Annotated in this window: 38 protein-coding genes, 1 tRNA gene and 5 pseudogenes (1 of these 44 running past the window's edge); 9 read left to right on the top strand and 35 right to left on the bottom strand. The window is 72.2% G+C overall.

What is annotated here, in order from left to right; translation table 11 throughout:
• Positions 1 to 213 precede the first annotated feature (213 nt).
• The gene (locus J7I94_RS13280) at positions 214 to 1893 is read left to right on the top strand and encodes a translation initiation factor 2 (protein ID WP_308114561.1); all 1680 of its coding nucleotides are present in this window, start codon (positions 214 to 216) and stop codon (positions 1891 to 1893) included.
• On the opposite strand, the gene J7I94_RS13285 is transcribed toward J7I94_RS13280, so the two are convergent.
• The 9 genes and pseudogenes from J7I94_RS13285 to J7I94_RS13325 form a co-directional block, all read right to left on the bottom strand.
• Complete coding sequence (locus J7I94_RS13285; protein WP_251075096.1) at positions 1890 to 3932, bottom strand: hypothetical protein; 2043 nt, start codon at positions 3930 to 3932, stop codon at positions 1890 to 1892. The genes J7I94_RS13280 and J7I94_RS13285 overlap by 4 nt on opposite strands.
• Before the next feature lie 397 nt (positions 3933 to 4329).
• Entirely contained in the window at positions 4330 to 4860 is a 531-nt protein-coding gene (locus J7I94_RS13290) for a transposase (RefSeq protein ID WP_251075103.1), read from the bottom strand.
• Complete coding sequence (locus J7I94_RS13295; RefSeq protein WP_215167281.1) at positions 4857 to 5396, bottom strand: winged helix-turn-helix domain-containing protein; 540 nt, start codon at positions 5394 to 5396, stop codon at positions 4857 to 4859. The genes J7I94_RS13290 and J7I94_RS13295 overlap by 4 nt, the downstream gene beginning before the upstream one ends.
• Before the next feature lie 88 nt (positions 5397 to 5484).
• Positions 5485 to 6352, bottom strand: a pseudogene (locus tag J7I94_RS13300) (GNAT family N-acetyltransferase).
• A gap of 78 nt (positions 6353 to 6430) precedes the next feature.
• Positions 6431 to 6595, bottom strand: a complete 165-nt coding sequence (locus J7I94_RS13305; RefSeq protein ID WP_169749684.1) for a hypothetical protein — start codon at positions 6593 to 6595, stop codon at positions 6431 to 6433.
• Positions 6592 to 7713, bottom strand: a complete 1122-nt coding sequence (locus tag J7I94_RS13310) for a radical SAM protein (protein ID WP_215167282.1) — start codon at positions 7711 to 7713, stop codon at positions 6592 to 6594. Before J7I94_RS13310 ends, J7I94_RS13305 begins: the two co-directional genes overlap by 4 nt.
• A 175-nt stretch (positions 7714 to 7888) precedes the next feature.
• The gene (locus tag J7I94_RS13315) at positions 7889 to 8302 is read right to left on the bottom strand and encodes a hypothetical protein (RefSeq protein WP_251075097.1); all 414 of its coding nucleotides are present in this window, start codon (positions 8300 to 8302) and stop codon (positions 7889 to 7891) included.
• A pseudogene (locus tag J7I94_RS13320) lies at positions 8299 to 8698 on the bottom strand (ATP-binding protein). The gene J7I94_RS13315 and the pseudogene J7I94_RS13320 overlap by 4 nt, the downstream one beginning before the upstream one ends.
• Positions 8699 to 8709: 11 nt before the next feature.
• Entirely contained in the window at positions 8710 to 9135 is a 426-nt protein-coding gene (locus J7I94_RS13325; protein ID WP_215167283.1) for a hypothetical protein, read from the bottom strand.
• 153 nt (positions 9136 to 9288) lie between these two features.
• Between J7I94_RS13325 and J7I94_RS13330 the strand changes: the two genes are divergently transcribed.
• Genes J7I94_RS13330 through J7I94_RS13340 form a run of 3 tightly spaced genes read left to right on the top strand, consistent with a single transcriptional unit; the run spans position 9289 to position 11612 of the window.
• Complete coding sequence (locus J7I94_RS13330; protein ID WP_215167284.1) at positions 9289 to 10389, top strand: DNA-binding transcriptional regulator; 1101 nt, start codon at positions 9289 to 9291, stop codon at positions 10387 to 10389.
• A gap of 13 nt (positions 10390 to 10402) precedes the next feature.
• Positions 10403 to 11071 carry a YdcF family protein gene (locus J7I94_RS13335; protein WP_215167285.1) on the top strand — a complete coding sequence of 223 codons (669 nt, stop codon included), beginning with the start codon at positions 10403 to 10405 and terminating at the stop codon, positions 11069 to 11071.
• Complete coding sequence (locus J7I94_RS13340; protein ID WP_306522067.1) at positions 11013 to 11612, top strand: WbqC family protein; 600 nt, start codon at positions 11013 to 11015, stop codon at positions 11610 to 11612. The genes J7I94_RS13335 and J7I94_RS13340 overlap by 59 nt, the downstream gene beginning before the upstream one ends.
• 267 nt (positions 11613 to 11879) lie before the next feature.
• Here J7I94_RS13340 and J7I94_RS38295 read toward each other — a convergent pair.
• Positions 11880 to 12266, bottom strand: a pseudogene (locus tag J7I94_RS38295) (mobilization protein); the annotation flags it as partial.
• A gap of 257 nt (positions 12267 to 12523) precedes the next feature.
• Here J7I94_RS38295 and J7I94_RS13350 point away from each other — a divergent pair.
• Positions 12524 to 14182: pseudogene (locus J7I94_RS13350) on the top strand (tyrosine-type recombinase/integrase).
• 690 nt (positions 14183 to 14872) lie between these two features.
• Positions 14873 to 15424: a Uma2 family endonuclease gene (locus tag J7I94_RS13355; RefSeq protein WP_215167286.1), complete on the top strand. Its 552-nt coding sequence runs from the start codon at positions 14873 to 14875 to the stop codon at positions 15422 to 15424.
• Positions 15425 to 15635: 211 nt separating this feature from the next.
• On the opposite strand, the gene J7I94_RS13360 is transcribed toward J7I94_RS13355, so the two are convergent.
• The 16 genes from J7I94_RS13360 to bldG form a co-directional block, all read right to left on the bottom strand.
• Positions 15636 to 16922, bottom strand: a complete 1287-nt coding sequence (locus tag J7I94_RS13360) for a TIGR02679 family protein (protein ID WP_215167287.1) — start codon at positions 16920 to 16922, stop codon at positions 15636 to 15638.
• The gene (locus J7I94_RS13365; RefSeq protein WP_215167288.1) at positions 16912 to 21027 is read right to left on the bottom strand and encodes a TIGR02680 family protein; all 4116 of its coding nucleotides are present in this window, start codon (positions 21025 to 21027) and stop codon (positions 16912 to 16914) included. The genes J7I94_RS13360 and J7I94_RS13365 overlap by 11 nt, the downstream gene beginning before the upstream one ends.
• Complete coding sequence (locus J7I94_RS13370; RefSeq protein ID WP_215167289.1) at positions 21024 to 22439, bottom strand: TIGR02678 family protein; 1416 nt, start codon at positions 22437 to 22439, stop codon at positions 21024 to 21026. The genes J7I94_RS13365 and J7I94_RS13370 overlap by 4 nt, the downstream gene beginning before the upstream one ends.
• Before the next feature lie 13 nt (positions 22440 to 22452).
• Positions 22453 to 24000 carry a TIGR02677 family protein gene (locus J7I94_RS13375; protein WP_215167290.1) on the bottom strand — a complete coding sequence of 516 codons (1548 nt, stop codon included), beginning with the start codon at positions 23998 to 24000 and terminating at the stop codon, positions 22453 to 22455.
• Positions 24001 to 24187: 187 nt separating this feature from the next.
• Positions 24188 to 27352, bottom strand: coding sequence for a DEAD/DEAH box helicase (locus J7I94_RS13380; protein WP_251075098.1), 3165 nt, complete (start codon positions 27350 to 27352; stop codon positions 24188 to 24190).
• 801 nt (positions 27353 to 28153) lie between these two features.
• Positions 28154 to 28227 (bottom strand) — tRNA-Thr (locus J7I94_RS13385).
• A 129-nt stretch (positions 28228 to 28356) separates the two neighbouring features.
• Positions 28357 to 29931: an alpha/beta hydrolase gene (locus tag J7I94_RS13390; RefSeq protein WP_215167291.1), complete on the bottom strand. Its 1575-nt coding sequence runs from the start codon at positions 29929 to 29931 to the stop codon at positions 28357 to 28359.
• Positions 29932 to 30063: 132 nt separating this feature from the next.
• Entirely contained in the window at positions 30064 to 31269 is a 1206-nt protein-coding gene (locus tag J7I94_RS13395) for a DNA polymerase III subunit delta' (protein ID WP_215167292.1), read from the bottom strand.
• A 256-nt stretch (positions 31270 to 31525) separates the two neighbouring features.
• Positions 31526 to 34882 (bottom strand): dTMP kinase, encoded by a 3357-nt coding sequence (gene tmk / locus J7I94_RS13400; RefSeq protein WP_215167293.1) that lies wholly within the window; start codon positions 34880 to 34882, stop codon positions 31526 to 31528.
• Between the two features lie 123 nt (positions 34883 to 35005).
• Entirely contained in the window at positions 35006 to 37864 is a 2859-nt protein-coding gene (gene topA / locus J7I94_RS13405; protein WP_215167294.1) for a type I DNA topoisomerase, read from the bottom strand.
• A gap of 486 nt (positions 37865 to 38350) precedes the next feature.
• Complete coding sequence (locus J7I94_RS13410) at positions 38351 to 38548, bottom strand: hypothetical protein (protein WP_215167295.1); 198 nt, start codon at positions 38546 to 38548, stop codon at positions 38351 to 38353.
• 381 nt (positions 38549 to 38929) lie between these two features.
• Positions 38930 to 40453: a class I SAM-dependent methyltransferase gene (locus J7I94_RS13415; RefSeq protein WP_215167296.1), complete on the bottom strand. Its 1524-nt coding sequence runs from the start codon at positions 40451 to 40453 to the stop codon at positions 38930 to 38932.
• Between the two features lie 49 nt (positions 40454 to 40502).
• A complete protein-coding gene (locus tag J7I94_RS13420) occupies positions 40503 to 41093 on the bottom strand; it encodes a small secreted protein (protein WP_215167297.1) in 591 nt (196 codons plus the stop codon).
• Between the two features lie 216 nt (positions 41094 to 41309).
• Positions 41310 to 43694: a sodium-translocating pyrophosphatase gene (locus J7I94_RS13425; protein WP_215167298.1), complete on the bottom strand. Its 2385-nt coding sequence runs from the start codon at positions 43692 to 43694 to the stop codon at positions 41310 to 41312.
• A 332-nt stretch (positions 43695 to 44026) separates the two neighbouring features.
• A complete protein-coding gene (locus J7I94_RS13430; RefSeq protein WP_215167299.1) occupies positions 44027 to 44461 on the bottom strand; it encodes an ATP-binding protein in 435 nt (144 codons plus the stop codon).
• A 114-nt stretch (positions 44462 to 44575) separates the two neighbouring features.
• Positions 44576 to 44917, bottom strand: coding sequence for an anti-sigma factor antagonist BldG (gene bldG, locus J7I94_RS13435; RefSeq protein WP_003991900.1), 342 nt, complete (start codon positions 44915 to 44917; stop codon positions 44576 to 44578).
• Between the two features lie 83 nt (positions 44918 to 45000).
• On the opposite strand from bldG, the gene J7I94_RS13440 reads away from it, so the two are divergent.
• Positions 45001 to 47595 carry a DEAD/DEAH box helicase gene (locus tag J7I94_RS13440; protein WP_251075099.1) on the top strand — a complete coding sequence of 865 codons (2595 nt, stop codon included), beginning with the start codon at positions 45001 to 45003 and terminating at the stop codon, positions 47593 to 47595.
• Here J7I94_RS13440 and J7I94_RS13445 read toward each other — a convergent pair.
• The 7 genes and pseudogenes from J7I94_RS13445 to ssd all read right to left on the bottom strand — a co-directional run.
• A pseudogene (locus tag J7I94_RS13445) lies at positions 47543 to 47851 on the bottom strand (Rv3654c family TadE-like protein); the annotation flags it as partial. The gene J7I94_RS13440 and the pseudogene J7I94_RS13445 sit on opposite strands and share 53 nt — an antisense overlap.
• Before the next feature lie 158 nt (positions 47852 to 48009).
• On the bottom strand, positions 48010 to 48387 hold the full coding sequence (locus J7I94_RS13450; RefSeq protein ID WP_215167300.1) for a TadE family type IV pilus minor pilin: 378 nt from the start codon (positions 48385 to 48387) through the stop codon (positions 48010 to 48012).
• Entirely contained in the window at positions 48374 to 48604 is a 231-nt protein-coding gene (locus J7I94_RS13455) for a DUF4244 domain-containing protein (RefSeq protein WP_215167301.1), read from the bottom strand. The genes J7I94_RS13450 and J7I94_RS13455 overlap by 14 nt, the downstream gene beginning before the upstream one ends.
• Positions 48605 to 48680: 76 nt before the next feature.
• Positions 48681 to 49472, bottom strand: a complete 792-nt coding sequence (locus tag J7I94_RS13460; protein WP_215167302.1) for a type II secretion system F family protein — start codon at positions 49470 to 49472, stop codon at positions 48681 to 48683.
• On the bottom strand, positions 49469 to 50398 hold the full coding sequence (locus J7I94_RS13465) for a type II secretion system F family protein (protein ID WP_215167341.1): 930 nt from the start codon (positions 50396 to 50398) through the stop codon (positions 49469 to 49471). Before J7I94_RS13465 ends, J7I94_RS13460 begins: the two co-directional genes overlap by 4 nt.
• Before the next feature lies 1 nt (position 50399).
• Positions 50400 to 51563 (bottom strand): TadA family conjugal transfer-associated ATPase, encoded by a 1164-nt coding sequence (locus J7I94_RS13470; protein ID WP_215167303.1) that lies wholly within the window; start codon positions 51561 to 51563, stop codon positions 50400 to 50402.
• A 233-nt stretch (positions 51564 to 51796) separates the two neighbouring features.
• Positions 51797 to 52900, bottom strand: a complete 1104-nt coding sequence (gene ssd / locus J7I94_RS13475) for a septum site-determining protein Ssd (protein ID WP_215167304.1) — start codon at positions 52898 to 52900, stop codon at positions 51797 to 51799.
• A gap of 577 nt (positions 52901 to 53477) precedes the next feature.
• Here ssd and J7I94_RS13480 point away from each other — a divergent pair.
• The gene (locus tag J7I94_RS13480; RefSeq protein WP_251075100.1) at positions 53478 to 54362 is read left to right on the top strand and encodes an HAD family phosphatase; all 885 of its coding nucleotides are present in this window, start codon (positions 53478 to 53480) and stop codon (positions 54360 to 54362) included.
• A 371-nt stretch (positions 54363 to 54733) separates the two neighbouring features.
• Here the strand turns inward: J7I94_RS13480 and J7I94_RS13485 are convergent, their stop codons facing one another.
• Complete coding sequence (locus tag J7I94_RS13485) at positions 54734 to 55564, bottom strand: Fic family protein (RefSeq protein WP_215167306.1); 831 nt, start codon at positions 55562 to 55564, stop codon at positions 54734 to 54736.
• Positions 55565 to 55586: 22 nt separating this feature from the next.
• Positions 55587 to 56867, bottom strand: coding sequence for a hypothetical protein (locus J7I94_RS13490; RefSeq protein WP_215167342.1), 1281 nt, complete (start codon positions 56865 to 56867; stop codon positions 55587 to 55589).
• A 369-nt stretch (positions 56868 to 57236) separates the two neighbouring features.
• Here J7I94_RS13490 and J7I94_RS13495 point away from each other — a divergent pair, with 369 nt between their 5' ends.
• Positions 57237 to 57671, top strand: partial view of a SulP family inorganic anion transporter gene (locus J7I94_RS13495; protein ID WP_215167307.1) — the 5' end (the start) only. Its footprint extends 1902 nt past the window's final position; the window shows 435 of its 2337 coding nt (coding positions 1-435); its start codon is at positions 57237 to 57239; the stop codon falls past the right edge of the window.

Below are 57671 nucleotides of genomic sequence, written 5' to 3' on the forward strand. Positions count from 1 at the left end.
AAGGTACCCGCCCCGACCTGCGAAAACACCCATTTCCGCCCGCCGTCCCTCGGTAGACTGGACACTTATGGCGACGGGCGACGGGCGACGGGCGACGGGCGACGGGCGACGGGCGACGGGCGACGGGCGACGGGCGACGGGCGACGGGCGACGGGCGACGGGCGACGGGCGACGGGCGACGGGCGAACGGTTCTGTTCGCGGCCCGGTCGGCGGTGGCCCTCTACCGCCTGCTCGACGTGCTCCCCGTCTTCTCCGGTGACGACCGGATCACCCGCCTCTTCACCCTCGTCCCCGGTTCCGACTTCGGAGCGGACGCCCTCTCGGCGATAGACGCCCTCGGCGGCCGCACGGTCCCCTGGAGCGAGGCGTGCCACCGCTCCTACGACCTGGTCGTCGCCGCCAGCCCGAAGGGCGACCTGAGACTGCTGCGCGGCCCGCACGTCCTCCTGCCGCACGGCGCGGGCTTCAACAAGTCGATCCCCGGCGAGGGTTCGGCCGACTCGGCGTCCGGACTGGACCCGGCGTATCTGCGCCGGACCGAGCACGACGCCCCGATAGCGCTGCATGCCCTGGCCCACCCCGGCCAGGTCGCCACGGTGGCCGCCATGGACTCCAAGGCCGCCCGGCACGCGAAGGTGATCGGCGATCTCACGCTGGAGCGGGTGCTCGCCTCGTCGTCCCTGCGCGACCGCTACCGGGCGGCGCTGGGCACCGGTGCCCGCGAACTGCTGGTCCTGGTCTCCACCTGGGGACCGGAGTCCCTGATCCGGCGACACCCCGGCCTGCCCGCCGCGCTCGCGGCCCACCTGCCCCACGACGAGTACCAGTTGGCGCTCGTGATCCATCCCAACGAGCGCAGCCTGCTCGGCACGTACGAGCTGACCGAACGGCTGGCACCGGCCCTCGACGCCGGGATGATCCTGCCGGCTCCCCACGAGGAGTGGGCCTCCGTCCTGATCGCCGCCGACGCCCTGGTCACCGACCACGGATCGACCGCCCTGTACTACTGCGCCGCCCGGGACCGCCCCGTCGTGAGCGTCCATCAGGGCGGCGACGAACTGATCCCCGACAGCCCGATGGGCGTACTCCTCGACCGCGTACCGAAGCCGGGACGGGCCGAAGAGATCGTCGACGCGCTCCGGGCCTACCGGCCCGGCCCCGGACAGGCCGCCGCCGAGGCCGCGTTCGCGCCGCCCGGCGACGCCGTGGACCGTCTGCGGACCGAGGTCTACGCCCTGCTCGGCCTGGCACCGCCCACGCACACCCTCACCCCCCGGCCACTGCCCTCACCCGCGCCCGCCCAGCGCACCCCCGCGGCGTTCGACGTCCACGTGGAAACCGCCGAGACCACAGCGACCACAGAGACCACAGAGACCACAGAAATCACCGACCCCGAACCCACCGCCATCCGCATCACCCGCCACCCCGCCGGCGCCGGTCCGCCCGCCCACCACCTGGCCGCGGAACACGGCGCCGCAGGCGAACAACTCTGCCGCTCCGCCGGCCTGTTGTACCGCCGCCCGGTCCCGCCCTCCGCCACCCCCTCCGTCACCCCCGTGGACCTGGCCTGGACGGCCGACGGCTGGACCCGGCACGCCCTGTCCGCCTACCCGAACTGCCGCTCGGCCGCCGCGGTGCTGCCGTCAGGAGGGTGCCTGCTCAGAGTCCGCGGCCACGAGCAGACGTACGCCGTCCGGGCCGAACCACGCGCCGAAGGAGGCCGGATCGTACGGCTCGACCCCGCCGTAGCGCTGTCGGCCGCGTACGCCCGCCTGGTCTCCCCCAGGCCCGCCCCGGACAGCCCCACCACCCTGAACTGTCTCATCGGCGACCGGACCTTCCGCATCACCCTCCGCCCGGCCACGGACGCCGAAGCCACGCGGACGATCTAGACCAGGCCGTCGCGCCGCCGGAGGTTCCGGGCCGCGGCACGGTGCTCGTCGGCCTCCGCCACATTCCCCTCAACGGCGTCGAGTTCGGCGAGCGCGTCATGGACGCGTGCCAGGTCGAAGCCCGAGCGCCGTCTGTCGGCCCGCCCGAGCGACTGTACGTACAGCTCACGGGCCTCGCCCGTCCGGCCGAGGCGGTGCAGCACACCGGCGAGGGCGAACGCCGAGCGTCCGATCAGCCTCTCGCGCCGCTGCTCCAGGAACCCGGTGTACGCCTCGGACAGCAGCCGACGCGCCGCCTCCAGGTCACCCGTCTTCGCGCTCGCCTCCCCCATCCGATAGGTCTGGAGCAGGACGCCGTAGGGGTTGGGGATCGCCCGGTGCAGGTCGCGTGAGCCGGCGAAGTCGTCCAGCGCCGCACGCCACTCACCCCGGGCGCCCTTGAGCATGCCGCGGTGCTCGACGGCCGACGCGGCGAGCTTGCGGTCCCGTTCGGAGTCCCCCAGCAGTGCCAGGGCGGACATCGCGCCGTCGATCTGGTCCCGGGCCTCGTCCAGCTCCCCCGACTCCCACAGGAACCTGGCCAGTTGACAGCGCGTGCGCACCAGCCACCCGGCGTTCCCGCCGTGCCGGGCCGCCGAGTCGACGGCACGCCGGAAGACCTCGACGACCTCGGTCTGGTGGGGGTGGTCCAGGGCGTGCGTCCACACGGGCTCGGACAGGGCCACGACTTCCGTGTCCATCCCGCGGCCGTGGGCGAGGCGCGAGCACGCGAACAGCACATGGCGTTCCTCGGCCAGCCAGCGCGCCGCGCGTTCCGCCCGTCCGGCCCGCGTCCCGTCGTCCCCGGCCGCCGCCGGATCCTCCAGCGGAGCGTCCGGCACACCGGGAACGGGGTCGAAGAGATCCACGACGGTCAGCCGGCGCCCGGCGGCGAACCGGTCGGCCAGCTGGGCCTGCCGCACGAGCCAGCGCACCACCCTGACCTGTGCCTCGGCCACCACGCCGCCGATGTCCCCCGTCTCCCTACGGGACTGGCGCAGGGCGTGCCCGCGCTGCGGCCCCGGCAGCCTCATCTGGCCCGCCACCGTCAACGACAGCGGACGCAGGTCCAGTAACCCGGCCCGGTCCAGTTCCTCCAGGGCGTCCTGGCAGTCCTCCGGGTCCAGCCCCGACAGCGCGGTGGCGGAGTGCAGCGTGAACGTCTCTCCCGGATGGTGCGGCAGCAGCCGGTAGAGCAGGGCCGCCGGGCCGGACAGACCGGCGTAGGCGGTGTCCCAGATGTGCTCCACGCCCGACACCCCCTTCTCGTCCAGCTCGGCCTGAAGATCGGTGAGGATCCGGGACAGCGGACGCAGCCGGTGCGTACGCACCCACCGGCTCGCCACGTGCAGGGCCGCCGGGAGCCCGTCGCACAACCGGACCACCGCCCGCGCCGCCTCCGGATCGGCGGCCAGCCGGTGGTCACGGACGATCAGCTCCAGCAGTTCCATGGCCGCCCCCTCCTCCAGCGGCGGCAGCGGCAGCTCCACCGCCGCCCCGGCTTCGAGGTCGTGCAGCGGACCGTGACTCGCGACGATCACCACGCTGCCGCCGGACGCCGGAAGCAGCGGGACGACCTCCGAGGCGTAGCGCGCGTTGTCCAGCACCAGCACCAGCTTCGCGTCCGCGGTCCTGTTCCAGTACTGCCTGCAGCGGGCCGCGTACGGGGCCCGCACCTGGTCCGGCGCCACGTCGAGCGAATACAGCAGCTGGGAGAGCACGTCACCGGGGTCGAGCACGCCGTCCGCCCGGAAGTCGTCGAGGTCGACCGACAGCACACCATCGCTGAAGGAGTAGCGGTCGAGCAGCGTGCGGGCGATCAGGCCGGCCAGCTCCGTCTTCCCCGAACCACCCGGCCCGCTCAGCGCCAGGACCAGCGGACGGGACCGGCTCCGCCATTCCGCCACGGCCCGCACGGCCCGTTCCCGCTCCTCATCGCGGTTGACGAAGTACACCGGCTCCGGCGGAAGTTCGACCCTCACCACAGTCCCCTCGACCATCCACAGCACCCTGCGCGCACTGCCCGACGATCATGCACTCTAGAGACTTCCCCCTCCCGGCGCCCGGCAGAACGGAATCCTGGGGATCCTCGGCCGAGGTCGCGATGCCCCGGCGAGCGGGCGGGCCGACCGGAATCTCACCGAGCCGCTGCCCCTCCGGCCCCACACCCACATGACCAAGAAAAAGGAAAAACCGCAGGTCATAACCTCGACCTGCGGTTCACCACGGAGCCGCCTTCGGGATTCGAACCCGAGACCTACGCATTACGAGGGCCTGCAAGATCATCCCGACTACTACCGGGCGGTGCCGCAGAATCCTGTCTTACCAGGTCAGAGACCTGCAACCCCGATCGGTACGATGCCTACTGAGGTTGAACTCGTGATGTCGCTGGGTTGCTCAGGCGGGTCTGATGGTCAGGCCGGTCTCGGCGAGGCAGCCGTCTATGAGGTCGCTGCGGTACTGGATGTGCCGTAAGCCGCGTCGGATGCGCTGGTTGAGGTGTTCGGGGGTGCTGAAGGCGACGTTGGAGAGCCAGCCCCGTCGCAGGAGCGACCAGATCCCTTCGACGGGGTTGAGGTCGGGTGCGTAGGGCGGCAGGTAGTAGATGGTCAGCCAGTCCCGGGCGGCCGCCCATTCCCGCAGGCCGGCGGCCTTGTGAACGTTCAGGTTGTCCCAGACGAGGACGATCGGGCCGCCGAGCTGCTGGTGGGCGGCGATCAGCAGGTCCCGGTAGTCGCGCCAGGAAAAGCTCTTGCGCCCGTCGCGTTGTCCGTCGTCCCGGCGGGGCCGGTAGATCAGCCGGGACCGGTGGCCGGGCCTGTAGCAGGTCAGCGCCGCGATGGACACCCGTCTGCGGGAACGGCCCCGCACCCGCACCACCGGGGTGCGGCCGCGCTGTGACCAGGTCCTGGCCTGCGGCGGCGTCATGGAGAACCCGGCTTCGTCCTCGAAGACGAGCCAGGCCCCACGGGCCGCCGCGAGCCTTCCGCGCACGGCCACACCTCCTTGACCCATCCGGCGACCGCCTCGTCGTCCCGCTCGATCGCGCGTCGGGCCGGGACCTGGCAGGACCAGCCGTTGCGCACCAGTAGCTTCCGCACACCCTGGATCGTGTAGGTCAGGTGGAAGCGCCGGCCGATCACCGTCTTCACACGGCTCAGGGTCCATCGCTGGTCCTCCCAGCCGTGCGCGGCCGGTCCCTTGGCCAGTTCTGCCTCCAGCTGGGCGAACTGCTTTTCGCTCAGCCTCGGCAGTGACGCCGGCCCCTGTGACCGCAGGGCCCGCGGACCGCCCTCGTCCCACATCTGCCGCCATCGCTGCACCGAGCGGACGCTGACCCGCAGGTCCTTGGCGATCAACGAGCTCGCCTCGCCCTGGGCGAACCGCTCGGCCGCCTTGAGACGTAACTCCTCGCGGAACTGCTGCCGTTCGGCGGTCAGCCCGCCCCCTTGTGGATACCGCATGTCCCGGTGATACCGCACAGTCGACAAGCTGTCAGCTCCTACGACTCCACGAGTTCAACCTCAGTAGCAGGAACGTACCAAGCTTGCGTCAGACCCTCCTGTCGTGGAGAAAACCCAGCGTGGCGAGCCCTTCGCTGCGACAGAGGTGATCCGAGGCTCCCCGGACTTCGGTCTGGAGGAGCTGGTACACCGCGCCGTAAGTCTGGCCCCAGTGCATGGCCGCCCGCCACAGGTGCCGACCGAGTCCGTGGCCGCGAGCCTCTGGGTGCACGGCGAAGTATTGCGGCATGAGCTGGTCGGCACCCGTGGGGTCGGGACAGATCTCCATGGGGCCGATGGCACCGACAACACGACCCTCCACCACGGCCGCGAGGACCGGGCCGCATCCCTTGGTCTTCATCTGACGGTCTAGGAAGGCGAAGCCGTCGGCCGCCATGGTCTGGGCGAAGGCGGTAAAGGTGCCGCGGATGTGGAGGGGCCAGTCTTCGAGCCGACGGACGGGGCCGGCAGAGGGGGGGGCAGTACCGCGCCGTAAAGTCCTTGAGTTGGATGCGGACGCCATGTGTATGAGTCGTCTCCGGGCCCAGTGGCCGGACAACACGAGCAGAGGCTGCTCCGTGAAGGGCCGCGAGCTTCGCTGCGAGTTCGGCGGCCTGGTACAGGACGTCGCTCCGGTGACCGTAGGCGAAGACCTTCACCGCTCGTCGGCCGCGCGTCAGCAGAGTCGGGATGAGTGTGTGGTCAGGGTGGTGGACCACGTCGCCAGGAAGGACGACCTCCTGCTTCTCGTTGCCCCAGCGGCGGTCCTTGTCGTACGGCAGGAAGCGCCGGTCGGCGGCCACGAGGAGGGTGGCTTCGAAGAGGTCCACGGTCAGGGCGTGCGGGTGGACGGGGCCGAGGGTGGGCACGACCGGTGCGGTGAGCACGGGGCGGAGCCAGTCCCAGCGGAAAAGCATGTGGGCACCTTAGCGCTGTACATGAGGGTGCTCCGGCCCGTCGGTGGGACGGGCCGGAGCACATCGGTCGGGCCGGAATTAGTGGGGGTTGTCGTCGCCGGCGTCGCAGGAGCATTCGGCGCTCTCGACGACGTCATCCAGGTCCGCAACGAGCGTCACAGCGGCCGATGCCACCGGCGGCGCTGCGCGGCGCGCACTGGGGGGCGAGCCTGTCAGGATCTGCACCGGTACGGGTCCGGTCATGAGGTCACCTTCTCCTTGTCTCCGTGCTGGCAGTAGCTGTGCAGCGGCGCCTTCGCCTCCTGGTAGTGCTTGGCCAGGGGACGGCAGACCCGGCAGGTGCCGGACAGGGCGCAGCCCTCGCACCCTCCGGTGCGAAGCATCAAACGGTCGGCGATCGTGCCGAGCCGTCGCAGTCCTTCGATGCCTTCGGCCATGAGGTCGATCTGGTCGTCGCGGCCGACCTTGCAGATCGAGACCTTGGCGTGCGGGTCGGCGTGGAAGAAGGTGTGGCCCGCGTTGCATCCGGCGAACGGCTTGCGCTGGCGCAGGTGGTCTGCCGACTGGGCGAGGAAGGGTTCGCCGCCGCCGTAGATCGTCGGGATCATGTTGGTGTACGCGTGGTGCTCCACGCCCCACTCCTGTGCGAGCGCGGCCATTTCGTCGGCTTCGCTCGCGTTGTCCTCTGCGACCACGATGTTGATGCGCAGCGGCAGCCCTGCGGCGCGAGCGGCGTCCATGCCGCGCCGGAACGCCTTCCACGCTCCGCGCCGCTGGGTGAGCGCGTCGAAGGACTCCTCGCTCGCGCCGTACATGCTGACGACGAGGCGGTACGGCGGGCACTCCTGGAAAAGCTGGAGCAGGTCGGGGCGGAACAGCAGGGAGCCGTTGGTGGAAATCGTGAGCATCATTCCGGCCAGCCAGGCGTACCGGTAGGCGTTCTGGAAGTGCGGGTCCATGGTCGGTTCGCCGCCGGTGATCTGGAGCCAGATGACGCCGGCCTCGCGCATGATGTCCAGGAGCTTGACCTTGTCCTCCCAGGTGAGGCCGGAGAAGGGACGTTCGCCGAGATAGCAGTGCTTGCAGCCGAAGTTGCATCCGAGGTTGATCTCCCAGGAGGCCCGGCAGTATCCGTACGTAGACGGCTCGCGGATCAGGACCGTGTCCGCGGTCGGGGCGCCGGCGACATCGAGACCCCAGGCTTCGGCCGCCAGGTCGACCGCCCAATCGGGCAGGGGCTGCGCACCATCGGCGACGTGGAGCTGCTCGTAGTGGGTGGCCGGGATTCGGGCGCCGGATCGTGCTCCGGGGCGCAGCAGGAGGTGACCGTCGAGAAACGGGGCGGCGATGAGCTGATGCATGGCGTGCCCTTCATGGTTCGAGTCGGCAGTGCAGGGAGCAGTCCGGGCATGCGCGGCCCGAGATCGGGTCGGTGCCGCTGCCGCCGCAGGTCGAGCAGAGGTCAGCGCTCGGGGTTGGCGGCGGGAGCTGGACGCGCCCGAACAGCAGTCGGTCGCCTGCAAGGGCGGCGTCCAGTTAGGTGTCGAGGCGAGCGGCGCCTGCGGACTGCGGCAGCGGGTCGAGACCGAGCAGGAGGATCGCCTGGTCGGTGCGGGTGACCAGTTCGATCCAGGTACGGCGAGTGGGTAGCTGCAGTCGCCGGGAAGCCTCAGGGATGTGCAGCAGCACGCGGTCGCCGACGAGTTGTAGGCAGCTCTCCAGCTCCGGGATGACTTCAAGGGCTCCGGTCAGGCCACCGAGGCGCGCGGACAGTCGCCGCATTCGGTCCTCCGCCGGCACGGCGGTGCCGCCATCAGTCAGGACCGGGGTGTGCGTGATCAGGATGTGCGCGATCTCCCGGCCGTCCGGTCCGGCACCCTGCCAAGTCCAGGCTGCGAGCGACACCAGTAGGCGTAGATCAGGGCCCGGCGGGGTGAGAGCGACGCTCATGCTGACGTCCCACCCGGGGCTTTGAAGCACGACCAGACGATCTTGCCGAACGGGGTGCGGTCCTCCACGCCCCAGCCGTCGGCTCGCGGTCACCAGGAGCAGCCCGCGGCCGGCGGTGTCCGTGTCGCCGGGATGACGGGGGTGGGGGTGCTGGCGGCGGCTGTCGTGTACTTCCAGGCGTACGACTTCGTCGTCGGCGTCGAGTCTGACGAGAAAGCCGCGGCCGGGATCAGTCCCGTGGAGCACGGCGTTGGTGGCGAGTTCGGAGACGCAGAGTCGGACGTCGTCGCCTCGGTCCAGCACACCCCAGATGGTCAGGGCCTCGGTGGTGAAGGCCCGCGCCTCGCTGACCGATTCGGGCCGTGACTCGAAGAACTTCTGGATCGTCTTGGTCATCGCGATGGTCCTCACGACTCGGCGTCCACGACACGGGTGGTGCCGGAGCGTGTGCGGTGGACGGGGGCGCGTCGAGAGACGGTTGAGGGTTTGGGGCGCGGGCACCGGAGCAGCAGCAGCCGGGCACCGGCCGATTCGATCTGTCGCCCGCGTTCGGCCGCTATGGTCTTCGGGCCCAGGTGGGACATGGCGGGGGCGACGACGCCGTAGACGTCCGGCAGCGCGAGCACGTCAAGGAGACCGGTGAATGCCGCCGAGGAGGACCCGGCAGCGACACGGTCGGTGAAGAGGCCGGACAGTTGCAGCTCGTGGCTGCGGCAGTACTCGGCCAGCGAGGCGACCAGTGCGTCCTGCCGTGCTCGGGGCACGCGTACCAGCCGCAGGAAACCGTAGACGACCGGGCCGCTGACCAGGCGATGTTCCGTGAGGGGTTGCATGCTCAGGACCGTCCAATGGCTCGACACGTGGTGACGCTTCGAGCATGTCGGCGGACCACCTCGTTGCAAATCACCGCCTGTTCTACTTCCGTTCCACTTCCGTCCCGCCGCGTCGTCGCGTCTGCTTCGATGACTGGTGGAAGGGAGTGACGCGTGGCGACCGTGCACCACTGGACCGGGCTTGAGGCCAAAGCATTGCGGCTCGCCCTGCGGCTGAGCGTGCGGGCCTACGCCGAGCGTCTGGGCCTGGCGGTCGCGACCGTGTCCAAGTGGGAGAGCAAGCTCGCCGCCACCGAGCCGAGACCCGATACCCAGGCCATCCTCGACACCGCCCTCGGACGAGCGGACGCCGCAGTTCACTTGCGCTTCGAGACCCTCCTGTCGGAAATGGCCGGCAGCGTCGCGACCATCGGCAGACGTGTCGCCTCGTCCGGCCCCAGAGCGTGGGAGTACGAGTCATGGGCCGATGACCTCGACCGGGTCGTGGTCTCCCTGTCCCGGCAGAACTTCGCCTTCGCCGACAGCCTTCTCACTCGGTGGCTGTGCCGATTCAAGGCCCATGAACTGGACGAGAAGGGCCTGTACCTCTTTGCCCGCTCCACGGCCTTACTTGGTGACCTCAAACGCGACCAAGGCGTTGTCCTGGGCCCGCTCTCGGCCCAGCATTCCTACGCCGGTGCCCGGACGGTCTTCACCCAGCTCGACGTCCCTCGACGCGTCGCCCAGCTCGATCTGTCGCTCGCAGTCGTCACCGAGATGTCCGGCAAGCTGGAAGTCGCCGCCCGCAACTACGAGAGCCTCGCCGTCGACGACCGGCTCTCTCGCCGCGACCGGGCTCGCGCAAGGCTGTGGGTGGGGACGGCGCTGAGCAAGGACGGCAAGCACGACTACGCGACCCGCGTCATGCAGGCAGCGACCCGCGAGTTCGAGGACCTCACCGATCCGGACGACTGGTCGGTGGCCCACCAGAAGCTCGCTCTGGCCCGCCGCGGCGCCGGCGATCTCTCTCAAGCCCTGCACTTCATCGACATCGCCCGAAGCAGCGGAACGACCGACTCACCAATGCAACGCGTACGTCTGGACACCGCTCACGGCCACATCCTGCTCTCCGATACAGCGACCCAGGATGATGGAATCCTCGTCCTCGACCAGGCCGCCAAGGTGGCCGCGCAGTACGGACTCGTGCACCAACTGCGCAGCATCGAGGGCGTCAAGGCCATGAGCGAGGGGCTGACCGGCCCCCGGCAACGGTGACCAGGGAGAACGCGTGCGCAACGACCATCAGGGCATCACCGAGAACCAGTGGCACCAGGCCAAGCTGATCTGGGACTACCACCAGATGCAGCACGAGCTGCGCCCCGTCGACGTGGGAATCGGACTGGGCAGCCACGACCTCGGCGTCGCAACCCGCTCCGCCGAGCTGTACCGCGCCGGGCTGTTCCAGACCCTGGTGTTCACCGGCGGCAACAGCCCCACCACCGCCAAGGTCTTCCCTCGCGGGGAGGCAGTCCACTTCCGTGAGCACGCCATCGACCTCGGTGTCCCCGCCGACGCCATTCTGCTGGAGCCCCACGCGGCAAACACCGGACAGAACATCACGCTCTCCCGTGAGGTCCTCGCCGCCTCCGGCATCCATCCGACGACGGTGCTGCTGGTCTCCAAGCCGTACATGGAACGGCGATCGTTCGCGACCGCCCGCAAGTTGTGGCCCGACATCGAGTTTCTCTGCGCGTCGGAGCCGCTGGAGTTCGACGACTATCTGAAGAGCATCGGGGACGAAAAGCTCGTTCTGGACATGCTCGCCGGCGACCTCCAGCGGGTCATCGAGTATCCGAAGCTCGGATTCGCCATCGAGCAGGAAGTCCCCGAGGACGTACATGCAGCGTACGAATCTCTCATTCGCTCCGGCTTCACCAGCCGCCTCATCTCCTCGTGAGCAGCCTGCTCCCGGCGGGCTGTGCGCGATCCACCAGCCCAATCTGTTCCCGAGGCTGACGACGCTGGCCAAGCTGTTCGCGGCGGACTACTGGATCGTCCTGGACGATGTGCAGTTCACCCGCCGCGACTACCAGCACCGAGCGCGCCTCGCCGCCATCGACGAACCAGACCGCCAGCAGTGGCTCTCCATCCCCACCCACCTCCCGAGCGGGCGATCCACCCTCATCCGAGACGCGCTGATTGACGACGTCGAACTCGCCTGCCGAAGAACCGCTGGAATACTGCGGCAGACTTTCGGAACCAGCCCACACTGGCCCTCCCTCGCCCAGGCCCTGAACCCGGTGTTGGATTCCTTCGCCACAGGGCGGACCGCGGCGATCGCGGAGACCTCCACCCGCGTGCTGCTCGACCTGCTCGGCTGGCGTGGCCGGATCCTCAGTAGCAGCCTCTGTCCGCCAGACCGGGCCGCTCCCTCCGACTCGCCGACCTGGCCGCCGCGACAGGTGCTCGTGCGTACCTGTGCGGGACCGGCGGCATGAACTATCTCGACCCGTCCCGTTCGCTGCCAGGAACATCACTGTGGCTGCCTTCCGGCCCCCGACTGCCGGCATCTGGCCGACCGCACGCCGGCTCAGTGCCCTGTGGGCACTGGCGTCGCTCGGCCCAGACACTCTGGCTTCTCGTCTCCGTGCCGTTGCCGACGACCATGCCGCACTCGGGGCCGCCGTACCTGAACTGCGATCATCGGCAACGTCTGTCTGAAGTGCCAGCAGTCCGGAGCGACGAATGGCTGCCCCCTGCAATCGCTACCGCCGAGAGCGGCCCCCTCGCTCCGGAGCGGTAACTGGCTCCGGTGGACGCTGCTGGACCGAGGCTGCAGTGCTGGCCGCTGATATCGACCGCGTCGAGCGGATGCGTGCGGCTTCGGCTTGGCTGATACGTACGGGGTTGCGGCCGGTGTACTGGATGCGTGTGATCAAAACCCGCGCCGGGCGGCGGGCCGTGTCGAGTTCGCGTTGCTCGGCGGCCTCCTTGAGGAGCTGGTGCGGTTTGTGGCCACCGGCCTCCGCATCCGCGAGGACTGCGGCAAGAGCAGGCCAGTTCTCGTCGGCGAGGATGCGTTCGGCATGGTCGGGGACGGCGGCGCGGACGTCGCGGGCCAGAGTGCGGCGGGCCCGTTCGCGCGGCAGACGGCACTACGGAAGGCGCGCCGCGACGAAGACCACGCGCGCTACCACGCCGAGACCGCCCCGAACGCCGACCGTAAGGCCGAGGCCCTCCGCTCTCAGGCCCGTGCCGCCGAGGCGGCCGACGACGCCGCCAGCCAACTGCGCAGAATCCGCGCGTTCATCCAGGAAGAGGGCGTCACGCCCCCGTCCCTATGGCCCGACGTGGCCACCGCGATCGACTTATCCGGGAGCGATCCCGAGACCACCGAGGAGAATGATCTTTGAAGGGCTCCACCTACCGCCGCTGCTCCTGTCGCGACCCGAAGACCGGCAAGGAACTCGGCACCTCCTGCCCCAAGCGCAACAGCAAGAACCACTGCACCTACTCCGTACGCCAGGAGCTCTCGCCCCGCGAGGACGGCAGCCGGCGCTCCTTCGCCCGTGGCGGGTACGGCAGTCTGAAGGCCGCCCAGGCCGACCTCGACCACGTGCGCGCCCTCCTCGGGCTGGCCGAATCGGACGACCCCGAGGGCACCGAACTCATCGCCGAGATGCTGGCCGAGGTCAGCCGCGAACGGTCGCCTCTGCCCGAGGTCGAGGAGACGAGGCGGCGTCTCAACTCAGGCCAGGACCTCATCGGCAGCCTGACCGTGGCCGAGTGGCTCGACCGGTGGCTGGCCGGCAAGCGCATACGCAAGTCCGGCCTCAACCGCTACGAGACCGACATCCGCGTGCACCTGAAGCCTCGCATCGGGAACCGCCGCCTGGACCGGCTCCGCGTGAGCCACCTCAGCGAGATGTTCACCGACATCCGCGACGCGAACGCCCAGATCCTGGAGGACCACGCTCAACGGCGCGCCGCACTCGACGAGCTGGCGACCATGCCGTGGAAGGGCGGGGAGAATCGCGCCCGCCGGAAGACGATGAAGACCGCGATCGATGAGATGCCGCCCTTCCGCCGCGTCACCGGCCCCGCCACGCGCCAGCACGTCAAGGCCACCCTCCGCGCGGCCCTGAACGACGCGATCGGGCAGCAGACCATCACCTTCAACCCCGCCGCCCACGTCGAGATCGATCCCGTACGCAAGCCGAAGGCGCTCGTGTGGACGGACGAGCGGGTCGCCAAGTGGGAGCAGACGGGCGAGAAGCCGTCACCGGTGATGGTCTGGACGCCGCAGCAGACAGGAGCCTTCCTCGACCTCGTCGCCGAAGACCGGCTGTACGCGATGTGGCACCTGATCGCCTTCCGCGGCCTGCGCCGTGGCGAGGCGTGCGGGCAGCCGTGGTCGGAGACGAACCTCGACACGCACGCCCTGACCGTCTCCTCCCAACTCGTGCAGGGCGGCTGGGAGGTCTAGGCGTCCGACCCCAAGACGGACAGCGGGTATCGCGTGGTCGCCCTCGACGACGACACCGTCGACGTCCTGAAGCGGCACCGTGCGCGGCAGGACGCGGACCGCAAGGAGTGGGGCACCGCCTGGGTCGAGACGGGGCACGTCTTCACCCAGGAGGACGGCTCCTGGCTCCACCCGGGCAAGGTGACCGATCTCTTCGAGCGCCTCGTCACCGCATCCGGACTCCCGCCGATCCGCCTGCACGACCTCCGCCACAGCGCCGCCACCCTGATGCTCGCCGCCGACATCGACATCAAGATCGTGTCGGACACCCTCGGGCACAGCGACACCCGCATCACGCGGGACATCTACCAGAGCGTCCTGCCCCAGGTCGGCAGGAGCGCCGCCGAGGCGACGGCGAAGCTGGTCCCCCTTCAGCGCAAGGCCGAGGCCGAGCGGGCGGCGCGCAAGGCCGCGAAGAAGGAGAAGGCCAAGAAGGCTGCGGCCAAGAACGCCGGCAAGGCGAAGGGCGGCAAGCTGAAGACGAAGGCGAACGCCCCGGCCAAGGGCGCCAAGGAGGCCAAGCGCGGCAAGTCCCAGAAGTAGGTCCCCGAGCTGCTTCGCTCACGCAGGCAAAGTCACGCCAACCCGGCCGTGTGACCCGTCATGCCCCGAGCAACAGAAAACCCCAGGTCACGGGCTGTGTGACCTGGGGTTGAATGGAGCCGCCTTCGGGATTCGAACCCGAGACCTACGCATTACGAGACCGTGAGCGATCATGTCGCCGGATACCGCTTGATGCCGCCGAGTGATGTCGTGCCTGATCAGAGTACTTACGGCAGGTTGCCCCCTGCTACCTCGTCCTACCCCGTCCAAAGGCGTCCGGCCACCGAGCGGCCACCGGATCGGGCACTCCCGAAGCAGCGGGTCTCGAATCGTTGAGTTGTCGGACCCGAACAAAGCCCCCACCCACTGAACATCCGGGCCACCGCCACTTGCCACTCCAGCCGTAGATCGTGATCTTCATGTCCGGGATCCGGCTTGCCGCCGGTAGCGACTGGTGCGTGATCACGCCTGGTGGCGGCCACCCCATGGCCCCCCGGAAGGTGCACGCCGCCCCTGGAAGTCCCCAACGCCACCTGTTGGGTCCGAACACTTACGGGCCCAGCTCACGCCCATCGTCACAGCGCCCGCTCGTGCGGACGGTTCCCCCAGTGGTGCGCGCACGCCACGGAAGTCCACCCGTGGGACGGCTCTGTTCGCCGTATCATGACGGCACACGGGAAGGAGCCCTCCATGAGCGTGGACTCGATCATGCACACCGAGTTCCCCAAGGGGTACACGGTCCTGTTCGGGGCCGACGGAAAGGTGATCATGACCCCGCAGAGCGAAGAGCACTCCAGCACCATCAGGTCGATGCAGATCGACTCTCTCGCTCTCGGCCGTCACGCGAAGGTCACCTCCGACGTCTACATCGACTTCCCCGCCGACGAGAACTCCGCCCCCGACCTGGCCATCCTGCGCGAGGACGCGCGCAAGGAGGGCAAGCGCTACAGCTTCGAGGACGTCCTGCTGATCTCCGAGGTCGTCTCGACCTCCTCCGCGCGCAAGGACTACGACGACTGCACCGCCAAGTACGGGCGCTACGGCATCCCGATCTACCTGATCGTGGACCCGTACGCCCAGGAAGTCGTCCTGCACACCCAGCCCACCGGGTCCGGCTACATCGCGGCACACACCCACGCATACGGCACCGGCAAACTCCCCATCCCTCTGGCCGACGGCCGCACCTTCACCCTCGACCTCGACGAGCTCCCCCGACCCGAGCCGGAGACCGACGCCCACTGAGAAGAGGCGCCCCGAGGCACGAACGAGGACGTCCAGGAATCCTGGCTCGGGCCGCTTGCCGCTGCCGAAGCCCGGCAGCCGGTCGGCGATGACGCGATCATCGAAACCGCCGATGAAGAGTTCCATGTCCCGGTGACCGGAATGGGATCCCCCCAGGGACGGCAGAGGGAGTCGGCGTTCGGGATCGTTCTCCTCGGGCGCTGTCGCCGGGTCAGGCACGGGTGAGGTCGGACAGGAGGGCGGGCAGGAGGCGTTCCTCCATGACCGTGCTGCCCGACGCCTCCATCGCGAGGGCCAGTTGGGGGTCCCAGGGACTGGCCGCGGGCGGTCCCGCGAGCGGTGTGGACTCACCCTCTCCGAGTGCCGCCGTGTAGTCGGCGGCCGTCATCCGCCAGAGGCGGGCGCCGTGGCGGGCCATGGCGTCCGCGGTGATGCGCAGGCCGGCCCAGTCGAAGTCGGCACGCCAGTGCAGCCGGGCTCCCGCGCGTACGGCGTCGCCGAGCAGTTTGTGGCAGGCGGCGGACGGGACGCCCTCGGTGCACACGAGGGCCGCGCCGGTGTCCTGGAGTTCGCCGGCGGCGGCGCGCAGTACGGCCGGGTTCTCGCAGACGAAGATGGCGCGGGCGGCGGGGACGACAGGGTCGGTGGCGAGTTGGTGGAGGGTGAGCCGGAAGGGGATGCCGAAGTCCGCGGCGTCGCGCAGCCAGTCGCAGACCACGGTGTCCCCCTCGGCACCGATGTTGAGGACCAGGACCTGGCTGGCGAGGTCGTCGGCGATGGCGCCGACGCTCTCCCACATGGCGCGCCGCCCTGCCCGCTCGCGCGGGACGGCGCACCCGTCACCGGCGCGCTGGGCGAGGGCACGCAGGACGAGCTGTTCCAGCGGAGCGCCGGGCACGAGGGCCTTGGTGTCGCCGGTGGCCCACTCGGCGAGCACCGGAAGCGGCAGGACACCGGGGACCCGGTTCAGGGAGCCCGCGGAGCGGCCCCCGTCAACGGTCAGCCTTTCCAGGACGCGCACCGCCGCGTCGAGAAGCGGCGCGTCCCCCCGGCGTACGAGACGGGTGAGAGTGCCGTCGGCGGCGATCCGCTCCAGCCAGGCGGCGAACCACCCCTGCCCGGCGAGCCGGCTGGAGTGGGCTGACTTCAGGGCCTGGTCGCGGCTCGCTTCCTCGTCGGCCCGTTCGGCCGGCCGGTCACGCAGCGGACCGTGCAGCCGGCCGAGGGTCTGGAGGAGACCGGTGCCGTACCGGCCGCACAGATACCCGTCCAGGTCACGCAGGGGTACGGCGAGGCGCTTGGCGGTCTCGGGCCGGTAGCGGCCGGTGATCCCGATCACGGTGCGGCGCTCGGCCTCGCTGGGCCCCGTGAGCCCGATGTCGCCGTCGAGCGCGCCGCCGGTGCGCTCCAGCCGGCGGCGGGCGGCAGCCAGCAGCCGGATCCATCCCTCGCCCCGCAGCTCGTCGTACCCGTCGCTCGCGGGCCGCTCAGCCGGCAACTGCGGCCTCCTCGGGCGTCGGGATGCGCCGGGTGCCCGGCGAGCCGAGGGCCGCGGTCAGATCACCGGTGTCGTCGGCGAGGAGCCGGTGACCGTCCCAGACGAGCAGCAGCGCGGAGACGGTGTGGTCGACGGCGGTGTGCGCGAGGTCGTAGTGGGCGGCGGCGGACACGGAGGCGTGGGCGGCCCACAGGTCGTAGCCGGTCATGAACAGGTCGAGGTCGAACTGCGCGGCCAGTGACATGAGTTCGCCGCGCCCGGTGTCGTCCACCCCGGCGAAGGCCTCGTCCAGGGCGAGCAGACGCGGGGCGTGCGGATCGGCGGAGTTGAGCATGGCGTGCGCGGCGGCGAACAGCGGCAGGTGCAGCGACACGGACTGCTCACCGCCGGACAGGCGGCTGTGCCGGGCGCGGGTGAGTCGCTCCTCGCTCTTGTCCGGGCGTACGAGCTGGAACGCGAACTGCCGCCAGCGCCGGTAGTCAAGGGTCTCGGCGAGCAGCTCGCGGTAGGGCTGGTCGCGGTGACGGGCGCGGGCGGTCTTGATCTGCGCGGCGAAGTGGACGCGCACCCGGGCCAGCCCCTCCGGGCCGAGGCGGGCAGCGTCGGCGTCGAGGAGGGCGCAGACCGCGCGCTGCTCGTCGTCGAGATGGTCGGCGAGCAGCCAGCTCACCCCGACCGTCGTCCCCGAGGACATCTGCCGCTTGCGCATGTCGGTGTTCATCCGCCGGATCAGGTCGCGGGCGTCGACGGTGCGGTCGTGGATCTGCTGGGCGAGCCGGGTGAGCAGGGCGTCCTCCAGGATGCGCTGCTCGGAGTCGGAGAGCAGTTCGGCCTGGTCACGGCGGTGGGAGGAGATCTTCTGGGCGAAGGCGGCGACCGGCAGCGGGCCCTCCTCGTCGGCCACGCGGACGAGGATGACGCCGTCGGAGCCGTCCCATTCGGGCCGGTAGTCCTGTCCGGCCGCGGCCAGCTGCGCCTGGAGGTCGTCCAGGGCCTTGGTGAGCCGGGTGACGGACTGCTTGAGGCTGGTCTCGGTGGGGGCGAGGTCGCGGGTCGCGGAGAGGATCGCCTCGTGTACGGCGGCCACGGCCGGCGGGAGTGCCTCACCGGTCCAGTCGGCCTCCTGGGCGGGCCAGGCGAGGCCGGGCGGGCAGCGCAGGATGTCGAGGAGTTCGCGGGCGGCGTACGGGCGCAGGGAGCGGGCGGTGTCCTTCTCCTCCGCCGCGGCGACCGACCGGGCCTCGGCGGCGGCCGTACGGCGGGCCTCGGCCGCGGCGGTGCCCGCGATCGCGCCGTGCTGAGCGGTGCGGGCCGCCTCGGCCTCCCCCACCAGCGCGTCGATGCCGTCCTCGGTCTCCTGGACCTGGCGCATCACCTCCTGCGCCTCGGCCCCGACGGCTGCCTGGAGGGCCTCAAGTCCCGCGGCCTCCTCGGCGTGCCGGCGGCGCGCCACGCGCTCGGCGTCCGCCGCCGCCTCCTCGTCCTCGGCGGCGGCGGTGAGCCGGTCGGCGGCGGCCTCGGCGGCCTCGGTCTGGCGGGCGTGTTCGCGGCGGCGGGCGGCGAGTTCGCGGACCGCCGTCTCGAAGGCGCGGGTGGCGGCCTCTACGGCGTCGACGCGTTCGGTCTCGATGGCGTGCTCGGCCGCGGCGCGGCGCAGGGCGCGCTCGGCGACCGAGCAGGCGGCCACCGACTCGTCGTACGCGGCCCGGGCGGCGTCGGCGGCGTCGCGGGTGGCGCGCAGCCTCGCCGCGGCCCGGTCGAGCCCGCGCAGCGCCTGTGTGATGCCGGTGGTGCGGGGCAGGGCGGCGCGGGCGGCGGCATACGCGTCGAGGGCGGCGTCAGTACGGGCCTGCGCGCGCGCCACCTCGTCGAGCTGGGCGGAGAGTTCGGCCAGCAGCGTCTCGCAGGCGGCGATCCGGGCGGCGCGCCGACGGGCGCGGGCGGTGGCGCCGACGTACTCGGCGTGCTCCTTGGTGTGGGCGCCGACCAGGGCCCCGGCCGCGTACCGGCCGTCGGGGCCGATCTGCGGGATGCCCGAGTCGAGGTCTCCGGTGACGGCGACGGAGCGCAGTACGGCGGTGATCCGGGCGGCGGTCGGGATCGCGTCGCCGGTGTCGGGGGCCTCGGGGCGCAGGAGATCGGCGAGGCTCGGTCCGCTCACCGGGGCGCCGGCACGGAGGTAGCCCTCGCTGTGCCCGGCCGTCACGGGGGTGTCCTCGGCTGTGACAAGGGCGTCGAGGAGGCCCGATGCCTCCAGGGCCGCTTCCAGGCCAGCTCGTTGACGGTCCGTCAGGTCGTCGTCGAAGTCGACGAGCCGCCACAGCGGAACGCCCTCGCCGGGCGCCCGGTCGGCGGTGCGGCCGCGGGCCGGGGGCGGGGCGTCGTCGTGTTCGGCGGCGATCCGGTCGCGTTCGGCCTCCGCATCGGCGCGGCGGCGCTCCACGTCGGTGCGCTGGGCGCGCAGGGCGGCGAGGGTGTCGCGCACTTCCTGCACGGCGGGCGCGGTGGCCTCGGCGAAAGCGTCGGCGAGCGTGAACGACTCGGCCTCACCGGTAAGTTCGAGAGCTTCGGCGAGTCGGCCGGTCCCCTCCTCGGTCAGGAGTTCGCCATGTGTGCCCATCCACTGGCCGAGGGCCGTACGGGCCTGTTCGCGGGCGGCGTCGAGGACCGACTCGGCGGCGGTCTCCGCGGTTTCGGCCGCGGTGACGGCCTCCTCGGCACGGTCGAGGGAGACCCGGGCGAGGTCGCGGGTCTGCTCGGCGCCGCGTGCCGTCTGCTGGGCGGCGCGCACGGCCCGGACGCCCTCGTGGCGGGCGGCGGCGAGTGCGGCGGAGCGTTCGGCGAGGCGGGCGGGCTCGGCGTCGGCCGGGGTCCAGGGCAGGCCGGCGGTGTGGGCGTGGTCGGCGACAGTCGCGGCGTCCCGGGAGACGGCGGCGTCAAGTTCGGCGGCGAGCCGTGCGGCGTGTTCGGCCTCGGCGCGGGCGCGGCCGGTGGCAGCGCTGCGGCGTTCGCGTTCGGCACTCGCCTGCCGGGCGGTCTGCTCGCAGGTGCGCACCAGGCGTTCCAGGTCGGCCAGTTGCTCGATGGCCTGGTAAGCGGCGGAGGAGCGCAGTTGGTCGAGCCGGGAGCGCTGGGCGGCGAGCGCCGCGTCGGCGGACTCGGCGCGCGTCACGGCGGTGGCCTGCTGCTCGCGGGCCGCCGCAAGATCTGCCGCGGCGGCGCGCAGGGCGGCGGCGCGCTCGGCGGTCTCGGTACGGCGGGCGGTGAGCCGGTCGGCGGCGGCGCGGGCGTGGACCCGCACATAGGTGGAGTAGCTCGCGAGGAAGGCACGGGTGGCGTCGTCGGCGGCGGCCAGCCCCTCCAGCGTGCGCTGCACGGACTCCATGTCGTCGAAGGAACGGGCCGCCTCGGCGATCAGGTCGTCGTCGAGCGGGCGCAGACCGGCGGTGAGGGTGTCGGAGAGCTTGGCCGGGTCGAGGTTCTTGGCGAGCTGCGGACGGCGCAAGGTGAGGATGAGGGTGAGCAGTTGCTCGTACCGCTCCGGGCCGAGACCGAACAGGCGCTGGTCGACGGCGGCGCGGTAGTCGGCCGTGGAGGCGATCAGTTCGCGGCCGAGTTCGGCGGCGAGCTGCTTCCTTGTCATCGGCCGGTCGTCGTCGGTGAGGAGGGAGAAGTCCTCGCCGACGCGGCCCTCCGCGACGAAGTGCCAGCGCGCAGGTGTGTCGCGGTGCCGCTGGGCGTGCAGCCCGATGCCGCAGGTGACGGCCTGGCCGGTCTCCCGGTGGGTGAACTCGATCCAGACGTAGCCCAGCGCGCTGTCCTGCCCGCGGAAGAGCAGGTTGGACTTCATCGTGCGGTCCTCGGCGGCGAACGGGTTGAGCCGCTTGGGGTCGATACGGCCGTCGAGGACGAACGGGAAGAGGACTTCCAGGGCCTTGGTCTTGCCCGATCCGTTGGGGCCGCGCAACACCAGCCAGCCACCGGCGAAGGAGAACTCCTCGTCCCGGTAGTCCCACAGATTGATGATCCCGGCACGAGTGGGGACGAACCGGGCGGCGGAGGCCGTGAGTGAGGGGGTAACCGGAGTGGGAGCGGGGGTGCTCACGGAGTCGGGTCCTTGGTGGTGTCGTCGACGAACAGGGCGGTCTGGGAGGGCGGCCCGGCCGCTGTACGGGTTCTCACGCGGGCCGTGACCCCCCGGTAGCGAGCGAGCAGCGGAAGCGCGAGGGCTCCGCCGTCGACCCGGACGATCAGCGACATGGCGGCCAGCAGGTCGAGGGCCTCGCCGAGCAGCCGGTCCGGGTCGCCGCGCAGATCGGCGGCGAAGCCCGCTCCGTACTCGACGGTGATCTCCCTGAGCCTGCCCCGGAGCCAGGAATCCGTGACGAAGGGGTAACGGGTCTCCGTCGGCCCCTGACCCTCGCCGCCGGGTGCCTCGTACGCCGACTCCTCGTCCGGTTCGGCGAGTTCGGTGATCAGCCCGCGCAACGGCAGGGCCGCGTCGATACGCCGGGCGCGGGCCGCGAGGCGTTCGGCGGCGGTGGGCGCGGGCAACAGTTCGAGGGCGTGCCGTCCGGACCGCTGCACGGCGGCGCTGATCCGGGCTGCGAGCAGCAGCGCCGCCTGCGCGACCGTACCGCCGCCGGGGAAGCGGAGGTCGGACAGCCTGCCGGAGGTGTCGATGAGCGCCACGCCCTCGGCCCGCCGCTCCACCGTCAGCCCGGTCAGCCGCTCCAAGTCCTCGGCGAGGGCGGGGGCCCGCAACTGGCCCAGAAGTTCGGTGTCGGCGTCGGCGTAGTACGCGACCGGGTTCTCCAGTACCAGGCGGCGGGCGCGGCGCGCCTGGTCGCGACGCTGGGCGGCGCGGCCGACGGACAGGCCCATCGCGCCGGAGGAGTCCAGCAGCGCGGTGACCGAGGTCAGATGCTGCAGGACGCGGGTCGGGTGGTGGACGGCGAGGAGAATCTCGCGGTCGATGTCGTACAGGGCCTCAGCGCGTTCGGGGTCGCCGGCCCAGGCGGTGGCGGAGCCGTCGGCGAGGGTGAGCGCGCCTCGCTCGGTGAGCCAGGTGACGGCGTCGACGAAGGCGTCCCGGTCGGGTTTGCGCGCGGTGTCCAGGCCGAGTCCGTCGATGCGTACGGCGTCGGCGGCGACCGCGTCGGCCAGTTCCCCCAGCGCCACCTGCGCGCCGTGGCGGCCCAGCGCCGCGAGGGTGAGGACGAGGTAGGCGTAGCGGCGCCGGTCGAAGGGCCGTCCCGCGCGGGTGAGGGCCGGGCGGGTGGCGTCCAGGCCGTCCTGGGCGCGCTGGAGCCGGGCGGTGTCGGCGGTGGTCACGAGCCGGTACCCGAGCACGTCCATCAGATCGGTGCGCAGATGGTCGGCCCAGCGGCGCACGGTCGCCAGCGCCGCCCTGTCCGGGTACCCGGGCGTGATCAGCGGATGCCGCAGGACGAGCCGTACCGCTTTCTGGTAGTCGGCGAGTTCGAGCGGGGAGACGCCCTCGGCGACACGGCTCATGCGGTGACCTCGCTCATGCGGTGACCTCCAGGCGCAGCCCGTCGAGATGGAGGCGGCCACGCACGGTGTCGACGGTGGTGGAGCCCTCGGCGGGAGTGAGGGTGAGCCGTACCCCGTGGGCGGCGCCGGAGGCCGCGGTGACCCGGCGGCTGGCGGGGACTCGGGCGGCGAGGGCCACGTCCAGCAGGGCCAGCAGCGCCCGCGTCTCGGGCTCGTCGAGCGTCCGGCCGTACACCCCGTCCGACGCGAGGGAGTTCGCGGCACTGCGCCGCTCGGCCTGTTCCTTGAGCTGCTCGGCGCGGAGCAGCGCCCGCCGGTCGTCGTCGCGGTCGATGCGGCCGGGGCCGTACAGGGCGGGGGTGCGGCCGGACTGGACCAGGGTGCGGGCGAGTTCGACCGGTTCGGCCTCCCACCAGGACGTACGCCCCGGGATCCGCTCGGGGTCGGCGTACGGGACGGCGATGTGGCGGGGCGCACCGAGCCCGAAGACCGCCTGGAACAAGGCGTGCGCGTCCTCGTCGCTCTCGCAGGAGGTGAACCACTGGGCGAGATGGCGCAGTTGGCTCTCCCGGCTCACCCCGCCCCGGCGCGCCTCGGTGACCCGGCGCAGCAGGGCGAGGACGGAGCGGATCGCGGTGACGGTGGCGTCCTGCAGCCGCTCGGTCTCGCTGTGCTCGCGCTCGGCGAACCAGTGGACGATGCCGTCCCACCGGTGCCGCCAGTCGGCCAGCCGCTCGGCGGGGCTGCGGAAGAGCCGTTCGTCGGCTTCGGCCGCGTACTCGATCATGCGGTCCACACCGGTGGCCGCGGCCTTCTCGACCGCTTCGGCGAGCAGCGGGGCGTAGCGGCCGAGCTCGGCGGTGAACTCCCGCATGTGCGCGAGGAGCGTGTCCTTGTGGGCGAGGAACACCTCGGGCCGGGTGTCGTTGGTGCGCGCCAGGTCGCCCAGCATGAGGTAGAAGCGGGCGGCGCGCTGCGCCATCTCGTTCAGCACGGAGTCGAGGCGGCCGAGCTTGCGGTACACCTCCTCGCCGTCGCCCGCGGTGTTGGCCTCGGCCAGCGCGCGCAGGTCGCCGAGGATGTCGGGGAAGACGAGGCGGGAGAGCTGGGCGTCCTCCAGGCTCGCGCCGAGCACGTCCTCCACGGCCCGGTACGCCCGGTATCCGGCCTGGGTGAACTGGTACACGTAGTGGCGGTTGCGGTACTCGGCGAGGTTCGCGGCGCGCGTCCCGTCGTACGACCGGTCCAGCACCTGCCACTCCGCGAGCGCGTCGAGCAACGGCTGAACGCCGGCCGAGCCACCCACGGCGCCCGCGGCGGGATGGTCGACGGCGAGCCGCTCCAGCAGCCCCACCGCGTCCGAAGCGTGCAGCAGTACCTGGTAGTTCGCACGTCCGCGGTCGAAGGCCCGCAGCAGCCACAGGTACTCGTGACGCTTCTCGGCGGCGGCGAAGTGGAACAGCCGCAGCCGGTCGTCGAGGGAGAACGCGTCGATACCGAACGCGCCCTCGTCGACGGGGTCCGGGGCGTGCGGCTCCGGAGCGTCGGATTCGTCACTCACGGATCTTTCGGCTTCCCTTGCTTCAGCTGATACTCGTCCGGCTGGAGACCATCGGATCCGCACCAGTGTGCCGTACCCCGACCGGTGCGTGTAAGCCGCTCCCCGGCCCGTGCCACCTGTGCTACCTTGCGCCCGCTTCACGCCGCTACCGGGCGGTGGCCGCCGTGGAGACCGCCCTGCGGCCGGCTCAGAGACGGATCGCCGCGTACACCCCGAGCCATCCCGTCCCCAGCCGGTCCCCGCGTGTGAAGACGGCCGCTCCGGTGCGCCCCGCCGACAGATCGGACGGGTCGTCGGGCGGCAGAAGCAGAGTGTTCTCCTCACCGTCGCCGCTGTGCAGGGTGGTGGTCGTACCGTTCCACAGCCGGATCACGGAACCGGGCGGAGCCGTCACCCGGACACGGTCCTCCCGAAGGTCCAGGCGGACGCCGGTGGCGCGCTCCGCGAGCAGTTCGCGGTAACGGTCCGGGGGCAGGGTGCAGTCGTTCGGCGGTGTCGTACCGTTCCAGTCGGGGGCTTCGACGCCGCGGGCGCGGGCCGCGCGCCACATCCGGGGCACGAGATCGGCTGCGAGCGGGGCGGTAGCCATCCGCTCGCACATCCACAGCAGCCGTCCCGCCCCTCGGCCGGGCCCCAGTGTCCGCCACCGGATGCGCTGGGCCAGGTCACCGACGACGACGGCCGCCCAGGGGTGCACAGTGCCGAGGGGGCCCTGCGCGCCGAGCCAGGCCAGGTAGCGCTGGGCCTCGGCCAGGATGCCGGTCATCGAGTCGACGGGGATGCCGAGGACGTAGCCGGGCCGACCACGGAAGAGGCGCGGTCGGTCGGCGACGAGGTGGAGGACCGCGCGGGCGAGGTCGCCGGCCACAGCCTTCGGCTCGTCCTCCGCCGGCTCGCCGCTCTCCTCCGGCTCCTCGTGCTGCTGCTCCGCCTCGCGCAGTACGCGGCGCAGCGCAGTACGGGCCCGGTCGGTGAACGGTGCCTGTTCCAGCACCGGGAGGCGGGTGCTGAGAAGGGCCGCCAGCAACCGCTCGGCGGTGAAGGCGTCTTCGGGCACGGGGGCCTCCCGCACCGCGGTGGCCAGTTCGTCGGCGAGGGCGGCGTCCACCATGAAGCGGCTGGTCAGCCTGCCCAGCGGGCTCGTCTCCCAATGGTCCTCGTCGGCGACGGTGCGCAGACAGCCCGCCGTCGTGAGGAACCTCTCCGCCTCGCGCAGGGGTTCGACGCCGGCGTTTCCCTGGTGCGCGGCCAGCGTCCCCGCCCACCACCGCTGCGCCTCCTCGACGCTGCACACCCGTTCCTGGACTGCCTCGGCCAGGAGGTGGTCGGGCAGGTGGTCGCCCAGCCGGGACCGCACCGTGTATCCGGCGGCCAACCGGGCCTGCCAGTGCGCCCGTTCCGCCGGGTCGGCGAGCAGGAACGCCCAGCCCTCCCGCTCCCCGGCACCGATCCGGCCCGCCCGCCCGAACATCTGCTGGACCATGGACACCTCGACGCGGTCCAGGCCGATGGTGGTGTCGGCGACGATCACGGCCCGGGCGGGGAGGTTGACGCCCGCGGCGACGGTGGAGGTGGCGACCAGGATGTCCGCCTCACGGGTACGGAAGGCCTGCTCGGCCTCCCGCTTGTAGGGCCAGTCCCGGTAGTGCAGCCGCACCCCGGCCTTGGTGCACAGCCGCTGGACGACTTCGGCGTCGTCCGCGTCCACACCGCCGGTCGGCACACCCCGGTCGGCGGCGAGCGCCAGCGCGGTGGCCCGCACCCGGCGCTTGCTGCCGCAGAAGACCAGCACACTGCCGCCGTCCGCACCGACCCCGCGGGCGATCCGTACGGCGACCTCGGTGCGGACGGCGGCCCGCGCCGCCCAGTCCGCCTCGTCCACCGACGGCAGGACGGGCAGCTGCCAGGTCAGCCGGGTCGGCCGCCAGGCGGTGCGGACCAGGCGGGCACCCAGCCACTCGGCGACCTCGTCCGCGTTGGCGACCGTCGCCGACAGCCCGACGATCCGCGCGCCCGTACCGTCCTCCCGTACCCGCGCGAGCAGCGCTTCCAGGACGGCCCCACGCGCCGGATCACCGAGCAGGTGGATCTCGTCGACGACCAGGCAGCCGACCTCGGCGAGCGCGTCGCGCAGCGATCCCGCGCGGCAGATCGCCTCGAACTTCTCCGTGGTCGCCACCCACACATCGGCCGCCCGGATCAGCTCGGTGTCCACGGCGGCCTCACCGGTCAGCCGCACCACGCGCAGGCCCCGGCGCCGCCACAGCTGAAGCTCCCGGTCGAGTTCGTCGGTGAGCGAGCGCTGCGGCACCAGCCAGGCGGCCTTCTTGCCCCGGGCATGCGCGTCCAGCGCCGCCACCATGCCGATCGGGGTCTTGCCCGCGCCGGTGGGCGCCACCACGACCAGGTGCCCGGTGCCCTCCCGTACGACGGGAACGGCAGCCGCCTGGGCCGGGTTGAACGCCGGATGCGGCAGCAGCGCGGCCCACTCGGCGGGCACCAGCTTCTCCACCGGTACGTAGGTTGCCCCGTCGTACTCCGGCAACTCCTCCAACGCGTCCCACTGCGCTGCGAAGGCGTCCCGGGCCGCCACCGCCCAGGGACCCGCGGCCGGGACAGCGCCACGCGGACCGACCACGACCAGATCCGTACGGCCGCCCAACTCATCGACCGTGCCGACCTGTTCGGCCTCTTCCCAGTAGCGGCTGACCCGGTACGGGACGCCGCGCCCGGCGAGCAGGCTCCGCAGCACGTCGTAGCCCGGGCCCTCCGGCAGGATCACCCGCACGTCCTCGGCCGCCGCGACCGCCTCCTCGGTGGGGCACCAGTCCGGATCGGTCACCTTGCACCACAACAGGGCCCGCTTCTCGGCCTGCTCCGGCACGGCCAGGTCCTCCGGCCACGCCGGACGGTGTCCCCCGCGCACTGCCCCAGGGAACTGCCCGGGAACACGGATCGCGGTCACGGCGACCCCGAGACCACTCGGGCAGGGCCCGGGCGGCACAGGCGCGGACCCCGAAGGTGCCGCCGTGAGCTGGTCGTACGTCTTCACTCCCAGGTCCGCGAGGCTGAACGCGGTGGGGCAGGCAGGGCAGATGAGAGCGGCGTACCGGTACACCCGCCCCTGCGACTCGTACGGCCTGCGGAGCGCATGCAACTCCCCCTCACAGACGGGACAACGACGCCCCACCCGTTCCTCGTAGACCCAGCCGGGCTCGACGAACCGCGCCGGGAGCACCCCGCCCAGGGCGACACCCCACCGCCGCCACACCACCTCGGCGACGGACCCCTCCGCGCCCGCCCCCGACTGTGCCGGGACGCCCCCGTCCATCACTCCGTCCGCGCTGCGCATACCGCGACTGTGGCATGTCGTGATCTACACCCGCAGGCGGTTCATCCGTCTTCCACCACTACGGGTTCCACCACTATGAGCGAGGCTTGTGCTCAACCGGCCAAGGAGTCACGGTCTCGCCGCGCGACGCCTACGGACGGCGCGTTGTCGAGCGGCCACAACAGCACGGCACCCTGACCAGTATCCGCCGAGCCCACGTCATCCCGCACCGTGCACCAACGCCGCACAGACCGGCCCCGGCTGGATCGGCCGTCACGGCTGTTGTCGTAGGTCGCGAGGTCCAGGGCCGACGCAGCCAAGGCCGAGGCCGCCAAGGCGGTCGCCGACGCGGCCGATCACGCGTACACGACCGCGCAGGCGGCCAAGGGCGTCGGCGCCTCCACGCAGCAGATCACCGCGCCGGCCGACGACGCGATACAGCTCGGCTCGCCCTACTGGGACGGCCGGTAGTGAAGCAGCGCGTCGTCGCCCGCGCCTCAGGAAAACCCGGCCGACCGCGCGATTGTACGGATGGCACAACTCCCATGCGAAATCCGCGAGGCTGACCGAGGAACCATCTGCACGCCCTCTGCACGCCTGGCCACCAAATGGCCACCAGCTCGAACCGGACGGGGGCGGGGAGATCGACAGCCATGAACAAATGCCGAGGTCACAGCCCCGCAATCCACAGCCGCCACTGGCCGTCAACTCCACACCTACGCATTGCGATGCACAGACTGCACGTGCCCGATTGGCCCGAATTCCAAGGTCAACCAAAACAAGAAACCCCAGGTCAGAGGCCTAACCTGGGGTTCACCACAGAGCCGCCTTCGGGATTCGAACCCGAGACCTACGCATTACGAGTGCGTTGCTCTGGCCATCTGAGCTAAGGCGGCGTGTCCTGCGCACCAGGGTGCGATCAGCGACGTCGGTAAGTCTACACAGTTTCGCGGGGTGCTTCGTACCGGCCCCGGGTGGGCCCCGGAGCCGGTGCGGGGCCGGTGCGGGGCCGGTGCACGGGCCGGCTACGAGCAGCGCTTTCCGTCCGCCGGGGCGGTGCCCCGCAGGAGGTAGGTGTTGATCGTGGAGTCGACGCAGGTGCTGCCGCGGCCGTAGGCGGTGTGGCCGTCGCCGTCGTAGGTGAGGAGGCGGCCGGAGGAGAGCTGGGCGGCCAGGGACCGGGCCCAGCGGTACGGGGTCGCCGGGTCCCGGGTGGTGCCGACCACCACGATGGGTGAGGCGCCGTCGGCGGTGATGCGGCGGGGTTCGCCCGAGGGCTGGACCGGCCAGTACGCGCAGTTCAGGGAGGCCCAGGCGAGGCCCTCGCCGAAGACGGGGGACGCCTTCTCGAAGTCGGGGAGCGCGTCGCGGACCTCGCCGGGTGAGGAGAAGGCCGCCGGGAGGTCGAGGCAGTTCACGGCGGCGTTGGCGGACATGAGGTTGCTGTAGGTGCCGTCGGGGTCGCGCTCGTAGTAGCTGTCGGACAGGGCCAGCAGGCCGGTGCCGTCGTTCTTCCGCATCGCGGCCGTCAGGGCCTCGCGCAGCTGTGGCCAGGCGCCCTCGTCGTACATGGCGGCGATGACGCCCGTGGTGGCCAGGGACTCGGTGAGTGCGCGGCCGTCGGCGTCGCCGGTGCGGACCGGCCGGGCGTCCAGCTTCTCGAAGAACGCCTTCAGGTTCTTGCCCACCTGGTCGGGCGTGGTGCCCTTGCCGCCGAGCGGGCAGCCTGACCGCCGTACGCAGTCCTCGGCGAAGGACCGGAAGGCGGTGTCGAAGCCGGCTGTCTGCTCCCTGTTCAGCCGCCGGGCGGGGAGGGAGGGGTCCATCGCGCCGTCCAGCACCAGCCGGCCGACCCGGTCCGGGAACAGCCCCGCGTACGTCGCCCCGAGGAACGTCCCGTACGACGCCCCCACGTACGTCAGTTTCTCGTCGCCCAGCGCCCCGCGCAGCAGGTCCATGTCGCGGGCCGTCTCGACGGTCGAGACGTGCCGGAGCAGCTTGGGGGCATCGGTGGCGCAGCCCTCGGCGAAGTTCTTGTAGGCGGCGACGAGCGCCTCGGTCTCCCGCTCGTCGTCCGGAGTGACGTCCGTCCGCGTGTACGCGTCCATCTTCCGGCCGTCGAGGCACTCCACGGGCTCGCTGCGGGCCACGCCCCTCGGGTCGACGGCCACCATGTCGTAGCGGGCGCGGACCTCCTCGGGGTAGCCGACGCCGGCGTACTGCTGGAGGTAGCCGACCGCCGAGCCGCCCGGTCCGCCCGGGTTCACCAGCAGTGATCCCAGCCGCTTCCCCGGGCCGGTGGCCTTCTTGCGGGCCACGGCGAGGCGGATGTCCCCGCCGGACGGGCGCGCGTAGTCGAGGGGCGCCTTCATCGTGGCGCACTGGAAGCCGGGGACACCGCAGTCGCGCCAGCTCAGTTTCTGCCCGTAGTACGGCGACAGGCCCGACGGCGTGGCCCGTGGCAGCGCGGCCAGCGACGCTTCCGAGGCCGGGCCGGCGGAGGTCGACGCGCCCGTCGAGGAACACGCGGCGGCGAACAGCGCGGCGGTGAGGAGTGCGAGACCGGTACGGGTTCTGCGGAGAGTGCGCCTTGTGTGCATCCGGCGAGCGTAACGCTCCGCGACGGATTGAACGCCGTGCGTGCTCGATGTGCCACGGATGAGTTACCCGGCCCCCTCCCTCTCTGCTCCTCTCTCTGCCTCCGGTCTTTCCCGGGCTCCGGCGCCGTCCGCTCAGCCCGCTCTCAGTGCCATCGTCATCGCCTCCACGGCCAGCAGCGGCGCCACGTTGCGGTCCAGGGCCTCGCGGCAGGCGGCGATCGCCTCGATACGGCGGAGCGTGGCCTCCGGGGTGCCGGCGCGGGCCAGCCGCTCCAGGGCGTCCTCCGCGTCCGTGTTGGCGAGGGCGATCCGGGAGCCGAGCTGGAGGGCGAGGACGTCGCGGTAGAAGGCGGTGAGGTCGGTCAGGGCCAGGTCGAGGCTGTCGCGCTGGGTGCGGGTCCTGCGCCGTTTCTGCTTGTCCTCCAGGTCCTTCATCACGCCCGCCGTGCCGCGTGGCATCCGGCCGCCCTGGGCCGCGCCCAGTGCCGCCTTCAGCTCCTCCGTCTCCTTGCCGTCCACCTCCTCGGCGAGCTGCTTGGCGTCCTCGCTCGCCGCGTCGACCAGTTCCTGGGCGGCCTTGAGCGCGCCGCCGACCTCCTCGACGCGCTGCGGCAGCTTCAGCACGGCGGCGCGGCGCGCGCGGGCGGCGGGGTCGGTGGCCAGCCGCCGGGCCCGGTCGACGTGGCCCTGGGTGGCGCGGGCCGCGGCGGCGGCGACGTCCGGTTCGATGCCCTCGCGGCGTACGAGCATGTCGGCGACGGCGTCGACGGAGGGCGTGCTCAGGTTCAGGTGGCGGCAGCGGGAGCGGATCGTGGGCAGGACGTCCTCGATCGAGGGGGCGCACAGGAGCCAGACCGTGCGGGGGGCCGGTTCCTCGACGGCCTTGAGGACGGCGTTGGCCGACTTCTCGTTCAGCCGCTCGGCGTCCTCGACGAGGATGATCTGCCAGCGGCCGTTCGCCGGCGAGGTGAACGACTTGCGGACGGTGTCCCGCATGTCCTCCACCAGGATCTGCGAGCCCACCGCGGCGACCGTGCTGACGTCCGCGTGCGTGCCGACGAGCGCGGTGTGGCAGCCGTCGCAGAACCCGCAGCCGGGGACGCCGCCGAGCGCGCGGTCGGGGCTCACGCACTGCAGCGCGGCGGCGAAGGCCCGCGCCGTCCGTGTCACGCCCGCGCCGGGCGGCCCGGTGAACAGCCAGGCGTGCGTCATCTTCGACGCCCCGGGCGGCGGGGTGTCGGCCGCGGCGGCCGTGACGAGGGCGTCGGCGTCCCGGGCGGCGGCGGTGAGCTGCTCGCTCACCCGCTCCTGCCCGACCAGGTCGTCCCATACGGTCATGGGTCACGCCGTCCTTCCACGCACTCTCCGTGCCGCTGCCACTGCCCACGCGTTTCCGCGCACCGCCCGCGCGTGGTCTGTTCACCGCCCGTGCACTGTCCGCGCGCCATCTGTGCACTGCCGTGCCGCAGCTGTCCCTGTCGTCCGCGTCGCCTTCCGCGCCGCGTCCCTCCATTGTGGAGGCGACCACTGACAACGGACCGCCGACGGCCGCAACGCTGCCGGCCCTGACGCCGTCGGCCCGGACGCCTGCCGGTCAGTGCCCCCGGCCGCCCCGGCCCCGGCGGCCTTCGTCGTCGCCGTCGTCCGCGCGCGGGCCGAGCAGTTCGTCCGCCAGCGTCGGCAGGTCGTCCAGCGGCGTCTCCTCGGCCCAGTCGGGCCGGGGCCTGCGCCGCGGGGCCTGCGGGACGCCGTCGGGGTCGACCTGCGGCAGCTCCCGCGTACGGTCCTCGCCGTCGCCCGGCCCGCCCTGCCCGCCCGACCTGTCCTGCCCGGCGCTCCGCTCCTCGTCCCGGAAGTAGCCCGGCGGGACCCGGTCGGCCGGCGCGTCCTCGCGTACCTGGGGCAGCACGGCCGTCTCGTCGGCCGCACCGGGCGCCACCGACGGCAGCTCCGCCGTCACCTCAGCCTCGCCCGGCCGCACCGCCGGAAGCACCGCCGTCTCCTCCGCCGCGCTGGGCGAAGCGTCCGGAGCCGGCGGAACCGGCAGTTCAGCCGTCACCTCGGCCTCGGACACCCCGGACGACACCCCGGACGAAGACCCGGAGTGCCCGCCCGCGTCCTCGTCGTCCTTGAAGAGGCTGACGCGCTCCCCCCGCGCCCCGGCGGAAGGCCGGCCGGCGGGCTCGTCCCGCACCGGCCGCAGTACCGCCGTCTCATCCAGCGGACCGCCGGAGGCGTTGGTCGGCGTGACCAGCGGCGTCGGTACGGTCATCGCGTCCGGGGGCGTCGGGCGGCGGGGGGCGTCCGCCGCGGGCGGCGCCGTGGGCCGCGGTCCCGTCGCCGCCGCTGCCGCCGCCTGCTCCGCCGCCCGGCGGGCCTCCTCGGCGCGGAGCAACGCCTCCTCGGCCTTGCGCTGCTTCTCCAGGCGCTTGGCCTCGGCCTCGGCCCGCAGCCGCGCCTCTTCCTCGGCCCGCTTGCGCAGCCGCTCCTGCTCGGCCTTGTACCGGGCCTCCTCCTCGGCGCGTGCCTTCTCCTCCGCGAGCAGCCGCTGCCGTTCCTCCTCGGCCCTGCGGCGTGCTTCCTCGGCCCGCTGCCGGGCCTCCTCCGCCTGCCGTTCGGCCTCGCGCCGCTGCGCCTCCTCCAGCTCGCGCCGCTTGCGCTCTTCCTCCTCCTTGCGCAGCCGCTCCAGCTCCGCCAGGCGCTCACGCTCCAGCCGCTCTTCCTCGGCCTTGCGCGCGGCTTCCTCCTCCGCCTTGCGCCGCGCCTCCTCCTCGGCCTTGCGGCGCGCTTCCTCCCGGGCCTCGATCTCGGCCTCGGACAGCGGCAGCACCCGGTCGAGCCGGTGCCGTACGACGGTGGTGACGGCCTCGGGCTCCTGGCCGGCGTCGACCACCAGGTACCGCCCGGGGTCGGCGGCGGCCAGGGTCAGGAAACCGGCCCGTACGCGCGCGTGGAACTCGGCGGGCTCCGACTCCAGCCGGTCGGGCGCCTCGGTGAACCGTTCGCGGGCGGCCTCCGGCGAGACGTCCAGCAGGACCGTCAGGTGCGGCACCAGCCCGTTGGTCGCCCAGCGGTTGATGCGGGCGATCTCGGTCGGGGACAGGTCGCGGCCGGCCCCCTGGTAGGCCACCGAGGAGTCGATGTACCGGTCGGAGATGACGACCGCGCCGCGCTCCAGCGCGGGCCGGACCACCGTGTCGACGTGTTCGGCGCGGTCGGCGGCGTACAGCAGCGCCTCCGCGCGGTGCGACAGTCCGGCGCTGGAGACGTCCAGCAGGATGGAGCGCAGCCGCTTGCCGACCGGCGTCGCGCCCGGCTCGCGGGTGAGGACGACCTCGTGGCCCTTGCTCCGGATCCACTCGGCGAGCGCCTCGGCCTGGGTGGACTTCCCGGCGCCGTCACCGCCCTCCAGGGCGATGAAGAACCCGGTGGTCGCGGGCGCCTGCACCGGGTCGTCGCCGCCGAGCAGCGCGTCGCGCAGGTCGTGCCGCAGCGGCACCCCGGAGCGGTCGTCGACCTTGGCCAGCACCAGCGCCGCCACCGGCAGCAGCAGCGCGCCGACCAGCATCAGCGTGAACGCGGCGCCGCCGTGCGCGAAGACGAACTTGCCGTTCTCCAGCCGGTGCGGCCCGATGCCCGCGGCCACCAGCGGGGCGATCACGGCGGCGAGCGCCACGACGAACCGCACGCACGCGTGCAGGTGCTCGGTCGTCCGGGCCCGGCGGGCCTCCTCGGTCTCCTGGTCGAGCAGGGCGTGCCCCACATTGGCGGCCACACCCGCGCAGGCACCGGCCAGCGCCAGGAGCAGCAGCACGGTGGTGCCGTCCGGGACCAGGCCGGCGACCAGCAGGAGGATGCCCTCGACGGCGATCGCCAGGGCCAGCAGCCGCCGGCGGGACAGCGAGGGCAGCAGGGCGGGCGCCGTGCGGATGCCGACGACCACGCCGCCGGTCAGCAGGCCCACCGCCAGCCCGTACAGCACCGGGCCGCCGCCCAGGTCCTTGGCTTGCAGGACGGCCACGGCGACCGCGGCGGCCACCGCGCCGGCGACCGCGGCACAGGCCAGCACCAGCAGCGGCAGCACGCCGGTACGGCCCTTGTCGGCGCCCGTGCCGCTCTTCGGGCGGCGCAGCCCCTCCAGCGGCGACCGCGCGCGCGGGGTGCGCGTGGCGGGCAGTTCCAGGAAGGCCACCACCGACACGGACGCGGCGAACAGTCCGGCCGCGACGTACGAGGCGAGGGCCGCCTGGTGCTCGGCGAACCAGTCGATCCCCGCACCGAGGAGGTTGTTGAGCAGCCCGGCGACGACGAGCGCCACCGCCGCGAGGGGCACCGACACGAAGCCGGTACGCAGCGACAGCCTGCGCAGCGTGTCCATGTGGTCGGGCAGCGGGCGCACCGTCGCGCCCTCCAGGGGCGGCGCCGGCAGCAGCGCGGGGGCCGCGCTCTCCCGGCACACCGTCCAGAACCGCTCGGCGACGCCGACGACGAAGACGGTCGCCAGCAGGGCGGCGAGGGCGTCGTCCGGCGTCCAGTCGATCCACAGCGGCGCGACGATCAGCAGCGCCGCGCGCAGGCCGTCGGCCCCGACCATCGTCCAGCGGCGGTCCAGCGGACCGTCCTGCGAGGTGAGTGAGGTGAGCGGTCCGAGCAGTACGGCGCCGAAGAGCACGGTCGCCAGGATGCGCACGGCGAAAACGGTCGCCACTGCGAACGCCACGCCCCGGTAGCCACCGCCGAACGAGCCGACGGAGATGGCCGCCTGAACGGACAGCAGGACCAGGACCAGCAGGGCGAGCGTGTCGCCGACGCCGCCCACCAGATGGGCGCTCCACAAACGCCGCAACTGCGGCCGGCGCAACAGGGCACGGATGGCGCGCTCGCGGGAGTCCGCCACCAGCGCGTCGTCAGGGGCCGGGTGTGAGGCCGTGGGCTGCTCGGCTCGCGTCATGCGTTCAGCCTATCGGGAGCCACGGACAACACCGCCTCCCCGCCCGAACGTACGCGCGCCCCGACACCGAATCGATGCCGGGGCGTTCGTTTCGCGAAGACAGACGTTCCCGAAGACAGAACCTCAGCCTTCGGCGCCCTTAGACGCGGTCGCCTTCTTCGCCGCCGTGGTCGTCTTCTTCGCGGTCGTCTTCTTCGCAGCGGTCTTCTTCGCGGCCGTCGTCTTGGCCGCCGTCTTCTTGGCAGCCGTCGTCTTGGCAGCCGCCTTCGTGGCCGTCTTCTTCGCCGGGGTCTTCTTCGCGGCCGACTTCTTCGCCGTCTTCTTGGCGGGCCCCTTGGCCCGCTTCTCGGCGAGCAGTTCGTAACCGCGCTCCGGGGTGATCTCCTCGACGCTGTCGCCGGAGCGCAGCGTCGCGTTGGTCTCCCCGTCGGTGACGTACGGCCCGAAGCGGCCGTCCTTGACGACCACCGGCTTCTCGCTGACCGGGTCGGTGCCCAGCTCCTTCAGCGGCGGCTTGGCCGCGGCCCGACCGCGCTGCTTGGGCTGGGCGTAGATCGCCAGCGCCTCCTCCAGCGTGATCGTGAAGAGCTGCTCCTCGGAGGTGAGGGACCGCGAGTCCGTGCCCTTCTTCAGGTACGGGCCGTAGCGGCCGTTCTGCGCGGTGATCTCCACGCCCTCGGCGTCGGTGCCGACGACCCGCGGCAGCGACATCAGCTTCAGGGCGTCGTCCAGCGTCACCGTGTCCAGCGCCATCGACTTGAAGAGGGAGGCCGTGCGCGGCTTGACCGCGTTCTTGCCGGTCTTCGGGGTGCCCTCGGGGAGCACCTCGGTGACGTACGGGCCGTAGCGGCCGTCCTTGGCGACGATCGTGTGCCCGGTGGCCGGATCGGTGCCCAGCTCGAAGTCGCCGCTCGGCTTGGCGAGCAGTTCCTCCGCCAGCTCGACGCTCAGCTCGTCGGGCGCCAGGTCCTCGGGGATGTCGGCGCGCTGGTGGTTCTCGGAGTCCTTCTCGCCGCGCTCGATGTACGGGCCGTAGCGGCCGACCCGCAGCACGATGTCGTTGCCGACCGGGAACGAGGAGACCTCACGGGCGTCGATCGCGCCGAGGTCGGTGACCAGTTCCTTCAGACCGCCGAGGTGGTCGCCGTCGCCGTTGCCGGCCTCGGCCGCGCCGCCCGCGCCCGAGCCCTCACCGAAGTAGAACCGCCGCAGCCACGGCACGGCCTGTGCCTCGCCGCGGGCGATGGCGTCGAGGTCGTCCTCCATCTTGGCGGTGAAGTCGTAGTCGACGAGCCGCCCGAAGTGCTTCTCCAGGAGGTTGACCACGGCGAAGGAGAGGAAGGACGGGACGAGTGCCGTGCCCTTCTTGAAGACGTAACCGCGGTCGAGGATCGTGCCGATGATCGACGCGTACGTCGACGGGCGGCCGATCTCGCGCTCCTCCAGCTCCTTGACCAGCGACGCCTCGGTGTACCGGGCCGGGGGCTTGGTGGCGTGGCCGTCGACCGTGAGCTCCTCGGCGGTGAGGGCGTCTCCCTCGCTCACCTGGGGCAGCCGGCGCTCGCGGTCGTCCAGCTCGGCGTTGGGGTCGTCGGCGCCCTCGACGTACGCCTTGAGGAAGCCGTGGAAGGTGATCGTCTTGCCGGACGCGCTGAACTCGACGTCCCGGCCGTCGGCCGCCGTGCCGCCGATCTTGACGGTGACGCTGTTGCCGGTGGCGTCCTTCATCTGGGAGGCGACGGTCCGCTTCCAGATCAGTTCGTACAGCTTGAACTGATCACCCGTCAGGCCCGTCTCGGCAGGCGTGCGGAAGCGGTCGCCGGAGGGGCGGATCGCCTCGTGCGCCTCCTGCGCGTTCTTGACCTTGCCGGCGTACGTCCGCGGCTGCGCGGGCAGGTAGTCGGCGCCGTACAACTGCGTGACCTGGGCGCGGGCGGCGGAGATCGCCGTGTCGCTCAGGGTCGTCGAGTCCGTACGCATGTAGGTGATGTAGCCGTTCTCGTACAGCTTCTGGGCGACCTGCATCGTCGCCTTCGCCCCGAAGCCGAGCTTGCGGCTCGCCTCCTGCTGGAGCGTCGTCGTACGGAACGGGGCGTACGGCGAGCGGCGGTACGGCTTGGACTCGACGGACCGGACGGAGAAGGCGGTGCTCTCCAGGGCGGCGGCGAGCGCGCGGGCGTTCGCCTCGTCGAGGTGGAGGGTGTTCGCGCTCTTGAGCTGTCCCAGGGAGTCGAAGTCACGGCCCTGCGCGACCCGCCTGCCATCGACGGTCTGGAGGCGGGCGACGAGGGAGGAGGGGTCGCTCGCGTCGCCGGCCCGGCCCGTGCCGAACGTGCCGGTCAGGTCCCAGTACTCAGCCGAACGGAAAGCGATCCGCTCGCGTTCCCGCTCGACGACGAGCCGGGTGGCGACGGACTGGACGCGGCCCGCCGACAGGCGCGGCATGACCTTCTTCCAGAGCACCGGCGAGACCTCGTAGCCGTAGAGGCGGTCGAGGATGCGGCGGGTCTCCTGGGCGTCGACCAGCTTCTGGTTGAGCTGGCGCGGGTTGGCGACGGCGTCCCGGATCGCGTCCTTGGTGATCTCGTGGAACACCATGCGCTTGACCGGGATCTTCGGCTTGAGGACTTCCTGGAGGTGCCAGGCGATGGCCTCGCCCTCGCGGTCCTCATCGGTGGCGAGGAAGAGCTCGTCGGAGTCCTTCAGCAGGTCCTTGAGCTTCTTGACCTGCGCCTTCTTGTCGGCGTTGACGACGTAGACGGGCTGGAAGTCGTGGTCGACGTCCACGCCGAGGCGGCGGACCTCACCGGTGTACTTCTCCGGCACCTCGGCGGCGCCGTTGGGAAGGTCGCGGATGTGCCCGACGCTCGCTTCGACGACGTAGCCGGGGCCGAGGTAGCCCTTGATCGTCTTCGCCTTGGCAGGCGACTCGACGATGACGAGTCGGCGGCCGCCGTTTGCGGTCTCGCTGGTCGGGGACAACTTCGCTCTTCTCTCCGGTCGACGCTGGGGACTGCCCCAGGCGTGGGTCCGGGGTAGGGTCCTGCTTCCTTGTTCGCTCGTGACGCTGCGGAGTGTGACGGTACCTCCCGCCCCCGTGTCAAACGGGAAAAGCCCGCAACGGCCACTCGAACGGTAACCCGACCGACCCGCTTCCTGCCGCCCGGAGTGCCCACGGGCTTTCCCGGGTGTATCCGGAGCGCGATCTTTCGGTTACGCCCCGGGCGGCGTCCGGAACCTCCGGAATCCGCCACGCGGAACTCCCGTCGAACGCCCGCCAGGCACCCCGCCGGACGCCCGCCCGGCGCTCGTCAGCCGCTTGCCCGGCGCCCGTCAGCGGCTTGCCGAACGCTGGTGAGGCGCTCGTCAGAGGCGGGCCGGGGTGGGGCGGTGACGGGCCGGCGGCGCGTCGAAGGCACGGGTCGGAGACGCGCGTCAGACGTACGTCAGGCGGGCGTCAGATGCGCGTCAGGCGTGCGTCAGACACCAGGCGCCGACCGCCAGCGCGACCACGCCGGCGATGCTCGCGACGGTCGCCGATGCGACGGGGCTCACACCCTGGGCGACGGGGCGCCGGTAGCGGACCTGCGTCGCGGTCCACGCCAGCAGACCGCCTCCGAACAGGACGAACACCACGCCCACGAAGATCGCCGGTCCACGTTCCATGGCTCCCGTGCCCCTTGCTTTCCGTCCGCGAGTACCACGCCTCACGGAGGGTGACACGCGCGGGCGGCGGCCAGGCGAAGCCGAGGTGAACAAGGGGCCGACGGGGCGCCTCACGGCCCCTTCCGGGATGCCCCCAGCCCCTTTCCCGAGATGCCTCACAGCCCCTTTCCCGGGATGCCTCACGGCCCCTTTCCCGGGATGCCTCACGGCCCCGTCGTCTGGGCGGCGACATGGCCGATTGCCGACGGTGCGCACGGCTCGTCACGGCGGGTGGCACGCCGTGCGCGGACAGACGTCCGCTACTCACCCGACCGACATCCCGGGCGCCCGCAGACGCCCCGGACCGCCACAGACATCCCGGCCCGGACGACGGCAGCGCCCTCACCCCACCGGTTCGAGGAACCCCTGCTCCACCAGCAGCCGGATCTGCGCGGGCGTACGGTCCCGGAGCAGTACCGGGTCCTCCCCCAGCAGCTGCGCGATCGCGTCCAGGATGCGGCCCGCGCTCATCGTGCCGTCGCAGACGCCGGCGAATCCGGCGGCGACCGTGTCGACGCGGGTGGCCCGGCGCATGCCGCGGTTCTGCCGCAGGACGACGTGCTCCGGATCCTCGGCGCCGGGCAGCCCGACCTGTTCCTGGACGACCTCGCCGGCCAGCGTGAAGCAGGCCTCCAGCAAGGCCGCGTCGTCATGGGTCCGCAGGTAGTCGATCCGGTCGAAGTGGGCCCGGACCGTCTCGCCGAGCGGCTGCTCGACCGGGTGCGGCCATTCCTCGACGGTGACCGAGGGTTCGGCGGCGTCGCTGCGGCGCAGCGTGATCCAGCCGAAGCCGACGGCCCGGACCCCCCGCGCCTCGAACTCGTCCAGCCACGCGTCGTACCGCGCCTGGTACGCGGCCACGTCGTCACGGTGGTCGCCCGCGTCCCGCAGCCAGAGCTCGGCGTACTGCGTGATGTCCTGCACCTCGCGCTGCACGATCCAGGCGTCGCAGCCGCGCGGCACCCAGGAGCGGAGCCGGTCCGTCCATTCCTCCCCCTCCACGTGCTGCCAGTTGGCGAGGAACTGCGCGAACCCGCCGGCGGTCAGCCGTTCCCCCGCCTCCTGAACGAGCGTGCGGCACAGATCGTCCCCGCCCATCCCGCCGTCCCGGTACGTCAGCCGGGCGCCCGGCGAGATCACGAAGGGCGGGTTGGAGACGATCAGGTCGTACCGCTCGTCGTCCCGGACCGGCGCGAAGAGCGAACCCTCGCGCAGGTCGGCGCCGTGGACCCCGGACAGGGCGAGGGTGAGGCCGGTGATGTGCAGGGCGCGCGGGTTGACGTCGGTCGCCGTCACGCGCGTGGCGTGCCGGGAGGCGTGCAGCGCCTGGATGCCGGAACCGGTGCCGAGGTCGAGGGCGGCGGCGACGGGCGTACGGACGGTGAGCCCGGCCAGCGTCGTGGAGGCGCCGCCGACGCCCAGCACGACACCTTCCGCGCGGCTTCCGACACCGCCCGCGCCACCGACCGCGCACCCCAGGTCGGACACGATGAACCAGTCGTCGCCATCGGACCCGCCGTAGGGCCGTACGTCGACGGTGGCGGCCACCTCGTCGTCACCGGCCCGCACCAGCCAGCCGCTCTCCAGGCAGTCGTCGACGGGCAGGATCGCCGTCACGCGCGCGTACGGCACCGGCTGCTGGAGCAGGAACAGCCGCACGAGCAGCTCCAGCGGCGTGTCGCCGCGCGTGGCGCGCAGCGCGGGGACGGTCTCGCTCCGGGAGAGCGCCGCGTAGGCGGGGGCGCCGAGCAGCTCCAGCAGTCCGTCGGCGGTGTACGAGGCCCCGAGCAGCGCGTCCCGGAGCCGGGCGGTGACGTCGGGGCGGTCGGTTGCGGGCAGCGGGGAGAGGGCGTCGGCGTTACTCACGTCCCCATTGTGACCCTGATCGCGTCCGCCGCCCGTCCGCCGATGTACCTCAGCTCGTCGTCGCGGACGCCGACGCCGAGGCCGACTTGCAGCTGGCCTGCTGGGCCATCGCCTGGCCGACGTCGCCCTCCTCCAGCGCCTTGAGGGCGTCGTTGCCGCTCTCGCTGAGCTTGTTCAGTTCGGTGGCGATGTCCTTGAGCCCGTCGGCGAACTTCGCCTGGTCCTCGGTGTCCAGCTCCTCGACCTGCTTCTTCAGGGAGGCGTACGACGTCGACAGCTGGTTCAGCTCGGCGACCGCGGCCTTCTGCTTCTTCTCGCCGTCCTCGACGTCCGGCGCCCCGGCCTTCCGCACGGCCGTGCCCATCGCCTTGTAGGCGTCCGACATGTCCTGGAACGCCTGGGCGTCGGTCTTCTGCACGTCGGCCGGCTGACTGCTGTCCGAGGTCTGCTTCTGGATCGCGGCGTTGGCGGCCTCGATCTTCTTCGCCTGCGGCTGTACGCCCTCGCAGACCTGCTGGGCCCAGGAGTTCAGCTTGTCGCTGCTGTCGTCGCCGCCGCATCCCGTCAGCGCCAGTACCAGTACCGCACCGCCGGACAGTGCGGCCGCGAGCTTCTTGTTCACCGGATTGGTCCCTTCCATGGCTCTCGGCCCCGGAACATACACGCCATCCGGGCGACAACCGCGTGACCAACATCCGATACGACCGCTATTGCAGCCATTTGAACCAAGCGAGAGAAGGCTCACGGGAGCTGCGCGGACGTGCTGGTGAGGGGGCGCGCACGCGCACGCCGCAAGCGGACGGCACGTCAACACGCGCCGTCCGCCCGCATCATGGCCTACAGCGGCTCGACCGCCCTACGAAACCACCGCCCGGTCCGCCACCTCGGGCTCCCGTCCGCTGTCGTCCCCGTCCCCCATGGCGATGCCGCGCCGCTTGGAGACGACCACCGCGCCGGCGATGACCAGGAAGGCGACCGCCGCGATCAGCACCCGGACCCCGACGTTCTCGTCCGGACCGTAGGAGAACTTGATCACGGCCGGCGCGATGAGCAGCGCCACCAGGTTCATGACCTTCAGCAGCGGGTTGATGGCCGGTCCGGCGGTGTCCTTGAAGGGGTCGCCGACCGTGTCGCCGATGACGGTGGCGGCGTGCGCCTCGCTGCCCTTGCCGCCGTGGTGGCCGTCCTCGACCAGTTTCTTGGCGTTGTCCCAGGCCCCGCCGGAGTTGGCGAGGAACACCGCCATCAGCGTGCCGGCGCCGATCGCGCCCGCCAGGAACGCGCCGAGGGCGCCGACGCCGAGCGTGAACCCGATGAAGATCGGCGCCAGCACGGCGAGCAGCCCGGGCGTGGCGAGTTCGCGCAGGGCGTCCCGCGTGCAGATGTCGACGACCTTGCCGTACTCCGGGGTCTCGGTGCGGTCCATGATCCCGGGCCGTTCCCGGAACTGCCGCCGCACCTCGAACACCACCGCCCCCGCCGACCGCGACACCGCGTTGATCGCCAGCCCGGAGAAGAGGAAGACGACCGCCGCGCCCGCGATCAGCCCGACGAGGTTGTTGGGCTGGGAGATGTCCATCATCAGGCTCATCGGCGCGCCCTCACCGCTGAGCCGCTCACCGACGTCCCGCGCGCCGGTGGTGATGGCGTCGCGGTACGACCCGAAGAGCGCCGCCGCCGCCAGGACGGCCGTGGCGATGGCGATGCCCTTGGTGATGGCCTTGGTGGTGTTGCCGACCGCGTCCAGGTCGGTGAGCACCTGCGCGCCCTCGCCCTCGACGTCGCCGGACATCTCGGCGATGCCCTGCGCGTTGTCGGAGACGGGTCCGAAGGTGTCCATGGCGACGATCACGCCGACCGTGGTGAGCAGACCGGTGCCGGCCAGCGCCACCGCGAACAGCGCCAGCATGATCGACGTACCGCCGAGCAGGAAGGCCCCGTACACGCCGAGGCCGATCAACAGGGCGGTGTACACGGCGGATTCCAGGCCGATGGAGATGCCGGCCAGGACGACGGTGGCCGGGCCGGTCAGCGAGGTCTTGCCGATGTCCCTGACGGGGCGTCGGGTGGTCTCGGTGAAGTAGCCGGTGAGCTGCTGGATCAGCGCGGCCAGCACGATGCCGATCGCCACGGCGACGAGCGCGAGGACGCGCGGGTCGCCGCTCCTGCCCGCGATGGCCGCGTCGGTGACGCCGTCCAGTTCCGAGTACTTCCCCGGGAGGTAGACGAAGACGGCCACCGCGACCAGAACGAGCGAGATCACCGCGGAGACGAAGAAGCCCCGGTTGATCGCGCTCATCCCGCTGCGGTCGGCCCGCCTCGGCGCCACCGCGAAGATGCCGATCATGGCGGTGACCACCCCGATCGCCGGGACCAGGAGCGGGAACGCCAGCCCGGCGTCCCCGAAGGCCACCTTGCCGAGGATCAGCGCGGCGACCAGCGTCACGGCGTAGGACTCGAAGAGGTCGGCGGCCATGCCCGCGCAGTCGCCGACGTTGTCGCCCACGTTGTCGGCGATGGTCGCGGCGTTGCGCGGATCGTCCTCCGGGATGCCCTGCTCGACCTTGCCGACCAGGTCGGCGCCGACGTCGGCGGCCTTGGTGAAGATGCCGCCGCCCACCCTCATGAACATCGCGATCAGTGCCGCGCCGAGTCCGAAGCCCTCCAGGACCTTCGGCGCGTCGGCCGCGTACACCAGTACGACGCAGGAGGCGCCCAGCAGGCCGAGCCCCACCGTGAACATGCCGACGACCCCGCCCGTACGAAATGCGATCTTCATCGCTTTGTGCGAGACGAGGGTGAGATCCTTTTTCGGTTCCCCCGGCCCCGGTGTCGCCTCCCGGGCCGCCGCGGCGACGCGCACATTGCTGCGCACGGCGAGCCACATACCGATATATCCGGTGGCCGCCGAGAACGCCGCGCCGATCAGAAAGAAGATCGAACGTCCGGCCCGCTGATTCCAGTCGTCTGCGGGCAGCAGCATGAGCAGGAAGAACACCACGACGGCGAATGCACCGAGGGTGCGCAACTGCCGGGCCAGATAGGCGTTGGCGCCTTCCTGGACGGCGGCCGCGATCTTCTTCATGCTGTCGGTTCCCTCGCCGGCCGCGAGCACCTGGCGCACCAGGACGCCCGCGACCACCAGCGCCGCCAGGGCCACGACGGCGATGACGGCGACGAGCAGGCGGTTGCCGTCGGTCAGTTCCGCGGCCAACTGCTGTGAGGTGGAAAGCTCCGCCATTCGTCCTCCTTGACGCTTGGGCTGAGCTCAAGATGTGGACGGATTCTAGATACCGGAACCGGTTCTCAATAGAGCATGACAAAAGTATTCGACCCGTCAAGCGGAAAGAGTAATGCGTAATGCCTTTGACGCATTGACCGGACCGGACGGAGATCAATGGACGCGGTCCAGCTTTACAGAATCGGACTGCCCGTAAAGGAATTCACTCGGCTCCCGCACGGAACCACTGTAGGCGGGGGCACCGACTTCCGCACACGGCAAAGGGCCCTACGTGGTAGGGCCCTTTCGGTTCGGTGAGTGTTCGGCGCGCCTTCGGTGAGCGCGGGCGGCTGTCAGGCCAGGGGCGACAGCAGGGGAGGCGGGGTGGTGGGCCAGGTCATGCGGATCAGTCCGCCGTCCGGGCCGGCCTTGACCTCCACGTCGTCGACGAGCCCGCTGATGACCGCGAGGCCCATCTCGTCCTCCTCGGCCTCCGGGTCGTCACCGGCGACGCCGGGCACACCACCGCCGGGCGTGTGCGGCGCCTCGTCGCCGACCTCGATGGAGAACTGTTTCTCCTCCTCGATCAGCGACACCTTCACGGGCTCCGTGATCCCACCGTTCTGGTGCAGTCCCACGGCCCGGCTGCAGGCCTCGCCGACGGCGAGCCTGACCTCGTCGAGGACGGCCTCGTCCACTCCGGCCCTGCGCGCCACCGCGGCCGCCACCAGCCGGGCGGTCCGGACGTGCTCGGGCAGCGCGCTGAAGCGGAGTTCAACGGTGGCCATGCATCCCCCTCGGAACTACGGGCGTGCTGTCGAGGGACCGGGCCGCCGAAAGCCCGGCCCCCTGCTGTGACCGCGCGCCGTCCCGGACCCGGGGGCCCGGGACGGCGGCCGTCATCAGTCGGTGGCCGCTACCGCTTCCTCGACCGAGGTGTGGATCGGGAACACCTTGGTGAGGCCGGTGATGCGGAAAATCTTCAGAATGCGCTCCTGGTTGCAGACCAGGCGCAGCGAGCCCTCGTGGGCACGCACCCGCTTCAGGCCGCCGACCAGTACGCCGAGCCCGGTGGAGTCGAGGAAGTCCACGCCCTCCATGTCGACGACAAGGTGGAAACTGCCGTCATTCACCAGCTCGACCAACTGCTCGCGCAGCTTGGGCGCGGTATACACGTCGATTTCGCCACCGACCCTGACGATCGTGCGATCGCCCATGGTCTCGGTCGACAGGGACAGGTCCACGGATCCTCCAGCACCTTGCTATCGAGCGGTCGCCCCTCGGGGTTACCTCGGCTTGGAGCCCCCGGGACGGTTCGCCAGCCGCGATGGCATTCAATCACTTACCGGCAGGCGTGCACGACGCCTTGGTCCCATTGTCCGTCACGCCAGTGACAGACTCGGTGCCGATGGCCAAGAATCACCGTTCCGATGGACTCCCGACGGACCCCGTTCCCCGGCCGGATCCGGGCGCGGTCCTGGACCGGCTCGCCGCGGGGCGGAGCCGGGCTTCGCGCATCACTCATACGGAGCACTTGCCCCCGCGCGCGGGACGCCATGCCCTCTGGCCCGACCGGATTCGCCCCGAAGTGCTCGCCGCGGTGCGGGCCGCGGGTATCGAACACCCCTGGGCCCACCAGGCACGTGTGGTCGAGCACGCCCTCGACGGCGACTCGGTGGTCGTCGCCACGGGCACCGCCTCCGGCAAGTCCCTGGCCTATCTGGTGCCGGTCCTGTCGGCCCTCCTGGACGGCTCCGAGGCACCGAACGGCCGGGGCGCCACCGCCCTCTACCTGGCCCCGACGAAGGCCCTCGCCGCGGACCAGTGCCGGTCGGTGAAGGAACTTTCACAACCTCTCGGGACCGCGGTGCGCGCCGCCGTCCACGACGGCGACACCCCGTTCGAGGAACGCGAATGGATTCGTCAGTACGCCACCTTCGTCCTCACCAATCCGGACATGCTGCACCGCGGCATCCTGCCCGCCCACCCCCGCTGGTCCTCCTTCCTCAAGGCGCTGAAGTACGTCGTCATCGACGAATGCCACACCTACCGCGGCGTGTTCGGCTCGCACGTCGCCCAGGTCCTGCGCCGGCTGCGCAGGCTCTGCGCCCGCTACGGCTCCTCCCCCGTCTTCCTGCTGGCCTCCGCCACCGCCGCCGAGCCCGCGACGGCCGCCCGCCGGCTCACCGGCCTGCCGGTGGTGGAGGTCGCGGACGACGCCTCACCCCGCGGTGAACTGGTGTTCGCCCTCTGGGAACCGCCGTTGACCGAACTGGAGGGTGAGAAGGGCGCACCCGTCCGCCGCACCGCCACCGCCGAGGCCGCCGACCTCCTCACCGACCTCACCGTGCAGGGCATGCGCTCCATCGCCTTCGTCCGCTCCCGGCGCGGCGCCGAGCTGATCTCCGTCATCGCCCAGGAACGCCTCGCCGAGGTGGACCGGTCGCTGGCCCGGCGGGTCGCGGCGTACCGCGGTGGCTATCTGCCCGAGGAACGCCGTGCCCTCGAACGCGCCCTGCACTCCGGTGAACTCCTCGGGCTCGCGGCGACCAACGCCCTGGAACTCGGCGTCGACATCTCGGGCCTGGACGCCGTGGTGATCGCCGGCTATCCGGGCACCCGTGCCTCGCTGTGGCAGCAGGCGGGGCGGGCGGGACGGTCCGGGCAGGGGGCGCTGGCCGTCCTGGTCGCCCGCGACGACCCGCTGGACACGTTCCTCGTCCACCACCCCGAGGCCCTCTTCGACCAGCCCGTCGAGTCCACCGTCCTCGACCCCGACAACCCGTACGTGCTCGCCCCGCACCTGTGCGCGGCGGCGGCCGAGCTGCCGCTGACGGAGGAGGACCTGGAACTGTTCGGTCCCGCGTGCGAGGAGCTGCTGCCGCAGTTGGAGGCCGCGAAGCTGCTCCGGCGCCGTACCCGGGCCTGGCACTGGACGCGCCGCGAACGGGCCGCCGACCTCACCGACATCCGCGGCGAGGGCGGACGCCCGGTCCAGGTCGTCGAGGAGGGCACGGGCCGGCTCCTCGGCACGGTCGACGCCGGCGCCGCCCACACCACGGTCCACGAGGGCGCGGTCCACCTGCACCAGGGGCGCACGTATCTGGTCCGGTCGCTCGACCTGGACGACTCGGTCGCCCTGGTCGAACAGGCCAGTCCGCCGTACTCCACGGTGGCCCGCGACACCACCGCCATCTCCGTCCTGGAGACCGACATCGAGGTCCCCTGGGGCGACGGCCGCCTGTGCTACGGCTCCGTCGAGGTCACCAACCAAGTGGTCTCCTTCCTGCGCCGCCGACTGATCACCGGCGAAGTCCTCGGCGAGACGAAACTCGACCTCCCTCCCCGTACGCTGCGCACCCGAGCCGTGTGGTGGACGGTCACCGAGGACCAGCTCGACGCCGCCCGGATCAACCCGGAGATCCTCGGCGGCGCCCTGCACGCCGCCGAACACGCGTCGATCGGCATGCTCCCGCTCTTCGCGACCTGCGACCGCTGGGACATCGGCGGCGTGTCCATCCCCTTGCACCCGGACACCCTCCTCCCCACGGTCTTCGTCTACGACGGTCATCCCGGCGGCGCGGGCTTCGCGGAGCGCGCCTTCCACACGGCCCGCGCGTGGCTCACCGCGACCCGCGAGGCCATCGCCTCCTGCGAGTGCGACGCCGGCTGCCCGTCCTGCATCCAGTCCCCCAAGTGCGGCAACGGCAACGACCCGCTGCACAAGAGGGGCGCGGTACGACTGCTCACGGTGCTGCTGCGGGGGGCACCGGGGCAGGCGGGGGCTCCGATGCGGGGGCAGGGGGCTCCGGGGGAGGCGGGGGCTCCGGTACGGGAGCCCGGGGCGCCGGAGGCAGAGGCGCCGTCGGGGGGAGAGGCGCCGTCGGAGGAAGTGGCGCCGCCGGACCCGCACGGGCCCTGACCTCCGCCGCGAACGGCCCCCGTCCCGACGCCGCCGTCACGTCCGACACCTGTCCGGTGAGCACGCACCGCACGATCCGCGTGCCCTGTGCCCGGGCCACCCGGTCCGCCCTGGAGCACGCGCCGGCACCGCCCCGCGCCCAGTGGTCCGCGGCCGCGAGTGCCGCGAGGTCGGCACCGCCGGCCGCCCGGTGCCGGGCCACCACCGCCTGCCCCAGGGCCAGGACGACGCCGAAGACCACGCACAGCACCGTGATGACACCGACACTCCAGACGGTGGCGGAGCCGCGGTCCGAACTCCGGTCGGAACACTGGTCGGAACACCGGCGGGAGTACCGGCCGCGGTCCGGGGACCGCTGGAACCGCCCAGGCGCCCCTCGCCGGTCCCCGCCGCCGCCCCTCACGGTCCCGCCCCTCACGGCGCCGCCTCCACCGTCCGCTCCACCGAGGCCACGGCCTCCTCCCGTACCTCGAACGGCAGCCCGCTCAGCACCGGTGGCCGCGCCACCACGACCACCCGGACCTGTTCCGCCTCCCGGCCGACCGTGACCTCCGCGCCGTCCGGCGCCGCCGCCCGGGTGACCTCCACGACCGCCTCGGCGGGATCCTGCCGGGCCGCGGCGCGGGCGCCGGTCCGGGCCGCGTCCACACACTGGATCTGCGCGGCCACCACCAGCAGCCCCCACACCAGCGCCATGGCGAACATGACCAGCACCGGGAGCGCCACGGCCGTCTCGGCGGTCACGAAACCCCCGTCTGCCCTGCGGCCCGCGCCCCGCTCACATCCGCGCATCGAGCGCCTGCTTCACGATGCGTTCCAGCTCACCGCTGACCGTTCCGCTGGTCACCACCTTGTAGAGGACCACCGCGAACGCCACCGCCGCCACGATGCCCATCGCGTACTCCGACGTGACCATTCCCGCGTCCCGCCGCGCGGCTCCGCCCGTCCAGCGCACCGCACGCACCCTGCGCACCAGGGCACGCAGCCGCGCCCGAACCATTCGACCCATCTCGACCCCCGTGGGATTCAGTACTTCTTCTGACGTTTCTCGCTGTTCTGACTCATCCGCATCACTCGGCACCGCCTCAGCCACCACCTCCCCCTCCCAGCGCCCCGCCCGCCAGACCGATCACCACCGGCAGCACGCCCACCGCGATGAACGCGGGCAGGAAGCACAGGCCCACCGGTGCGGTGACCGCGACGGCCGCTCGCCGGGCCCGTGCCGTGGTCGCGCGGGCCCGGTCCGCGCGGGCCTGTTCGGCGAGGTGCGCGACCGGGCCGGCCGCGGGCAGTCCGGACTCGTCGGCGCGTTCCAGCAGGCGCGCCAGCGCCGAGGCACCCGGCAACACGGCCAACTCACGCCACGCCCCGTCCGGTTCACCGCCCAGCCGGACCTCCGCCGCACCGCGGGCCAGCGCGTCGCCGACCGGTCCGCCGAGGGCTTCGCCCACGGCCCGGGCAGCGACCACCGGACCGGCCCCCGCCGCGATGCAGGCAGCCAGCAGATCCGCCGCCAAGGGCAGTTGCCGTGCCGCCTCCGCACCGTCGGTCCGCGCGGCGACACCCGTGGGGGGCCGCCGCCGCTGCCAGCGCCACAGCCCCGCCGCGACGACCGTCCCCACCAGAACGCCCGTGACGCCGCCGACCAGTGCCCACCCCGCGCCCGCCGTACCCACCAGGGGAAGCCACGCGCGGAGCCGTCGGCCGAGGGCGTCCACCCGCGGGGCACCGCGCGTCCGTCCCGGAAGCAGCAGCGCGGCGAGCCGACGCCGGGCCTTTCCCTCGCGCCGGGCGGCCCACGCCCACCCCACCAGCCATCCGGCGAGCAACAGCGTCCCCATGACCGCCCCCAGGCTGTGGACAACGTTCCCGCTCACGCCTCCGCCTCCGCTCGCCGCACGATCCCGTTCACCCACCACATCCCGAGCCCCTCCAGCACGCCGCCGGCCAGCAGACAGCCCAGTCCCGCCCCGCTGTGCAGCAGGACGCGCAGCGGATCGGCCCCGAGGGCCACCCCGAACAGCAGGCCCAGGACCGGCAGGCCGGCCAGCATCACCGCGGTGGCCCGGGCCCCGGCCAACTGGGCGCGCAGATCGGCCCGTCGGTCCCGTTCGGCACGCAGCGCCCCCGCCAGCCGGTCCAGTCCGGTGGCGAGACCCGCGCCCTGGTCGACGGCGACCCGCCAGCACGCGGCCAGGCCCCGCAGCCCTTCGGCACCCGGTTGCCGCGCCGCCGTCGCGAGCGCGCCCGGCACGTCCCCGCCGAACCGGGCCGCCGCCAGCACCGCCGCCTGCCCGTCGCCGAGCCCGCCGGACTCCCGCGCGGCGCACAGCAACGCCTCACCGGGCTGCCGTCCCGCCCGTACCTCGCCCGCCAGGAAGGCGCACAGCCCGATCACCGCGTCCTGCCGCCGCTCCCGGGCACGTCGCGCCCGGCCGGCCAGTCGCGCCCGGCGCAGTACCGGAACCCCGGCCGCTCCCATGACGAGCGGCAGGACCGACGTCCCCAGCAGCGCCAGCACCAGCCCGGCCACCGGGGACCACCACTCGGCCCGCAGCCGCCCCCGAAGCCGGCGCAGCCCGTCCGTCAGCCGGATGACACTCACCGTCACCTGATCGGCTCCCGGCGCTCCGGCCCCGCCCGCGCCACCGCCCGCACCACCGTCCGCCCCGCCTCCCGCCTCGCCGCCCGCGAGCAGCAGACGTGCCCGCCGCGCCCCGGACTGCCGCTCACCGGCCAACCAGGCGGCGGCTGCGAGGCAGACGAGGGCCACCGCCGTCGACAGCTCGCTCACCTCACTCACTTCACTCACCCCCCGTACTCCCCTCACCTGCCAGCAGCCCCCTGAGCCGCGCCCACCCCCGCTCCGGCACGAACGCCTCCTCGCCCCACCGCAGCGCCGGCACGGTCCGCACCAGCCCCGCGGGGTCCCTCTCCAGCACCCGCACCTCCGCGATCCGCCGCCGCCCGGTACGGTCCCGTACGAGGTGCAGCAGCACCGACAGTGCGGCGGCCACCTGGCTGTGCAGGGCGGCCCGGTCGAGTCCGGCGGCCGTGCCGAGCGCCTCCAGCCGGGCCGGGACGTCCGCCGCGGCGTTGGCGTGAACAGTTCCGGAACCGCCCTGATGGCCGGTGTTGAGGGCCGCCAGCAGGTGGACCACCTCGGGTCCCCGTACCTCGCCGACGACCAGCCGGTCCGGCCGCATTCGCAGTGCCTGGCGCACCAGGTCCTCCAGCGTCACCAGGCCGGCGCCCTCTTGGTTGGCCGGTCTGGCCTCCAGCCGTACGACGTGCGGGTGGTCGGGCCGCAACTCCGCCGAGTCCTCGGCCAGCACGATCCGCTCCCCGGCACCGACCAGCCCGAGCAGGGCGCTCAGCAGCGTCGTCTTGCCGCTGCCCGTACCGCCGCTGACCAGGAAGGACAGCCGGGCGTCCAGCAGGGCGCGCAGCACCCGGTCGCCGCCCGGCGGCACCGTCCCCGCCGCGACCAGTTCGTCGAGCGTGAACGCGCGCGGACGCACCACCCGCAGCGACAGGCAGGTGCAGCCGACCGCGACCGGGGGCAGCACCGCGTGCAGCCGGGTCCCGTCGGGCAGCCGGGCGTCCACCCAGGGCCGGGCGTCGTCGAGGCGGCGCCCGGCGACGGCCGCGAGCCGCTGCGCGAGCCGCCGTACCGCCCCGGCGTCCATGAAGGACACGGAGGTCAGCTCCAGTCCGCCGCCCCGGTCCACCCAGACCCGGTCCGGGGCGGACACCAGTACGTCGGTCACCGACGGGTCGGCGAGCAGCGGCTCCAGGGGCCCACTGCCCACGAGTTCGGACCGCAGCCGCTCGGCGGCACCGAGGATCTCGGCGTCGCCGAGCACACGTCCCTGTGCGCGCAGGGCCTGCGCCACGTGTGCGGGCGTCGGTTCCGCCCCGCTCTCGGCGAGCCGGCGCCGTACGCCGTCGAGCAGTGCCGCCGGCATGCCGGCACCGGACTCCTGACGGCCCCGCACCGCACCGCCGTCCCTGCCCCGCACCACACCGCCGTCCCGCCCATGACCGCCCACCGGCTCCGGAAACTCCCGGCGGCCACGCACCACACCACCCCCACGCCCACGACCACCCGCCGGCTCCGGAAACTCCCGGCGCTCCCGTACAGCGCCACCTCCCCGCCCGTGACCGGCGTACTGGTGACCGTCCCGCCCGTCCAGCGCCCTCATCCGGTCCTCGCCTCCGTCAGCGCCCGCTCCCAGAACTCACGGCAGAAGCGCGCCAGCGGTCCACGGGCGGCGGCCCCCGGCGGCCGGCCGCCCTCCACGGCGCGCGGCAGCCCGGGCTCGACCGGAACCTCACCGGCGAGCGGCAGTCCGAGCAGCCGCGCCACCTCCCGGTCGTCGAGTCCCGGCACGTACGGCCCGCGCACCGCGACCCGCAGGTCGCCCAGGACCATGCCGACGGCGGAGGCGACCCGGCCCGCCGCCGCGACCGCCCGCAGCTCGGCGGGGACGACGAGCACCCCGAGGTCGAGCTGGGCGAGGACCTCGGCCGCCCCGTCGTCGATCCGGCGCGGCAGGTCGACGACGACCGCCCCGCCCCGGCGCCGGGCCGCGGCGAGCACCGCGCGGACGGCCGGGGGCGGCACGGCGACGCAGTCGCCGCGGTCCCAGCTGAGCACCCGCAGGGAGTGCAGTGCGGGCAGCGACTCCTCCAGGGCGCCGCCGCCGACCCGTCCTCGTGAGGCGGCGAACGCGGGCCAGCGCAGTCCCTCGGTGGTCTCGCCGCCGAGCAGCACGTCGAGTCCGCCGCCCAGCGGGTCGGCGTCCACCAGCAGGGTGCGCAGCCCTTCCCGTGCGGCAGTGACGCCGAGCGCGCAGGCCAGGGTGGAGGCCCCGGCGCCGCCCCGGCCGCCGATGACGCCGACGGTGAGCGCCGGGCGGCCGACGCCTTCGGCGACGTCGGCGATGCGGTCGATCAGCCACTGCTCGCCGTCGGGCAGCATCAGGACGTGGTCGGCGCCGATCTCGACGGCGCGCCGCCACACGCCGGGGTCGTCCTGGTCACGGCCGACCAGCACCACCTGGCGTCTGCGGGGCGCGCCCCGCACCCGGCGCGCGGCGTCGTCGCCCACCAGGACGAGCGGCGCGGTCTCCCAGCCGCCCCGGCGCTCGGGCACCGTGGGGTGCACCTCGGGTGTGGCGCCCGCAGCCGCGCACAGCCGCAGCAGGTCGTCGAGCAGGTCGGGATCCTCGGTGACGATCAGCGGTCCGCTCTGCCGTCCTCCGGCGGCGGACGGCGGGTCGTGCGTGACTGTTCCGGTCATGGCGGGTGCCCCCCTCAGGCGTCTCGCGCGGCCTGTGGGGCCCCGCGATTCCCAAACGTGTGAAGAACCGGCGAGCGGCCTCCATATGAGTGGCCGGCGAAAACCGGCAGCCCGCGTCCGACAAACGGAAGCCGCCGTGAACTCGGCGCGACCGGGACGCGTTGGAATCACGGTGCAGCGATCCGGGAAATCGTGTGGATCTTGGTCGATAACTGTGGACAACTCGGCGATTGTGAATATCGCCGTCACCCGAACCGGTGAGTGCCCGCACACTCCCCGCAGGACTGGGTACGACTGCCGCAGAGCAGCACAACGACTACCCAAAGTGACGTTCAGCGATCACGGAGTACGAGCGTGGACGATCAGAGAGAGGCCGCGGCCGGAGTCCGCGGTATACGCGAAAACCCGTCCGGACATGCGACGACCCCCGCCGGGGGGGAGAGCGGGGGTCGTCTCCACGGCCGACTCGGGGGGGGGAGGAGTCGGACCGGGTTAGCACGGTCGCGAACGATCCGTGACTTCCATGGTGTACCCGAGAGCCTTCTCAGGCAAACCCACACGCCCCACGATACGCCGAATGGGGTGCGCCTATGCTCAGGGCGTGGAAAACCACTCGTCGCCCCACTCGCCGACCCACTCCGCACCCCACTCGACACCCCGCGCCGCGGCCTTCTTCGACCTGGACAAGACGGTCATTGCGAAGTCGAGCACACTGACGTTCAGCAAGTCGTTCTACCAAGGCGGCCTGATCAACCGCAGGGCTGTCATGCGTACCGCATATGCCCAGTTCGTCTTCCTCGCGGGCGGCGCCGACCACGACCAGATGGAGCGGATGCGCGAGTACCTCTCCGCGCTCTGCCGGGGCTGGAACGTCGAGCAGGTCAAGGAACTCGTCGCCGAGACCCTGCACGACCTGATCGACCCGATCATCTACGACGAGGCCGCCTCCCTGATCGAGGAGCACCACACGGCCGGCCGGGACGTGGTGATCGTCTCCACGTCGGGCGCCGAGGTCGTCGAGCCGGTCGGCGCGCTCCTCGGGGCCGACCGGGTCGTGGCCACCCGCATGGTGGTGGGCGAGGACGGCTGCTTCACCGGCGAGGTGGAGTACTACGCGTACGGCCCGACGAAGGCCGAGGCGATCCGCGAACTGGCCGACTCCGAGGGGTACGACCTCGCCCGCTGCTACGCCTACAGCGACTCGGCCACCGACTTGCCGATGCTGGAGGCGGTCGGACATCCGCACGCCGTGAACCCGGACCGCGCGCTGCGCCGCGAGGCACTCGCGCGCGCGTGGCCGATCCTCGACTTCCACCGGCCGGTCCGGCTCAAGCAGCGCGTCCCCGGTTTCTCCGTACCGCCCCGTCCGGCGCTGGTCGCCGCCGCCGCGATAGGCGCCGCGGCGGCCACCGCGGGGCTCGTCTGGTACGCCGCCGGCCGGCGCCGGGCGACAGCGGCGTGACGCCGCACCAAGTCTCGCACCGGTCCCTATGTGTCCCGTTTGCGCTCAAAACTGAATTTGAACCTAAAAGTAAAGAAGTGCGGACATCACTTCCGCTTGTCCCCCGCCTGGAGTACAAAGGACTCAACGGCCCGCGAGACCAAGGGCATCCGAGAGGATCACCTTAATAACGCACATGGCCCCACGGACCGAGCATGGTCATCGGGCACCCACGCGACGTCGACCCGTCGATTACGGGCCAGCCGCACCAGGTGACGGGCGAAGTTCCCGACCTGATGGGCAACTTGAGAGGACGCTTGGTAACCCGGTGAGCATGCCAGCGGCGGTACGGATTCCCGTACCGCCGCAACCTGTGTCGTCCCCCGGTCTCCCTACGCGGCTCCGCGCTGCAGCGCCTCGCACACGGCCGTCGACTCCCGCGCCCCCAGCACGACCGCCTTGCCGCAGTGCTCGATCCAGGCGGCCATGCCCTCCGCGGTCCCGGAGACATATCCGTCGAGGGCCGCGAGACACGCCGCCCGGCCCAGCTCGGCGTACCCGACCTCGGCCGGGCAGACCGACTTCGGGTCCAGGCCGCTGCCGACCAGGACGATCCGTTCGGCCGCGCGCGCGACCAGGCCGTTGTGGGAGGTGAACGGGCGCAGCGCGAGCAGCTCGCCGTGCACGACGGCGGCCTGCACCAGCGCCGGCGCGGAACTGCCCGCGACGAGCAGGGCGGCCAGCCCCTCCAGGCGGCCGTGCGCCTCCTCGGCGCCCGGCAGCGGCAGCCCGACCAGAGGCTCGTCGACCGGCTCCCCCGCCTGCCGCGGGCGCCCCACCCGGTCGTCCTTGTCCGCCGCCGCCACCAGGTGCAGCCGGGCCAGCACCCGCAGGGGCGACTGCCGCCAGACGGACAGCAGCTGCCCCGCCTCGGCGGTCAGCCGCAGCGCCGCGCCCACCGTGCGCGCCTCGCCGTCACCGCTGAAGTCGGAACGCCGGCGCACCTCCTCCAGGGCCCAGTCGGCACCGGCGAGCGCCGCCGAGCCGCGCGCGCCGCGCAGCGCCGCCTCGGAGGTGATCTCGTTGCTGCGGCGCCGCATGATCCGGTGGCCGTAGACCCGGTCCACGGCCTTGCGCACGGACTCCACGGACTCGGCCACGCCGGGCAGTGCGCCCAGGGCCGCCAGGGGATCGGACTCGGCGGTCGCGCCTGTCGTACTCATGAGTACGACAGTAGCCGTGCCGTCACCGCTTCTCGGCCGTCGCCCCGGGCACCCCCTTGGGAGCCGGCGCCGGGTCGGCCGACAGGTACGACGCCCAGCCCTTCGCCGGGGCCTCGCCGACGCCCAGGTCGCGCAGCTTGCGCAGCGTCCCCGGGTCCTGCGCGTCCAGCCAGTCCGCGAGCTGCCGGAAGGAGACGCAGCGCACCTCTTCCTTGGTGCACACCGCCTCGACGACCTCCTCCACGGCGCGCATGTACGTGCCGCCGTTCCAGGACTCGAAGTGGTTGCCGATGATCAGCGGGGCGCGGTTTCCGTCGTAGGCGCGGCGGAAGCCCTGGAGGAGGCCGTCGCGCATCTGGTCGCCCCAGTACTCGTGCATGGCCGGGTCGCCCTGGGTGGTGCCGCCCGACTGGTTGACCATGAAGTTGTAGTCCATGGTGAGCTGCTCGTAGGAGTGCCCGGGGAAGGGCACCAGCTGCATCGACAGGTCCCACAGGCCGTTCTTCTTCTTGGGCCACACCTGGTTGTTGACGCCGCTGCTGTCGTAGCGGAAGCCCATCTCGGCGGCGGCCCGGGTGAAGTTCTTCTGGCCCTCCAGGCAGGGTGTGCGGGCGCCGATGAGTTCCTTGTCGTAGTCGAAGGGCAGCGGTGCGGCCTTCGTCGACCCGGTGTTGGTCTTCCAGGTCTTCACGAACCGCTTCGCCTGGCGGATCTCGTCCTTCCACTCCTCCACCGACCACGCGCCGACCCCGCCGTCGGCACCACAGAAGTGACCGTTGAAGTGGGTGCCGATCTCGTTGCCCTCCTGCCAGGCCAGGCGGAGCTGCTCGACGGTGTCGGCGATGCCCTGCTCGTCGCCGAAGCCGATGTCGGAGCTGCCCGGGGAGTGCTGCGGCGGCCGGTACTGGTCCCGCTTCTCCTCCGGCAGCAGGTACACGCCGCTGAGGAAGTACGTCATCGTCGCGTTGTTGGCCTTGGCCACCTGGCGGAAGTGGGAGAACAGCTTCTGGCTGTCCTCGCCCGCGCCGTCCCAGGAGAACACCACGAACTGCGGCGGCTTCTGGCCCGGCTTCAGCCGCTCGGGTCTGGGCAGGTGCGGCTGCGCGCCGGTGTAGGCGGTGGAGCCGTCGCCGATCAGCCGGACCGCGTGGTGCGCGCCCGGAGCCTGCTTCGCCTTCGGTCCGTGCGCGCCCGCGCCGGAGTCCTCGGCGCCGCAGCCGGCCAGCGACGCGGCGCAGACCGCGGCGATCACGGAGCCGGCCGTGATCCGGCGAGTGGCGGCGGTCCTGCGGGGGGCGGTGATCCTGTGGTTGGCGGCCAATCCGCCCACCTTCTTCCTTCTCTCGGGCCAACGCCGATGAGGCGATGTCGGGTGCTGTGCCGGCAGTGCCGTGCCGACGGCGCCGACAAGCTCGCACGGAACCGAGAAGGAATTAGTACGACAAGCCGATGAAATAACCCCATTCACCCTTACGAGCGCTTCATTGCTCCAAATGGGGGCAAAAACTATTCCCGGCCTTTACTTTGCATTACGATCCATTTACTCAGCGTGAGAAATTCGGCGCTGAGGCATCCCGCCGCTGTACGCCGTGACCCACGGCCGCGACCGACCCCGCCCCGAGCGGGACCACCCAGCAACGCGACCGCGCAGCCCCGGAGGAGACGGGAAAACATGTCAGCCTGCGTTCCCACCCGTGCCGACTCGGCCAGTCCCAAGCACGTTCATCCGCCGCACAGCCCGCCACAGGGCCCGCGCCGCTTCCGTATCGCCGGCGCCGATGTGTCGGCCTCGATCGCGGTCTTCCTGATCGCCCTTCCCCTGTCCCTGGGCATCGCCCTCGCCACCGGCGCCCCCCTCCAGGCCGGCCTCGTCGCCGCCGCGGTGGGCGGCATCGTCGGTGGCCGGCTCGGCGGCTGCCCGCTCCAGGTCAGCGGACCGGCCGCCGGTCTGACGGTGGTCACCGCCGACCTCATCCAGCAGTACGGCTGGCGGGCGACCTGCGCCATCACGGTCTTCGCGGGCTTCGCCCAGCTCGGCCTGGGCTGCCTGCGCGTGGCGCGCACCGCGCTCGCCGTCAGCCCCGCCATCGTGCACGGCATGCTGGCC

It is taken from the genome of Streptomyces sp. ISL-12, assembly GCF_018614415.1.
Classification (GTDB): domain Bacteria; phylum Actinomycetota; class Actinomycetes; order Streptomycetales; family Streptomycetaceae; genus Streptomyces.

What these genes read in the sequence shown, in the direction of transcription:
- J7I94_RS13410 (WP_215167295.1), bottom strand. Translation starts at nt 38,548, where the DNA reads ATGGAACGTGGACCGGCGATCTTCGTGGGCGTGGTGTTCGTCCTGTTC.
- J7I94_RS13380 (WP_251075098.1), bottom strand. Translation starts at nt 27,352, where the DNA reads ATGCGCAGCGCGGACGGAGTGATGGACGGGGGCGTCCCGGCACAGTCG.
- J7I94_RS13325 (WP_215167283.1), bottom strand. Translation starts at nt 9,135, where the DNA reads ATGCAACCCCTCACGGAACATCGCCTGGTCAGCGGCCCGGTCGTCTAC.
- J7I94_RS13285 (WP_251075096.1), bottom strand. Translation starts at nt 3,932, where the DNA reads ATGGTCGAGGGGACTGTGGTGAGGGTCGAACTTCCGCCGGAGCCGGTG.
- J7I94_RS13450 (WP_215167300.1), bottom strand. Translation starts at nt 48,387, where the DNA reads ATGCGCGGATGTGAGCGGGGCGCGGGCCGCAGGGCAGACGGGGGTTTC.
- J7I94_RS13370 (WP_215167289.1), bottom strand. Translation starts at nt 22,439, where the DNA reads ATGAGCCGTGTCGCCGAGGGCGTCTCCCCGCTCGAACTCGCCGACTAC.
- J7I94_RS13485 (WP_215167306.1), bottom strand. Translation starts at nt 55,564, where the DNA reads ATGAGTACGACAGGCGCGACCGCCGAGTCCGATCCCCTGGCGGCCCTG.
- J7I94_RS13290 (WP_251075103.1), bottom strand. Translation starts at nt 4,860, where the DNA reads ATGACGCCGCCGCAGGCCAGGACCTGGTCACAGCGCGGCCGCACCCCG.
- J7I94_RS13340 (WP_306522067.1), top strand. Translation starts at nt 11,013, where the DNA reads ATGCAGCGTACGAATCTCTCATTCGCTCCGGCTTCACCAGCCGCCTCA.
- J7I94_RS13480 (WP_251075100.1), top strand. Translation starts at nt 53,478, where the DNA reads ATGGGGTGCGCCTATGCTCAGGGCGTGGAAAACCACTCGTCGCCCCAC.
- J7I94_RS13440 (WP_251075099.1), top strand. Translation starts at nt 45,001, where the DNA reads ATGGCATTCAATCACTTACCGGCAGGCGTGCACGACGCCTTGGTCCCA.
- J7I94_RS13295 (WP_215167281.1), bottom strand. Translation starts at nt 5,396, where the DNA reads ATGCGGTATCCACAAGGGGGCGGGCTGACCGCCGAACGGCAGCAGTTC.
- J7I94_RS13420 (WP_215167297.1), bottom strand. Translation starts at nt 41,093, where the DNA reads ATGGAAGGGACCAATCCGGTGAACAAGAAGCTCGCGGCCGCACTGTCC.
- J7I94_RS13355 (WP_215167286.1), top strand. Translation starts at nt 14,873, where the DNA reads ATGAGCGTGGACTCGATCATGCACACCGAGTTCCCCAAGGGGTACACG.
- J7I94_RS13430 (WP_215167299.1), bottom strand. Translation starts at nt 44,461, where the DNA reads ATGGCCACCGTTGAACTCCGCTTCAGCGCGCTGCCCGAGCACGTCCGG.
- J7I94_RS13455 (WP_215167301.1), bottom strand. Translation starts at nt 48,604, where the DNA reads ATGGGTCGAATGGTTCGGGCGCGGCTGCGTGCCCTGGTGCGCAGGGTG.
- J7I94_RS13395 (WP_215167292.1), bottom strand. Translation starts at nt 31,269, where the DNA reads ATGACCGTATGGGACGACCTGGTCGGGCAGGAGCGGGTGAGCGAGCAG.
- J7I94_RS13310 (WP_215167282.1), bottom strand. Translation starts at nt 7,713, where the DNA reads ATGCATCAGCTCATCGCCGCCCCGTTTCTCGACGGTCACCTCCTGCTG.
- J7I94_RS13305 (WP_169749684.1), bottom strand. Translation starts at nt 6,595, where the DNA reads ATGACCGGACCCGTACCGGTGCAGATCCTGACAGGCTCGCCCCCCAGT.
- J7I94_RS13315 (WP_251075097.1), bottom strand. Translation starts at nt 8,302, where the DNA reads ATGAGCGTCGCTCTCACCCCGCCGGGCCCTGATCTACGCCTACTGGTG.
- J7I94_RS13425 (WP_215167298.1), bottom strand. Translation starts at nt 43,694, where the DNA reads ATGGCGGAGCTTTCCACCTCACAGCAGTTGGCCGCGGAACTGACCGAC.
- ssd (WP_215167304.1), bottom strand. Translation starts at nt 52,900, where the DNA reads ATGACCGGAACAGTCACGCACGACCCGCCGTCCGCCGCCGGAGGACGG.
- J7I94_RS13390 (WP_215167291.1), bottom strand. Translation starts at nt 29,931, where the DNA reads ATGCACACAAGGCGCACTCTCCGCAGAACCCGTACCGGTCTCGCACTC.
- tmk (WP_215167293.1), bottom strand. Translation starts at nt 34,882, where the DNA reads ATGACGCGAGCCGAGCAGCCCACGGCCTCACACCCGGCCCCTGACGAC.
- J7I94_RS13470 (WP_215167303.1), bottom strand. Translation starts at nt 51,563, where the DNA reads ATGCCGGCGGCACTGCTCGACGGCGTACGGCGCCGGCTCGCCGAGAGC.